The organism is Caulobacter sp. CCG-8 (assembly GCF_037402475.1).
Taxonomy (GTDB): Bacteria; Pseudomonadota; Alphaproteobacteria; order Caulobacterales; family Caulobacteraceae; genus Caulobacter.
On sequence record NZ_JBBEUD010000010.1, the window covers coordinates 54,999 to 111,815 of the forward strand.

50 protein-coding genes (2 of these 50 running past the window's edge) are annotated in these 56,817 nt (G+C 65.8%); 25 read left to right on the plus strand and 25 right to left on the minus strand.

The window, feature by feature from the left end:
• The 6 genes from WAE60_RS11665 to WAE60_RS11690 form a co-directional block, all read right to left on the minus strand.
• Positions 1-227 carry the 5' portion of a hypothetical protein gene (locus WAE60_RS11665; protein ID WP_337686575.1) on the minus strand. 79 nt of this gene lie to the left of the window's left edge, so the window shows 227 of its 306 coding nt (coding positions 1-227); the start codon lies at positions 225-227; its stop codon lies beyond the left edge, outside the window.
• 75 nt (positions 228-302) lie between these two features.
• Complete coding sequence (locus WAE60_RS11670; RefSeq protein ID WP_337686577.1) at positions 303-2,612, minus strand: hypothetical protein; 2,310 nt, start codon at positions 2,610-2,612, stop codon at positions 303-305.
• Positions 2,612-2,863, minus strand: coding sequence for a hypothetical protein (locus WAE60_RS11675; protein ID WP_337686578.1), 252 nt, complete (start codon positions 2,861-2,863; stop codon positions 2,612-2,614). Before WAE60_RS11675 ends, WAE60_RS11670 begins: the two co-directional genes overlap by 1 nt.
• A gap of 45 nt (positions 2,864-2,908) precedes the next feature.
• A complete protein-coding gene (locus tag WAE60_RS11680) occupies positions 2,909-3,670 on the minus strand; it encodes a hypothetical protein (RefSeq protein WP_337686580.1) in 762 nt (253 codons plus the stop codon).
• A 41-nt stretch (positions 3,671-3,711) separates the two neighbouring features.
• Complete coding sequence (locus tag WAE60_RS11685; protein ID WP_337686581.1) at positions 3,712-3,933, minus strand: hypothetical protein; 222 nt, start codon at positions 3,931-3,933, stop codon at positions 3,712-3,714.
• Positions 3,915-4,127, minus strand: a complete 213-nt coding sequence (locus tag WAE60_RS11690) for a hypothetical protein (protein WP_337686583.1) — start codon at positions 4,125-4,127, stop codon at positions 3,915-3,917. Before WAE60_RS11690 ends, WAE60_RS11685 begins: the two co-directional genes overlap by 19 nt.
• On the opposite strand from WAE60_RS11690, the gene WAE60_RS11695 reads away from it, so the two are divergent.
• On the plus strand, positions 4,126-4,578 hold the full coding sequence (locus WAE60_RS11695) for a hypothetical protein (RefSeq protein ID WP_337686585.1): 453 nt from the start codon (positions 4,126-4,128) through the stop codon (positions 4,576-4,578). The two genes, WAE60_RS11690 and WAE60_RS11695, sit on opposite strands and share 2 nt — an antisense overlap.
• Before the next feature lie 454 nt (positions 4,579-5,032).
• On the opposite strand, the gene WAE60_RS11700 is transcribed toward WAE60_RS11695, so the two are convergent.
• The 8 genes from WAE60_RS11700 to WAE60_RS11735 all read right to left on the minus strand — a co-directional run bounded on the left by WAE60_RS11700 (position 5,033) and on the right by WAE60_RS11735 (position 9,809).
• Positions 5,033-6,586 carry a hypothetical protein gene (locus WAE60_RS11700; protein ID WP_337686587.1) on the minus strand — a complete coding sequence of 518 codons (1,554 nt, stop codon included), beginning with the start codon at positions 6,584-6,586 and terminating at the stop codon, positions 5,033-5,035.
• Complete coding sequence (locus WAE60_RS11705; RefSeq protein ID WP_337686588.1) at positions 6,583-7,032, minus strand: hypothetical protein; 450 nt, start codon at positions 7,030-7,032, stop codon at positions 6,583-6,585. Before WAE60_RS11705 ends, WAE60_RS11700 begins: the two co-directional genes overlap by 4 nt.
• The gene (locus tag WAE60_RS11710; protein WP_337686589.1) at positions 7,032-7,217 is read right to left on the minus strand and encodes a hypothetical protein; all 186 of its coding nucleotides are present in this window, start codon (positions 7,215-7,217) and stop codon (positions 7,032-7,034) included. The genes WAE60_RS11705 and WAE60_RS11710 overlap by 1 nt, the downstream gene beginning before the upstream one ends.
• An 87-nt stretch (positions 7,218-7,304) precedes the next feature.
• A complete protein-coding gene (locus WAE60_RS11715) occupies positions 7,305-7,682 on the minus strand; it encodes a hypothetical protein (RefSeq protein WP_337686590.1) in 378 nt (125 codons plus the stop codon).
• Between the two features lie 10 nt (positions 7,683-7,692).
• Positions 7,693-7,974: a hypothetical protein gene (locus WAE60_RS11720; RefSeq protein ID WP_337686591.1), complete on the minus strand. Its 282-nt coding sequence runs from the start codon at positions 7,972-7,974 to the stop codon at positions 7,693-7,695.
• A gap of 97 nt (positions 7,975-8,071) precedes the next feature.
• Positions 8,072-8,443: a nuclease gene (locus WAE60_RS11725; protein ID WP_337686593.1), complete on the minus strand. Its 372-nt coding sequence runs from the start codon at positions 8,441-8,443 to the stop codon at positions 8,072-8,074.
• A 105-nt stretch (positions 8,444-8,548) separates the two neighbouring features.
• Positions 8,549-9,316 carry a hypothetical protein gene (locus tag WAE60_RS11730; protein WP_337686594.1) on the minus strand — a complete coding sequence of 256 codons (768 nt, stop codon included), beginning with the start codon at positions 9,314-9,316 and terminating at the stop codon, positions 8,549-8,551.
• A 76-nt stretch (positions 9,317-9,392) separates the two neighbouring features.
• Positions 9,393-9,809: a hypothetical protein gene (locus WAE60_RS11735; protein WP_337686595.1), complete on the minus strand. Its 417-nt coding sequence runs from the start codon at positions 9,807-9,809 to the stop codon at positions 9,393-9,395.
• A gap of 339 nt (positions 9,810-10,148) precedes the next feature.
• Between WAE60_RS11735 and WAE60_RS11740 the strand changes: the two genes are divergently transcribed.
• Both WAE60_RS11740 and WAE60_RS11745 read left to right on the plus strand, forming a co-directional pair.
• Positions 10,149-10,376 carry a hypothetical protein gene (locus tag WAE60_RS11740; RefSeq protein WP_337686597.1) on the plus strand — a complete coding sequence of 76 codons (228 nt, stop codon included), beginning with the start codon at positions 10,149-10,151 and terminating at the stop codon, positions 10,374-10,376.
• Positions 10,376-10,630, plus strand: coding sequence for a hypothetical protein (locus WAE60_RS11745; RefSeq protein ID WP_337686599.1), 255 nt, complete (start codon positions 10,376-10,378; stop codon positions 10,628-10,630). The genes WAE60_RS11740 and WAE60_RS11745 overlap by 1 nt, the downstream gene beginning before the upstream one ends.
• Positions 10,631-10,662: 32 nt before the next feature.
• Here the strand turns inward: WAE60_RS11745 and WAE60_RS11750 are convergent, their stop codons facing one another.
• Positions 10,663-11,301: a hypothetical protein gene (locus WAE60_RS11750; RefSeq protein WP_337686601.1), complete on the minus strand. Its 639-nt coding sequence runs from the start codon at positions 11,299-11,301 to the stop codon at positions 10,663-10,665.
• A gap of 73 nt (positions 11,302-11,374) precedes the next feature.
• Here WAE60_RS11750 and WAE60_RS11755 point away from each other — a divergent pair, with 73 nt between their 5' ends.
• Genes WAE60_RS11755 through WAE60_RS11765 form a run of 3 tightly spaced genes read left to right on the plus strand, consistent with a single transcriptional unit; the run spans position 11,375 to position 13,265 of the window.
• Positions 11,375-11,761 carry a helix-turn-helix transcriptional regulator gene (locus tag WAE60_RS11755; RefSeq protein ID WP_337686603.1) on the plus strand — a complete coding sequence of 129 codons (387 nt, stop codon included), beginning with the start codon at positions 11,375-11,377 and terminating at the stop codon, positions 11,759-11,761.
• A 22-nt stretch (positions 11,762-11,783) separates the two neighbouring features.
• Complete coding sequence (locus WAE60_RS11760; protein WP_337686605.1) at positions 11,784-12,110, plus strand: hypothetical protein; 327 nt, start codon at positions 11,784-11,786, stop codon at positions 12,108-12,110.
• 3 nt (positions 12,111-12,113) lie between these two features.
• The gene (locus tag WAE60_RS11765; RefSeq protein WP_337686607.1) at positions 12,114-13,265 is read left to right on the plus strand and encodes a tyrosine-type recombinase/integrase; all 1,152 of its coding nucleotides are present in this window, start codon (positions 12,114-12,116) and stop codon (positions 13,263-13,265) included.
• Between the two features lie 166 nt (positions 13,266-13,431).
• Here WAE60_RS11765 and WAE60_RS11770 read toward each other — a convergent pair whose 3' ends face one another.
• The 3 genes from WAE60_RS11770 to WAE60_RS11780 all read right to left on the minus strand — a co-directional run bounded on the left by WAE60_RS11770 (position 13,432) and on the right by WAE60_RS11780 (position 16,942).
• Complete coding sequence (locus WAE60_RS11770) at positions 13,432-13,626, minus strand: hypothetical protein (protein WP_337686609.1); 195 nt, start codon at positions 13,624-13,626, stop codon at positions 13,432-13,434.
• A 2-nt stretch (positions 13,627-13,628) separates the two neighbouring features.
• Complete coding sequence (locus tag WAE60_RS11775; RefSeq protein ID WP_337686611.1) at positions 13,629-14,921, minus strand: hypothetical protein; 1,293 nt, start codon at positions 14,919-14,921, stop codon at positions 13,629-13,631.
• A gap of 416 nt (positions 14,922-15,337) precedes the next feature.
• Positions 15,338-16,942, minus strand: coding sequence for an ATP-binding protein (locus tag WAE60_RS11780; protein ID WP_337686613.1), 1,605 nt, complete (start codon positions 16,940-16,942; stop codon positions 15,338-15,340).
• A gap of 397 nt (positions 16,943-17,339) precedes the next feature.
• Here WAE60_RS11780 and WAE60_RS11785 point away from each other — a divergent pair, with 397 nt between their 5' ends.
• Genes WAE60_RS11785 through WAE60_RS11800 form a run of 4 tightly spaced genes read left to right on the plus strand, consistent with a single transcriptional unit; the run spans position 17,340 to position 23,106 of the window.
• Complete coding sequence (locus WAE60_RS11785) at positions 17,340-18,782, plus strand: N-6 DNA methylase (protein ID WP_337686616.1); 1,443 nt, start codon at positions 17,340-17,342, stop codon at positions 18,780-18,782.
• Positions 18,775-20,460, plus strand: a complete 1,686-nt coding sequence (locus tag WAE60_RS11790) for a restriction endonuclease subunit S (RefSeq protein ID WP_337686617.1) — start codon at positions 18,775-18,777, stop codon at positions 20,458-20,460. The genes WAE60_RS11785 and WAE60_RS11790 overlap by 8 nt, the downstream gene beginning before the upstream one ends.
• On the plus strand, positions 20,457-22,043 hold the full coding sequence (locus tag WAE60_RS11795) for a restriction system-associated AAA family ATPase (protein ID WP_337686618.1): 1,587 nt from the start codon (positions 20,457-20,459) through the stop codon (positions 22,041-22,043). The genes WAE60_RS11790 and WAE60_RS11795 overlap by 4 nt, the downstream gene beginning before the upstream one ends.
• 4 nt (positions 22,044-22,047) lie before the next feature.
• Entirely contained in the window at positions 22,048-23,106 is a 1,059-nt protein-coding gene (locus WAE60_RS11800; protein WP_337686619.1) for a hypothetical protein, read from the plus strand.
• Between the two features lie 2,011 nt (positions 23,107-25,117).
• Here WAE60_RS11800 and WAE60_RS11805 read toward each other — a convergent pair.
• Positions 25,118-25,645, minus strand: coding sequence for a hypothetical protein (locus WAE60_RS11805; RefSeq protein WP_337686621.1), 528 nt, complete (start codon positions 25,643-25,645; stop codon positions 25,118-25,120).
• Positions 25,646-25,712: 67 nt separating this feature from the next.
• Here WAE60_RS11805 and WAE60_RS11810 point away from each other — a divergent pair, with 67 nt between their 5' ends.
• Positions 25,713-25,991, plus strand: coding sequence for a hypothetical protein (locus tag WAE60_RS11810; protein WP_337686623.1), 279 nt, complete (start codon positions 25,713-25,715; stop codon positions 25,989-25,991).
• 474 nt (positions 25,992-26,465) lie between these two features.
• Here the strand turns inward: WAE60_RS11810 and WAE60_RS11815 are convergent, their stop codons facing one another.
• A complete protein-coding gene (locus WAE60_RS11815) occupies positions 26,466-29,894 on the minus strand; it encodes a hypothetical protein (RefSeq protein WP_337686625.1) in 3,429 nt (1,142 codons plus the stop codon).
• A 13-nt stretch (positions 29,895-29,907) separates the two neighbouring features.
• Positions 29,908-31,680 carry a hypothetical protein gene (locus WAE60_RS11820; protein ID WP_337686628.1) on the minus strand — a complete coding sequence of 591 codons (1,773 nt, stop codon included), beginning with the start codon at positions 31,678-31,680 and terminating at the stop codon, positions 29,908-29,910.
• A 485-nt stretch (positions 31,681-32,165) separates the two neighbouring features.
• Here WAE60_RS11820 and WAE60_RS11825 point away from each other — a divergent pair, with 485 nt between their 5' ends.
• From WAE60_RS11825 to WAE60_RS11865, 9 genes are all read left to right on the plus strand, one after another.
• Positions 32,166-32,486: an STAS domain-containing protein gene (locus WAE60_RS11825; RefSeq protein WP_197026641.1), complete on the plus strand. Its 321-nt coding sequence runs from the start codon at positions 32,166-32,168 to the stop codon at positions 32,484-32,486.
• Positions 32,483-32,848, plus strand: a complete 366-nt coding sequence (locus tag WAE60_RS11830) for a response regulator (RefSeq protein WP_029908153.1) — start codon at positions 32,483-32,485, stop codon at positions 32,846-32,848. Before WAE60_RS11825 ends, WAE60_RS11830 begins: the two co-directional genes overlap by 4 nt.
• Positions 32,845-34,827, plus strand: coding sequence for a chemotaxis protein CheA (locus WAE60_RS11835; protein ID WP_029908152.1), 1,983 nt, complete (start codon positions 32,845-32,847; stop codon positions 34,825-34,827). The genes WAE60_RS11830 and WAE60_RS11835 overlap by 4 nt, the downstream gene beginning before the upstream one ends.
• 14 nt (positions 34,828-34,841) lie before the next feature.
• Positions 34,842-35,342, plus strand: a complete 501-nt coding sequence (locus WAE60_RS11840) for a chemotaxis protein CheW (RefSeq protein WP_029908150.1) — start codon at positions 34,842-34,844, stop codon at positions 35,340-35,342.
• A gap of 14 nt (positions 35,343-35,356) precedes the next feature.
• Entirely contained in the window at positions 35,357-37,174 is a 1,818-nt protein-coding gene (locus tag WAE60_RS11845; protein ID WP_029908149.1) for a methyl-accepting chemotaxis protein, read from the plus strand.
• A gap of 47 nt (positions 37,175-37,221) precedes the next feature.
• The gene (locus tag WAE60_RS11850; protein ID WP_029908147.1) at positions 37,222-38,916 is read left to right on the plus strand and encodes a methyl-accepting chemotaxis protein; all 1,695 of its coding nucleotides are present in this window, start codon (positions 37,222-37,224) and stop codon (positions 38,914-38,916) included.
• Positions 38,916-39,398: a chemotaxis protein CheW gene (locus WAE60_RS11855; RefSeq protein ID WP_029908146.1), complete on the plus strand. Its 483-nt coding sequence runs from the start codon at positions 38,916-38,918 to the stop codon at positions 39,396-39,398. Before WAE60_RS11850 ends, WAE60_RS11855 begins: the two co-directional genes overlap by 1 nt.
• A 77-nt stretch (positions 39,399-39,475) precedes the next feature.
• Complete coding sequence (locus tag WAE60_RS11860) at positions 39,476-40,336, plus strand: CheR family methyltransferase (RefSeq protein ID WP_337686632.1); 861 nt, start codon at positions 39,476-39,478, stop codon at positions 40,334-40,336.
• A 24-nt stretch (positions 40,337-40,360) separates the two neighbouring features.
• Entirely contained in the window at positions 40,361-41,464 is a 1,104-nt protein-coding gene (locus WAE60_RS11865) for a chemotaxis response regulator protein-glutamate methylesterase (RefSeq protein ID WP_197026640.1), read from the plus strand.
• A gap of 182 nt (positions 41,465-41,646) precedes the next feature.
• Here the strand turns inward: WAE60_RS11865 and WAE60_RS11870 are convergent, their stop codons facing one another.
• Entirely contained in the window at positions 41,647-43,437 is a 1,791-nt protein-coding gene (locus WAE60_RS11870) for a hypothetical protein (protein ID WP_337686634.1), read from the minus strand.
• A 96-nt stretch (positions 43,438-43,533) separates the two neighbouring features.
• Complete coding sequence (locus WAE60_RS11875; RefSeq protein WP_337686635.1) at positions 43,534-45,471, minus strand: ATP-binding protein; 1,938 nt, start codon at positions 45,469-45,471, stop codon at positions 43,534-43,536.
• A 270-nt stretch (positions 45,472-45,741) separates the two neighbouring features.
• Between WAE60_RS11875 and WAE60_RS11880 the strand changes: the two genes are divergently transcribed.
• The 4 genes from WAE60_RS11880 (at position 45,742) to WAE60_RS11895 (ending at position 51,444) form a co-directional block, all read left to right on the plus strand.
• Entirely contained in the window at positions 45,742-48,003 is a 2,262-nt protein-coding gene (locus WAE60_RS11880; RefSeq protein ID WP_337686637.1) for a TonB-dependent receptor, read from the plus strand.
• A gap of 145 nt (positions 48,004-48,148) precedes the next feature.
• Positions 48,149-48,865 carry a TetR/AcrR family transcriptional regulator gene (locus WAE60_RS11885; RefSeq protein ID WP_035018157.1) on the plus strand — a complete coding sequence of 239 codons (717 nt, stop codon included), beginning with the start codon at positions 48,149-48,151 and terminating at the stop codon, positions 48,863-48,865.
• A gap of 28 nt (positions 48,866-48,893) precedes the next feature.
• The gene (locus WAE60_RS11890) at positions 48,894-49,688 is read left to right on the plus strand and encodes an SDR family oxidoreductase (protein ID WP_337686639.1); all 795 of its coding nucleotides are present in this window, start codon (positions 48,894-48,896) and stop codon (positions 49,686-49,688) included.
• 10 nt (positions 49,689-49,698) lie between these two features.
• A complete protein-coding gene (locus WAE60_RS11895; RefSeq protein ID WP_337686640.1) occupies positions 49,699-51,444 on the plus strand; it encodes an acyl-CoA dehydrogenase in 1,746 nt (581 codons plus the stop codon).
• Between the two features lie 183 nt (positions 51,445-51,627).
• Here the strand turns inward: WAE60_RS11895 and WAE60_RS11900 are convergent, their stop codons facing one another.
• Together WAE60_RS11900 and WAE60_RS11905 are read right to left on the minus strand one after the other, a co-directional pair.
• A complete protein-coding gene (locus tag WAE60_RS11900) occupies positions 51,628-52,962 on the minus strand; it encodes a family 1 glycosylhydrolase (protein ID WP_337686643.1) in 1,335 nt (444 codons plus the stop codon).
• 87 nt (positions 52,963-53,049) lie between these two features.
• Positions 53,050-56,097 carry a TonB-dependent receptor gene (locus WAE60_RS11905; RefSeq protein ID WP_337686644.1) on the minus strand — a complete coding sequence of 1,016 codons (3,048 nt, stop codon included), beginning with the start codon at positions 56,095-56,097 and terminating at the stop codon, positions 53,050-53,052.
• Between the two features lie 201 nt (positions 56,098-56,298).
• On the opposite strand from WAE60_RS11905, the gene WAE60_RS11910 reads away from it, so the two are divergent.
• On the plus strand, positions 56,299-56,817 hold the 5' portion of the coding sequence (locus WAE60_RS11910) for a TetR/AcrR family transcriptional regulator (RefSeq protein WP_337686646.1). It continues 159 nt past the right edge of the window; only the first 519 of its 678 coding nucleotides appear in the window; the start codon lies at positions 56,299-56,301; its stop codon lies beyond the right edge, outside the window.

Sequence of the window (56,817 nt, forward strand, 5' to 3'; positions counted from 1 at the left end):
TTCATGGCCGCCGTGCGCTCGTCGAGCCTGGCGATGGTCTCGCCAGTACTGGCGCTCGCGCTGATCTTCTGTTCGACCGCCGCCATCCGCTCGTTCATGGCGGCGGCCCACCAGACGGCCGTGCCAGTCTGGATCAGGAGCGTGAGGGCCAGCGCCGCAGCGCTCCATTCGATCCGGCGCTCGCTGCTGGCTATCTTGGTCAGGATGGGTTCAGCGCGCTCAGCCACGAGGGGTCTCCGGGATCGAAGCGGATGGCCGATTATCCCATGCAGGACACTTGGAACTCACAACGGGTCTCCCGCTCAGCCTGCGTTCAGAGCGCCGACGGTCGGCGTGGTCGAGAAGGCGACGCCGTTGAAGTCGTTGGCGACGATGGCGCTGAGGTTCGTGCCGATGTTCTTGGCCGGGCTGTTGCTCGGAGGAACGAAGTCGATGACGTTGGATGGCGCGCTCGCCAGCAGCGGGTTGGAATTGACGCTGTGGGCGTCCTTGCCCGCGCCCTGCCAGCCACCCCAGGTCGGATACGCAACGCGCTCGATGCCGTAGGACGACGGCCCGGCGTAGATGCAGCCGTAGTCGCTGGTGATGCCCGGAACCCCACCGGTATCGACGTTGAACACCGCTCCGATACCGGTGTTGACGGCGATGTAGTTCTTCAGCTCCGGATCGCTGATCGGCGCGTTCCAACCGCACTCGGAGTTGGAGCCGATGTTGATGGCCGAGGCCAGGTTGCTATCGGGCGACGTCTGCATGAACGTGCCGTGATAGACACGCATCCCGAGCGCGCCCTTGAGGTAGAGCGCCGATTGGCTGCCGGCGGAGCAATGCGCCAGCAGGTCGTAGACATAGCCGGAGGCGCCGTTCGTGTTCTTGAACAGGTGGCCGATGCCGGGGCCGGTGTAGAAGTTGCGGGCCACCTCCCCGACATTGACCGCACCGACCATGATGCCGTGGGTCGTGGCCGAAGCGGTCGGCTCGGCGATGACGATGTTGTCGGTCGCGTCCAAGGTGCAGCCGAAGGAGCCGCAATCGAGCTGGAACCACAGCGACTTGGTCGCGTCCTCGGTCCAGGTAATCCCGTCAGCCGAGTAGGCGATATTGCTGCTCGTCACCGTGGCGTTGCTGACCAGGGTCAGGTAGTTCGCGCCGTCGATGGTCCCGGTGAAGTTGAAGACCAGATGGTAGGCTGTCGAGGCGGAAACCTTGGAGTGGCTGGCCCACTGGAAGCCGGTGCTCTGCACGCTCACGCCCGAGCCGGTGCTCGGCATGGAGGCGCAGGAGGGGGCTGTGCTGGAGGTCTCGAGCAGCGTCCCGAGTGTGCCGGCATTGTCGGCGTAGATCGACGCTGTGACCGTGCCGCCCGGCGAGAGCACCTTCTTGAACTTGGCCAGGAAGCAGCCGAGGTAGGTGCTCAGAGCGGCCGTGGGCGTGCCGGTCGTGAACTTCAGCTTCAGGTACTTGTGAGCAGCCGTGTCGCCGAAGTTCACCGTGGCGGTCGCGCCAGTGTTGGTCACATTCAGGTTGTAGCCGTCGCCGCCCAGCGCCAGGCCGTGGGTTTGGGCGGTTGCCGCGACGCTGATACGGTTGCGCCGCGCCTTGGCCGTTCCGCTCGCCGCCCTAACCGTGATCTGGTCTTGCGTGTGGGCCGCCAGGACCGACAGGACGTTGTCGTCGACCTCCTGCTGAACCACGCCCTCGGCATTGCAGAGGTAAGTGCCGGCCGAGGGTGAGCCGGTGTTGCGCTTGACCTGGACGAGCCCAGAGACCGACGTGGAGGCGGAGATCTGAAGCAGCGCCTTGGCGAAGGTCCCCGATCCATAGTTGTCGGAGAAGTCGATCGTTCCGACGGTGTCGCCGTTGAAGTTCAGGCCAAAGCCGGTGCCCGAGACGTGGCCGGTGAAGGTGCTGTAGCGAACGGAGACGGTCGTGAAGACACCGCTCGACGATCCGGTGAGAACCTGGTTGTCCTGCGCGAAGGTGCAGTACCACGCCTTCCAGTTGGCGTAGTTGCCGCCCGTGCCGGACATGAAGAAGTGAACGGTGCTCTCGACGTTGACGCCGTAGAACTGGAGATCGCTGCCCGTGCCCGTCGGGGTGACGTGGCCAAAGCCGGTGCAGTTGCGAAAGCCGCCCTTGTAGTACTCGACCGCCCCGGTGACGTTGCCGGCGATACCCCGGCCCGAGGTCGTGCCGGTCCCATCGAACACCGCGCCGTAGAACACCCGGCGTTTGACCGAGGCGTCGAGAATGACGGCTTGAGCAACCGCCGTGGCGGCTTGGAAGACGATCTCACCCGCGCCGACAGAGGTGTCGCAGCCGATGAACCACGCCTTGGACGAGGACGGTCGCAGGCTCTCGGCATACGGGATGCCGGACGGGTTGACCTCAATCGCGGCGCCATCGGCCGCCACCGTGCTAGCCTTGCCTGCCGTGGCGTATGGAGTCGCCCTGGACCCATCGCCGGTCGTGTCGTTGCCCAGCCCGTAGCCGTTCGAGGCTGCGTTCGAGGCGTAGACGACCTGCGTCGCGATGGCCTTGAACGCAGCCCAGGGCGGGATTTGAGCAGGTCGACTGCAAGGAGCGGTCAGGGAGAGGCCTAGCCCCAGAAACATCAGACCAGCGCCGTGATGCCGGTAGCCGTGGTGCCGATCGACCAAATGCGCCGCACGCGGATCGGGATGACGCCGGCCGGGAGCGTCAGCGTGACAGCCGTGCCGTCGAGCTTGTGGACCTTCACGTCGCCGCCGACGGCTAGGCAGATGGCTCGGGTGAAGACCGCCAGGTCGTTGGCATTGTCGGGCGTGACTGGATAGAAGTCTTCCGCCGGAAAGGCGCTGTTCTGCTTGCCGCTGCCGATCGTCATGGCTCAGTCTCCGAGCCGCCAGAGATCGAAGCGGCTAGGGAGATTTTACCGCGCCGGAGCCTCCGGAAGGCCCGCCGCGTCGCCAGCGCTATCCTCGGCATGGTCGAAAAGCCAGCGCAGGTAGAACAGGTTCTGAAACGGCAATAGGCGGCGCGCCTTGTGCAGGTCGGATCGGGAGAGCTTCCCTTCGGACGCGGAGCCGACGAGGTTCGCCGCATCGTTGACCGTGCCGACGGAAGGGCCGAGCAAGGTGTCGGTGATATCGCGGTCGGCGTAGCGTGATGAGGGCGCCACGCCCATGGCCGCGTTGATCCCGACCCGGCCGCGCGTCACCTTCTCGGCGATGTTGTTGGCCTCGAACAGCCAGCCGAGCGTCCCCGACTGATCCAGGCCCTCGGAAATCCATTTCCTCGGATCGTCGGACGTGTTCCTGCCCGCCACGGACGACTTCACCTGATAGGCCAGCATGCCTAGCGCCACGGCCGCCACGAAGCCTTGCAGCGCATTGGCGTCCCGCTGCTGGAGGCCGTTCAGCATCACCCGCGACATCGACGAGAAGGTGAAGGTCTTGAACTGGCCGATGGTCTTGCCCAGCTCGCTCGACATCCACAGCGGCTTTTCCTGGCCCGGCGTGGCGATGATCAGATCGACCTCCTTGGCCAGGGCGCCCCGATAAGCCGCCGCGGCTTCCGCGTCGGTCCAATCGGCGGTGTTGGCCAGCCACACTCCGCCTCCCTTGTCGCCGTGCTTCTTGAACTGCTTGGCGATGCGCTGGCCCATATCCTCGTCGATGCCGAGGAACGCCAAGCGCCGAGCCTCCGCGGGAGACGGGCCTTCGATCAGGGCCTTCAGCGTCGCGCCTGGGTGATGAGCCCCACGAACTGCTTCATGCCCGCGTTCCAGAGCGACATGCCCGAGACGAGTCCCATCTTCTCGCCGGTGTAGGAGATTGCGCGCTCGGCCTTCGAATACCGGCCAAAGTCCTCGAACACGTCGGCGAGCTGCTGGGCGCGGCTATCGAGCACCATGTCGAGCGCTGTGCCAGCCAGCTTCACCTCATCGGCCGCCACCCGCCTTGCCCCATCAGCTGCTTGACGGCGAAGCCACCGGTCGAGCGCGACAGCGGGTCGGACTTGAAGGTCGCCGCGCGCCCCTGGCGACGCAGGCTGGCGTCGTTCTTCTCGGCCTCGATCGTCGCCTGGTTCACTGTCGGGGGCGGCGGAGGCGCGAACACCTTCGGAGCGTCAGGGATTTTGGGCGACATGGCAGGCTCGCGCGAGATCGAAGCGGCAAGCCCTATTTTCCCACGAAGACAGGAAGCGGACGGTGGTTATGACCGGGATGGGTGGATTGAAGACATCGCCCACCGACGGCATTGTCCTCCTATGAGCGACTTTCCGAAAGTTAAGCTGTCCCGTCTGCGGGAAATTGGATGGTCACTTTGGGACCCAATCGGCCTCCGCGAGCTGAGCGATGGTGACTGGCAGGACGGCGGGGCCTGCGCCGACGAATATGACGGTTATCTGCTCCAAGTCGTAGGACGACTAAGGCGTGGCGACCCGGATGATGAGATTATCGCCTACCTCGAAGATACCGAAGTCGGTCACATCGGGCTGACTCGCAGCCCGACAACGGGCACCCGGGCGACCGCCACGGTCGAGGCGATCCGTGACTATCTGACCAGCATTCCGCCGGGACCGCTGAAAGTCCGGTGAGGGTGGAAGGCGCAAGGCGCTCCCAACGCACATTGGGAGCGCCGGTCGTATCCCTCGGGGGGCGAAGCCGTAGTAACGCCCGTTTTAGGTAGTGACACGCTCCCTATAGCAGACTGATAGAACGGCGGAGATGGGTGGATGGCGGACGCCGTGCAAACCCCTCTCTCATAGAGAGAGGGAGGGGCCCGCCGCGAAGCGGTGGGAGGGTGAGAGGTTTCACCGCTGGCCGGTAAATCCAGAGCCGCTGAGCCGCGCTTTCGAGACTCCGACAGAGGCTCACCAGGGCCGCCAGCGTGGATCGGGCAACTATCCGAAGACCGGCTGAACAGCCGCGTTTCATTCGGTGAGAGTGTAACCTCTCACCCTCCCATGGCTTCGCCATGGGCCCCTCCCTCTCTCTATGAGAGAGGGGTCAGGAGGGCCGCCCAACGTCCGCAACGGGTCGTAAACGGACTTAAGCAAACGGGCTGAAATCTTCCGCGTGCGTAGGACGCTCTTTCCTCGCCGGCCCGGAGATCGTGTCGATGATCCGGCCCATAAGGGACAGGTTGTCGACGTCGTCGTCGAACTTGCCGGCCGGGAACAGCGCAGCCTCGTCGAGGAAGCAGTCGCCGTCGGCGTCATCTCGCACGAACACGCGACCCTCTCGGGCAAGGGCCTGGGCGCCACGGGCGCGGGTTGGCTTGTCGACGGCGCTGGGCAGCCATTCAAGGCGGCAGGAGACCCGACGCTCACGAAGGCGGCGGATCAGCATCGGCTCGATCGCCTTCTGGATCACGCCGGCCTCGCCCACCCAGCGCTGGATTCCGCCTTTGTGGCGATAGCGCTCGATCAGGTCGATCTGCGTCTCGATCCACACGTCCGACGTCGTCTGGCCGCGCCAGCCGTCCACCAGGTAGATGTTCGGCGGATCAGCGCTGTCGACCGCCCAGACGCGAAGGACCGTGTTGTCGCCGCCGCCCTCGGTCACGGCATAGTCGCTGGTCCCGAAGTAGCGCAGCGAACGCGGAAGCGTCTCCTCGGTGAAGCGCTTGAACCACCCGCGCTGGAAATAGGTGCCCTCTTCGGGGCTGGGCCGCTGTTGGTACAGGCTCGACCAGGTGCGCAGGTTGCGCTGGAAGGGTCGCCAGTGATCCATCGGGTCGCCGCTCTGGCGCCCGAACCACTCCGGCCACAAGCTCTCGCCCTTCGCCCGGCCGAGCGGGTCGTCGGGTTTCTCGGCCAGGGCGGGGAGGCAGAGCACCTTCCAGCGCCGGCCGTCGCGTCCATCGAACCAGCCGCTCTCGCCGTTCCAGGTCTCGGGCAGGATACGTCCGGCCACGTCGTCTTGATGCCAGCGGGTCAGGATGAGCACTTGAGGCGAGCCAGGGATCAGGCGCGAGCAGAAGTCATCGACGTAGGCGTCCCACGTCTTCTGCCTGATCGTCTCGCTCTCGGCCTCCTCGCGGCCGGCGACCGGATCATCGAGCACGCCCAAGGCGCCACGGTTGCCGGTCAGGCCGCCGAGCAGGCCGCCGGCCATGTACTCGCCGCCCGTGGTCAGCGACCACTCGTCAGCGGCCTTGGCGTGGCCTGAGAGCGCCACGCCGGGGAACAGCGACGAGAAGGCCGACGAGTTGACCAGTTGCCGGGCCCGGCGGCCCTGCTTGCGGGCGATGTTGGCCGCGTAGCTGGCGAGGATCACGTTGCGCCGGGGAAAGCGCGCCATGAACCAGGGGATGAAGACCACATCCACGTAGGTGGACTTCGCCGAGCCGGGCGGCATGAGCACCATCAGGTTCGGTGTCTTGCCGTCGGCGAGATCCTGCAGCTCGGTGCAGAGCAGGGCGTGATGCGCGGCCAGGCCCTTGTCGAGGCGCATGACGCTGAAGGCGTCTTCATCCTCCGCGTCGGTGATCGGCGCCGTCGGGATGTCCACCATGCAGGCGAAGTCGGCCAACGACTCCTTGGCCAGGCGGCGTCGCGCGGCGATAGCGGCCTGGCGCGGATCGACGGTCGCGGTCGTCATTTGCTGATCGGGATAGCCGCCAGGGCGCGAAGCTGGTCGAGCGTGAGGTTGGAAACATCGACGGCTGTCTGGATGGGCTGATCACCGGCCTCTGGGTCACCGCCGACCAATGCGACCTTCTCGCCGTAGACCTTGGGCCGGCGCTTCCCGGCGGACCATTTCAGTCCGTTGATCGCGGCTGTCGCGGCGGCGGGCTCGATCTTGCCTTCCGCCGCCTGCCGGGCGTAGTGCGCCACGTCGTCTGCATCGGCGTCGCCCGAGAACTCGCGCGCGCACGCGTATTGGTCGCGAAAGTCTCGGTAGCGAGGGCTGGCCAGCCAGCGGAACACAGTCGCGCGATCCGGCATGTCCTCGCTCTCGCATATCGCACGCAGGCTATCGCCGTTCGCGATGCCCTCGCAGATCGTGTCCGCGATCTCCTGACTGAACTCGGAGGGACGACCCATTACGGACGCTTCGCCAGTCGAATGGCGCCTGGCGAGATCGCCGTGCGCTGGGCAGCCCGACGGCCGAGGTCGATACGCACCTGGGTGTCGATCTGCTGATTGGCGGCGATCGCCTCGTCGATGGCCTCCTGAGCTTCGACAGGGTCGGCAGGATTTAGGGCCTGGAGTTCGTCGATCGGGCGCATGGTCTGGTCCTGCCGATCGACGAGTTCGCTGATCGAAGCGGCAGGACCATTTTACTTGTCATCGCGCTGGCAGGCGCGGGCAGCTCCTCAGCAGCCGTAAATCGACGTGCATGAACTCGAAGAGCGTCCGCTTGTGGTGCTCGATGTGCTCGATGTGCTGGAGCCGTAGCTCGAGCCGTAGCCATAGCCGGAGTTGGAATTGGTGTTCGTGTTGGAGCTATCGGTCGATCCGTACCCGTAGGCCGGACGGGTGTCCGGCTTCGTCCCAGGTCGGCCGGTGTACGGGTTGGTGTTTCCCCGGGTCGAGTAGTTGTCGCTCGTCGTCGAGTTGGGGTTCGTTTGGTAGTGCGGGGCGACGTACGTCCCATTCGACCGCGTGTAGCCTCGAACATAATGGTCTTGAGCATCGGCGGTGGCGAAGCCGACGAGCGCGATAGCCGCGCCGATGATGGCGTGCTTGAGCATTGCTGCCTCCCTAGTGATTTTGACGGTACTGGGCGACGTCGGCCTTGGTGACGTCAGACGGATAGCAGAGGGGCGCGTAGCCTCCTGCGCGGCTCCAAGCGCTGCGCCGGCCGCACGAACTGCCGTTGCTGGCGGCGTTGTACGGGCACGGACAGTTGCCAGGGTAAGCCGCGATCGACTGTCTGATGATCGCCGCTTTGATCTGGCTGTCGGTGAGCTTGGAGGCCGAGAACGCGGGCCCAACAAACAATAGTGACGCCATGAGGGTGGCGCCCAGCAGGCTTCGGTTCATTCACCCCTCCCCAGGTGTGGTTACCGAAGCTTTACTGTTGCGACTCTAAAGGTGGAGTTTCAAGCTAATTTCAACCTATGGAATCTCTGGCGCTTGGCTATCGCCCCCGGCCGCCCGGCTCGATCCCCGCCCGCGCCATGATCTTACCGATCGGCTGGCCGTCCACGCTGCAGGCGGCGATCACCCGATCATAGCTGCGGGTCGAGCCGTTGTGGCCGCGCTCGACGGTGCAGATGGCGTGGTGACCGACGAGGCGGTCCATCACCGCCTTGGCTTGGCGACCGCCGGGCTCATGCAGCTCCGGCGCAAACCACCGGGCCTCGCGGATCTCGACCCAGGTGCTGGGCTTCGGAGACGGGCCTACGCACAGGCTGTCGCCGTCGCCGGCGTACCAGACGACGCCCGTGATCTTCTGGCCTGCCTTGTAGTTGTCGACCGGCGCCGTGCAGGGATCGGCAAGGGCAGGCACGGCGGAGACGACAACAAATGCAAGGCCAATGCCGAATCTGCGGGCGATCATAGGGCCTCTCTGGCTTAGGTCAGCTCTAGCTACTTCCAAGGCCAGGCTCGCTACCTACTCGTTCAGCTTGCTCAAGAGGGCAATGGGGTCAGCGGGAGCGCGCCGTTCCTTGGTCGCGAGCTGCCGAAACACGTCGAGCTGCGCTTCTCTGACGTGCCACATTCGCTTGGCCTCACCCGCACGCCACGGATACCGGTCGTTCTCGTTGAGGATGAAAAATTGTGCGTCACTTCTAATTCTTTCGGCGCTCTCGGTTTGCAGACGGGTGATTTCGTCCTGCCCGTAGCCCAGCGCATTCAATCGTTTGCGTATTTCTACGATTCTGGTGGAGGAAAAATTCTGAGTTCTAATGACCAGTTCGCCCTCCTGTTGGTCGTAGAACGCCTGAAGCTCATCGATTAGACGAAGTGCCTCCTCTCGAACCGTTTGCTCAACTTGCTGAGCGATAAACGACGCGACTGCTTCGCCCCGTTGATCAAGCTTGGCCACTGCCGCGCTAAGGTCATCCAATCTGACCGCGTTCGCCTTCAAGAGTCTGGAGTTCGTCGCCAGCATTTCGAAGGCAAAGGTTACGGCTATCGCTAGGCAGCTGATCGCTATCAATACCCACCCCCACCATGGGAAGATGCTGATGACGGGGCCGAGGAGCGCGCTTGCGATATCGTCGAGCTTCGGAAGCTCCCAAGGGGTTGTCTGTTCGACGACACCTCCGATCGTGTCCCAGTTCGCCGCGAATACCAAAAATCCAAGGAGCGTCGATCCAAGCGGGTGCTGGCGAAGAACGGCGACGAATCTCGCCCGGAGGGTTCCAAGCTGGACCATGACGCCACTATGGCTAGACTCTGGCCGTGACCGCAACCTGGTCGCGTCGGTATCGCGTCCCGATGAGTTCCAAGTCTCATGCGATCACCCGCAGTAGCGGCGGAGCCTGAGCAGGCGCCAGCGACCCGGGCTGGTCGGGCGGCGGACCGATTCCGCCCGGCCAGTGTCCGGTCTCGCGCCAGCGACGCACCGTCGTCGCCCAGCGTTCTTCCGACCAACTCGACGGATCGCTCGCCACGGCGGCCTTGATCGTTGGCGCCCAAGTCGCCCAGCGGTCCTCCTGGATCAGCCGATGGACGCCCCTGGCGAACTCGCCGCCGTCCTTCGTGGCATCCGGCGAGGCGTAGTAGGCCCTGAGCGCCGCGGCGATCGCCTCCGGGCGGTGGCCTCGCCGGACTGCGGCGGCCAACGCTCGCTGCAGGTCCTTCTGGCTCGAGCGCTCTCGGCCCTTCCTCGGCGTGGATTTCCAGATCTCCTCGACCCAGGTGGCCACCGTCGTGCCGGACGAGCTGTCCGATTGGCTTTCGGGAAGGGGGGAACTGTCCCCCTTAGGGGGACTAAGGGGGGTAGGGTCAGGGGTAGGGGGTCTGGGGGAAGGGGGCGTTTCGTAAGACGTCTTAATAAGACGCTTTTCAGACGCTTTAAGACGCTCCTTCTTGCCCTCATAGTAGCGGGCGTTGCGGTCTTGCCGGGCCGTGCGGGTGACCTATCGCCTATCCGAACGGTGCCATCGCTCACCGCGTCTTTCGCCGAACTCGCGCCCGCAAGTCCAAGGGCGGCGTCTATCGCTGCCGCTACTGCCGCGGCTTTCACATCGGAAATCGGAGCTGAGATGAAGTGCGCCCAGTGCAAATTCTGGATCGACGGCAACGACGGTTCGTCGGAGGACGAGCCGTTCTCGGTGCCGGGCGAGTGTCGCCGCAAGGCACCTACCCCCTTCCTCGTTCCTCACGACGAGCCCTCGTTTGGCAGAGGTCAGGCCTATTGGCCCCAGACCGGCCATGACGATTTCTGCGGCGAGTTCGTCTCGAAGGCCGAGAAGCGGGTGGGGTGGGTCTAATGGTGTGTGATCCCCTGACCGTCGATCAGCGCATCGAGCGCGAGATCGAGTTCCTCGCCCGGATGCAGATCGACGTCAGGGATTTGCCGCGCCAGCGGCTGGCCGAACTCGCCGACGAAAGCGAGGAGGCCGCCAGCGGCTACCTGTCGGCTGCTCAGGCGGTCAATGGCCGGGAGCGGCTCACTTTCCTCTGGCTCAGCGGTCACCATGCCGTGAAGGCTAGGGTCTACGCAGAAGCGGCGAGGGCGGCGTGACAGGCCAGCATCGCCTCAGTGGTCGGGGGCAGCTAAATCTCGTAGGGAATGCCATACTTGGTTGCCATCGCCTCGTCCAGCAACTCCACTTCAGCGTCGCCGAGTGTGTCCCAGACTTCGCGAAGAGCCGACAACTGTTCGTCGGTCAGACTGAAATCGGTACTCAAAATTTGCAGAGTGCCCGCGACCGAAATGCGAGCCTGCATAAGAGCGTGAGATGCGCCTCTCGACGGCATCGTCTCAAGGCGGATTTCACGCAGAAAGCCTGCGCAGACATCTACATAGGCTGCGACACCTTTTACTTCTTCAACGCTAACCTTAGGGCCCGCCTCTGTGAGGCTGAGGACGAACTGTCTCGCGGTACCCACTGCCCACGAGGCTGCGTAGACCGGTATCGCAAGTGCCTCGTTCCGCTGATCTGTCGCGTGTTTGGCTTGCTTCTCGGCAATCGTGGCGGCGTGGCGTGCCTGCTCACGCCCGATATAAATTGCACCAGCGATCGCCAACACACTCCCGATCGCTTGCGTCCAAGCGGCGGCGGTCTGGCTCCCGAGCGCGTGCATCAAGGAGGGGAGATCCTTCCACCCGACTACCGCGCTAATCATGACAGGCATGACCAGCACGTAGGCCAAGCCAAGACCAAGCAGCCACTTTTCGCTTTTCGGCTTCATAACAGCCAAGCTCGCACGATTCCCGCGAGTGGTATGCTAGTGCTGCCGCTTTGGCTGAACGCGGAGGAAGCCAATGTCCAAGCCGCCCGCAGAGGCTCCCGATCCGATCGACGTACACGTCGGCAAGCTGATCCGGGCCAGGCGACGCGCGATCGGCATGTCGCAGGACGAACTGGCGCCGGCGATCGGCGTGTCCTTTCAACAGGTCCAGAAGTACGAGCTGGGCAGCAACCGCGTGAGCGCGTCCAAGCTGTTCGCTATCGCTCAGGCGCTTGGGGTGCCGGTAGGGACCTTCTTCGCGGACCTGGAGGAGGCCGGAGCGGATCTGTCGGTGCTGTCGGAGTTCGGGGACTTCTTGGTCCTGAACGGCGCAGCGGAACTGGTGAAGGCTTATCGAAAGCTCTCGACGGATCAGCGGCGAGTCCTCGTCGATCTGGCCCAGGTCATGGCCGGGTCCTGAAACCCGCCTGCGAGGCCTGCACGTGAGCGCCGCCCGCCAACTTGGCCCGATCACCGAGGAGCGCTTTCGCGAGGTGTTTTCCGAGGGCGCCCTGGCGTGCGCGAAGGTCGCAGCCAAGCTCGTCGGCCTTGACGCCGACACCCTGAATGAGATGACTGATCAGGGGATCATCAGGGCTGTCCGCCGCGGGCGTTTGCGCAGTTGGACCGAGGCCGATCTCCGCGCCTATCTCCTGGAAGGACCCGATGCGCCTGAGCGCCAGAGAAAGCCGAAGCCGACCAGTCCGCCAGGGCATGGCCGCGTCGTGCCTTTCTCAAAACGCGCCGGGGCCGCCAAGCGGCGAGCGTAGGCCATGAGCGTCTACAAGCCCGCCAAGTCCCGGTTCTACCAGTACGACTTCCGCTACAAGGGCAAGCGCTACACTGGCTCGACGGGCGTCGAGACGCTGCGCAAGGCGGAAGCCGTCGAGCGGCATATCCGGGGCGAGGTCGCCCTCGGTCTCCACGACGACCAGGCCGGCATGACGCTCGACCAGGGCGCGGGCCAATGGTGGGAAGAGGTCGGCAAGCACCTCCGCACCGCCAAGGACGTCGAGCGCCGCCTGGAGACCCTGCTGCGCCTTATGGGCAAGGATACCCGTCTGGTCGACATCAACACCCGCAAGGTGTCGGTCGCGATCGAGAAGAGGCGAGGGGAGACCTACCAGAAGGCGCCGGATAAGCCGGGCAAGCCGGCCAAGCGCTACCCGGTCGCGAACGCTACGGTGAACGCCGACATCATCAGCCCGCTTCGCCGGATCCTGCGGCGGGCCGAGACGGTCTGGGAGGTCAAGCCGATCGCCAAGATCGACTGGAAGGCGCTGACCCTCGCCGAGCCGGAACCGGAGATCCGGCTCTACACCGCCGACCAGCGCGCGGCTTGGATCGGCCAGTGCGATCCCGTCGCCGGCCAAGCTTTGGAGTACCTCTTGCGCTACGGCCTGCGCCTCAACGAACTGTTCTTCGCGCCGGCCGCCTATCTCCCAGCCGACGAGTTCGCCGGGCCGCGCCTGGCGATCAACAAGCGCAAGCGTGGCGTGATGCTCCTACCGCTGCGCGAGGATGACGCCCGTGACGTCGCTGCCCGCGTCGGTCGCGCCCAGGCCGCGGACCTGGAGACGATCTGGTTCGAAGAGATCGTGCTCCCGGCGTGTGGCAAGCGGCCGGAGAAGATCATCCTGGAGCCGCTGTCTTACTACGGCCTTCAGGCCAGGCTCCGGTCAGCCGCCAAGCGCGCTGGCATCAACATGGCCCGCGTCATCCACGGCGCCCGCCACCATGCCGGCACGATGATGTTGGGGAAGACGGGGAACCTGAAGCTGACGCAGCAGCTCTTGGGGCATGCGGATATCAAGTCGACATTGAGGTACGCTCACGCCCTCGAGGCAGATTTGCGATCAGCATTGGAGGAAAGCCCCCCTCAAGAGAGCCGCGCATCGCAAGCGAAAAGCGCCCGAAAGCGGTAGTCCGGCAATCGGACCTACGGGGGGATCGAGAGTGTCAGGCTCAGCCTGTAAGACGCGCGCCCATGCATTCGCCTGCGCTAACGCCCAAGGTTCTCTCGTGGAGGATGCGGCGGCCAAAACTCTCCACCGTCGCGTTCAAACGATATTGCGACGGAATCTCAGAAAATCAGCGAGAGAAAGCGCCGCACACGAGGGTGGACGCAACCTTAGCCAAGTCGCCCTGAAAGCTCTCAAGGATGTCGCGGATGTCCCGCTCGGCCGCTTGGGCCGGGGTCTCTTCGCGGTACCCGACGATATCGAGCATTTTTTCGCTAGTGACCGGCATGGTCTCCTCCGGGCGCTCTCTCTCAACGACGCTCATGTCTAAGCTCCATCGGCTTCGCGCTGCAATCTTTTAAAGAACCGAGGGTTAAGATCGGGTGGAAAATAGTGCTTCCGCTTGATCCATACAAATCCCTCCGCCTTCGAAATGACGGCGACATCGATCTCGCCGCCAACCGTTTCGCGATCCCTTGTAACACGCCGCTTCAACGATGTGATCTCGATCATTGAGGCGGCCAGCGTTGCGAGTTCCTGCGTCGGCATAAAGCGGATCATTTCCACAATCGGCGTCATGAATGTCTTGTTCCGATATTCGAGCAGTTTCGTGGCCAGTTGCGTCCTCACGTGATCGAAAAAGCCATGAACCAACGTAAGCGCCGGTGCCGTCGGCGCGGTGCCGCCAGAGGCCCCGGTCGCCTTCTCGACAATTTCGGCAAACAACTGGCCGAGGCTCTCGTCCACGTATTGTTCGTAGCGCGGGTCGACGCCGTTCAGAAACGTGGACACCATGTCGTCCTGCGCGAAGCCGATCATCTCAGCGACGGGGCCGCCTCTGTCGATGTCAATTTGTTTGAGAGTGACGGACTTCAATCGACCGAAGACCATCCCGTCGATTTCGATTGCCTCAAGTGACGGGCAGTACTCGTCCTTTCCAAAGCCCGTAACCACAATGCCAGTTCTAGTTCCGGAAAGTGGTCCCTTTTGAAGGGAAAGCAATCCGCAGGTCACTAGTGCCGTGCGATTCGCCTTATTAAGCTTGTAACTTGAAAAGTGTGCCCCCAAGGCGCTCTCAACAAGGGGTTGCCATGCGGTTGACGCACCTTTCGGTAGCTTAGAGAAAAAACCCTTAATTGTAGGTTCCGATTTTCTCGCAATCAATTCGGCGTCGACAATAGTCTTTATCGACTCATTTATCTTGCTCTCGAGATACTTACCGCGACTTTTAATGTCGGAGAATATTTTTTCCTCCACACGGCGAAATATGTAGCCAAAGTATTGGTAAAGAATATTAAACTCATTTTTGAGTTGTTCGTTGCTGTTTGCCGGGACCTCAAGAGAAAGAAATTTCACGAAGTCCTTCAGATAATCCTTGACGTGTGGAAATGACTTGCGTCCAAGCCGCTTTCTGTACCGCTTGATCAAGGCTTCAAGCGGAAGTCCCATGTAGTCAAGATTGCCATAGATCATGATGCCGATCGGCTCATGCTCGCTCAGCTCAAAAATCTTATTAAATCCGTTGTAGATCTTGGCGCTACCGCCTTGGCCAATCGTACCAGCGCTATCAGCCGCCAGCGCTACGGCCGACCGATTCAGTATAGCGATTTCCGCAGTCATCCGCCTGCCCCACTTGGCGACTCAATGCATGCGTTCAGCGTTGCAGTGATTGCTCGCCTTGGTAAGTCGAAATGTGAGCAGGGCGCTAAAGACGCGCCTTCGATCCCGAAATAGTCCCGAACCGCCGCCGCCGTTACACTCGCAACTCATTACTGGATATGGCCTTTCGGCAGTGGCCCCTCAGCCTTCCTAAAGCGAAGGTCAGGGGTTCGAGTCCCTTCCGGGCCGCCAGGCGGCTTGTCGCGACCACCTAAGACCGCCCCAATGACAACTTAACGCTGTAGATAATGAGGCGCAGTCGCATTACTCGGCTAGGGGCGTCCGTACGGGTCATTGCTAGCAGCCAAGCTCCAGGCATTCAGATAGGTCAGGCACGGCCGCTCTTACGTTGTGGAGAGACCGGGGTCTGCGCCTATTCAGTCGGTGGGAAATTTCAATCTGAACAAAGTCCGCAGCACTCGTTGGATGACTTTCCGGTAGTCCTCCACGTCGCTATCGGACACCTCCACCGTTGCCCGTTGGTGGGTGAGATTGTTCCGCAGGTCGTAGTAGTGGCTGACCTTGGTCAGTAGCGTCTGCGGTAGGGTGACTTTGGAAGCTACGTCCTTGATGACGTTAGTCCGACTGGTCATCAAGTTTGCCAAAAAGGAATTGGTGTACTTGTGTGCCGGAAATAAATCCTTCCGATGGACGATAAATTCCTTGAGGGCGATCTCGAAGTTACTGTCGAGCAGCATCAAAGCTGCACGGTTTCTGGTCTTGAACCGCCGTTGATCACCGATGACGTCCACCAGGCCCATGGCCTCGACGAGGCCGAGGGTCCAAGGCTGGTCGCGGATAATCTTGCTGTTATCTTCCATCACCTGCTCGAACCGGCTTGGAAGCTTCGTGCTGGGAGGGCGCGGCAGAATCTTTTTTCGCCCGGAGCTCGCCTGAGCAGGGTCAAGCTCCTCCATGGTGCCAGAGGTCTGCGCGATGATCTCGTCCCGCTGGTGCTTGGTACGTCGGGACACCTGCGAGAAGTAGCTGATGAAGTCTATAATTCGTCCGCGCACCGTCATGAACGCAGGATGGCTGTAGGTGATGCCGCTTTTGCTACTGTTCCACGGCATGAGTTCCGCCGGGCCGGTGAACCTAACCACTACGCGGGCGAGCGAAGCATCCGGGTGTGGGACACCAGCCTCTGAGGGGACGTAGTAGCCGACCTCGCGAACCTTCAGCTCCTTTACGACGAGACGGTTGTTGCATTCAAAGTAGACGCCGTAGTTTTCACCCTCGGGAACCCGGTCTGTGATCAGACCGCCTGTGATGTCCACGTCAAGAAACTTGCCTGGCGAGGGCTCAATTCGGAAAGCCACGTGTTTGGGGGAGAAGTCCGGTGGATAGGCCCACGCGTCGATGGAAATCGGTTTGACCAGGGTTTTATTGAGGTAGATTTCGCAACCCGCGTTAATGAACCAAGAGTATATTTCGCCCAGACGATCGAGCAGCATATCTGCGTCGTCGTTGTCGAACCTTTGGCGCACCTTTGTGATGTCCACGGTCGTGGTCCCCGGATCAATGTCGGGGATTTGGAAGATGTCGAGTGTCCAGTCAGGATTCTCCACCCACTCCCTAGTGAGGTCGATCTGAATGCTAGTACCGTCGCCTCGCCGGGTCCTGATCTCGACCAGTTCGCCCAAGGCTACGCCTGCCCGTTTGCCGCCAACCCCGAAGATGCCAATCGATCCGTGATCCAACGGGTTGCCGCTCGCACCGGGGGCAATTAGGAGCTCCGCGTCCTCTTCAGCGACTCCCCCTGCATTGTCGCGCACCTGGATGAACTGCCGATCAGCGTCGAGCGTGATCTCAACCCTGAAGCCCGCTTGTTTGCCGTTTGAAAGCCAGTGGTCAATCGCATTATCGACCAGCTCACACAGCCCCGTTTGCAGATCGTAGTCGCTAATGATCGACAGGAAGAGGCGCTTCTTCGGCGTGCCGTCTACCGTGGTCAGGAATGTCTTCCGAGTGACCTTTGCCACTGATCGCCCCAAAGCTAAAAGCCGACGCTGCGTTCCACCGTGAAGCTACCACCTTTTCTTTGTAGGGTTGCGATGCTGATTAACTCAACTACTTTGTCAGCCTGCGGCAGCGGAATGGCGCAGCATCTGCTGCCACATGAATGGCGGCCGGGCATCACACTCCGATGGTGCTTATCCAAGTGAGAAGTGCAGCAGCGAACCACCTGCACGCTGAAGCTGAAGCTGGGACAGGCCATCACTTGCTTTCCATCCATCCATGGCTGGACCGCGCGCTTCGTTTGAAAGCCAAGTGGTCGCCTATCTAAGCTACGCCAGTTGACTTTCGATTGCGTCTGAGGGCCTCGCAAACTAGACGATGGTGGCGCTTTCGTTGTAAGAATTTGAGTTTGGGGCAGCCGTGAATCCGTCGTCGGCACTGGTCAACCGCATCTGGCGCCTTTGCACCCTTCTTAGAAAGGATGGGGTCACATATCAGCAGTATGTAAACGAGATTACATACCTAATTTTCCTAAAGATGATGCAAGAGCGGGGGCTGGAGGACAGGCTCCCGGTGGCGTGCCGTTGGAGCAGGCTGCTGCAACCCGGGGGCGACCTCCTGGGGGCCTACAAAGAAATTCTCAAGGGGCTGCGCTCCGCGCCGAGTGCAGAGGGCAACCTTGCCATTGTCTTCTCCGATGCGACTACGATCGTCCGGGACGAGAACAATCTTCGGGCCCTGATCGAGGCGATCGACGAGTTGCCTTGGTACGATAATGGCCGGGACAATTTCGGGGACATTTACGAAGGCATTCTGGAGCGGAATGCAGAGGAGTCGAAGCGCGGTGCGGGGCAATACTTCACGCCGCGCGTGGTGGTGGACGCAGTTGTTACTGCTATGCGACCGCAGCCGGGGGAAACGGTACAGGACCCTGCGGCTGGGACCGGGGGGTTTTTGATTGGTGCTGATGAGTATGTGCGTCGGCAGTCGTCGGACTCTATTGGAAGTCGCATGCGTCCCCGCCCTAAGCCGCTCAGGTTTGTGGCTATGGAGAATGTGCCCGACACTTACCGCCTTCTGCTCATGAACCTGACGCTACATGAGGTCGACACGGGCGAAATCTATCTAGGCGATACTCTCTCTAAAGATCATCTGAAACTGCAGGCAGCGGATTTAGTGCTATCCAATCCGCCGTTTGGTCCCGCAGGTGGCCGGCCGACGCGAGACGATCTAGAGTTCACAGCGGCCGTATCCAACTTCCAGCTCCCGTTTGTCGAGCATTGCCTAAAGGCGCTGAAGCCAGGCGGGCGCGCCGCCATCGTCGTGCCGGATAACGTTCTCTTTGAGGACGGCAGGGCTCGGGACCTTCGTCGCTACATGCTCGACGAATTCCATCTACACACGCTCCTCCGACTGCCGGCTGGCATATTCTACGCGGCCGGGGTCAAAACGAACGTGCTTTTCATAGCTAAGCCGCTGCATCAGGAAGATCGCCGCACATGGGTCTACGACCTGAGGAGCAACATGCCAACGTTCGGCAAATCTGCTCCGCTTCGCGACGCGGCCCTCGCCGAGTTCCTGGCCTTCTATGGCGAGCGGAGCGACGGGTCGGATCGAAAAGGCCTTGCGGCCAACGCTACTGGAGCCCGCTTCAGAGAATTCGGCCGCGAAGACCTCGCTTCACGCGACGATGATCTGGACATTGTATGGCTCAAGGACGCAGGCACCTCACCTGAGGACGATCTGACTGATCCAGCGGCGATTGCCGCTGCGATGTCCAGCCACCTGCGACTAGCGATAACTACGTTGGACGAGATCGCCGCAACCCTGAAGCAGACCGAGGCTGCAGAACGCGATGACTGAGCGCTGGCGCGTTCCCGCGTCTTGGCGTTGGAAAGCCTTACGGGAAATCGGTATCGTCGTCGGCGGCGGCACGCCCAACACGCGTGTGGCTGGCAACTTCGATCCTAGCGGCACGCCGTGGATCACGCCGGCAGATCTGTCGGGATATTCACGGCCCTATATTAGCGGCGGCAGGCGCGCCTTAAGTGCCCGCGGGCTCGCGTCCTCTGGAGCGACCCTTCTCCCGCGCAGTTCGGTGATGTTTTCTTCGCGCGCCCCGATCGGATACTGCGTGATCGCAGAAACCGAGATGGCCACGAGCCAAGGCTTCAAAAGTTTGATCCTGAATGCGGCAATGTCGCCGGAATACGTTCGATATTATCTGCTCGCCTCAGTCGACTATGCGACCTCCCATGCTCGGGGCACTACGTTCAAGGAGCTCTCCGGCGCGAAGTTCGGATCGCTGAGAATCCCGGTGGCGCCGCCGCAGGAGCAAATTCGCATCGCCGGGCGCCTCAAAGAGGCGAACGACCGGATCAGCCAGGCCAACGCCGAAATCGTGGCGACGCAGCAAACGATCCGCACGCTTCGCGCTGCGGTTCTTCGAGCAGCCTTTTCTGGCCAGCTGACGCGCAAATGGCGCCGCGATAATGTTTTGGAGTCGTCTGCAGATCTTGTGGCGCGTACCGCCGAGATCGAAGCGACCGTAGGGGGGCGGGCCGCGACCGACCGGGTCGTCGAAGGCGGCGTGGCCCTACGCATAAATGGTCGTGAACCCGCCTTGCCCGACGGTTGGTCGTGGCAATCCCTGCTTCGGCTGGCGAAACAGGAAACTGGCCATACGCCAAGCCGAGCGACGCCGGCATATTGGGACGGTGGAGTGCCCTGGGTTGGGGTGAAGGACGCGGCTAGCCACCATGGCCGCGTTATTAATGATACGCTTCAGACGATCAGCGAGAGCGGTTTGGAGAACTCGTCGGCGCGTATCTTGCCTGTGGGCAGCGTCTTGCTGTGTCGGACAGCAGCTTCGATCGGGTACGTCTGTCGGCTAGGCCGCCCCATGGCCACTAGCCAGGACTTCGCGGCCTGGGTTTGCGGTCCCGCGCTTAACCCCGCCTATTTGACCTACCTTTTAATGGGCGAGCGTGACCTCCTGAAGCGACTTGGGCGAGGCACCGCCCATCCCACCGTTTACCTTCCCGAGATCAGAGCCTTCTCTATCGCTCTGGCCCCTCTCGAGGAGCAGGCGGAAATCGTGTCTCGGCTGGATGCGCTGTTCGAGCGATTAGCGTGGATCGAGACTGAGGTCGACGCGGCTGCGAACCTCATGCCCAATCTGTCGAGACGACTTCATGACCGCGCCTTTCGCGGTCAGCTAGAGCTCCAAAAGCCTAATGACGACGATGTCGACGTGGCCCTTTCTGAGCATGCACCTGAGCTGGGAGAGAAGATGCCCAAACGACGCGTAGCCCAGCGAGGCTCGCCAAAGGCAAATGACCCGCCCCTCGCCGACCAGCTGTCCGCCAAATATGATGTCTGGCCTGCGTCCGGATACTCTTTCGAGGACTTGCGGGAAGCCTTGACCGGCGCCTATGACGATGTGCGAACCGCTATCTTTGCCGAGTTGCGCGCTAAGCGCCTAGCGCAGCGGTTTGACGAACGTCGCCGTCTAATGGTCTTCGTCAGGGGCGACGAATGAAGCTGTCTCTCGTCGAAATACATTCCGCCGAGACCTGTGGGGGGCTGCTGGATGGCCTTCGGGTTGCTTTGCGGCGGCCGCCCCGCGAAGGCCATGATCGCTTCGACCCGATCTGCCTGATCGGTCCGAACGGGGCGGGAAAATCTCAGCTCCTGCAGATTGTCGCCGAGGCGTTCCAAGCGGCTTGGAATGTCGCCAGCCAGGCGCAGGAACGAGAAGCAGCCAACAATACATTGCGTTTCACGATCGAGTATCAAATCGGGGTAGGCGAGGAGGTCGTTGACGTCCGGATCGTTCGCGCTATCGACGACCAACAGCCACGTATGTTCACAAAGCTGGATGGGGACTGGTCTGAACTTGATCTAGAAACGGCAGGCCCGAAGTTCCTGCCTGCGGTTATCGTCGGCTACACGTCGGGAGAAAACGAAACTCTAAGCCTTCCCTTCCTTGTGAGTCGCTCGTCCTACGCCGACGAGGTCGCGAAAAACGCCAAGACAGCGCGCAAAGACACCGACGCGCCCGAACCGCGACTAATGCTGATCGACTACGGAACGCATTTCGAGGTCCTTCTGGCCAATCTTCTGCTCGGTGAGGCCGACGTTCGTGCCAGGTTGCTGGCTGCCCCCAAGCTTAACGACATCTCATCGTTCCGGTGCGTCATCCAGCTGGCGCACGGAGCGGCGCCGACAGCGTCGTTGGAGACCAAGAAAAAGGTCGGGCGCAGCAAGCAGGTTGAACTGACCGAAGAGCTGGATCTTATTATCCAATCACTCCAGAGAGCTGCCACCACTTGGCATTATGATGAGAAGAAGGATACGTATATCCTCGACTTTCTTGTCGATGATCAAACGCGGGCTGCGTTCAACTTCTTCTTCACCAGCCCGCTCAATCTCTATCGATCGCTTCACAAAATCGCCATGCTGAATGATCTCGCTCTGTCCAAAGATGCGCGCGACCGCGTCCGCAGAGCCGTCAACGAGCGGCGGTTCGCGAGTCGACTCCCCGAACCAACGGATGACGACAAGATTTTCCGTTTTGAACAGGTAACCTTCCGTTCAGGCGAAGATGAAGTGGACTACGCGTCCCTATCTGACGGCGAGCATCAACTCGCCCAAATCCTCGGCGTCTTCGCCATGGTGGACCATGACAACGCGCTTTTTCTACTCGACGAACCTGAGTCTCATTTCAACCCCCAGTGGCGCGTCAAGTTTGCAGAGCGGATTCAAGCCGTGCGTACCGAAACAGCGAACGGCAGCCGACAAGAGGTTATGCTGACCACTCACGCGCCCTTCCTGCCCTCAGACTTGCCCAAGGACTCTGTGCGCATACTGAGCCGGACCACAGATGGCCGGCTACAGGCTCGGATCCCCGAAGAGGAAACCTTCGGTGCCAGCTTTGACCGAATCCTGGATATTTGTTTCGAAATCGCCCCCCCGATCGCCAGCGCTGCGCGAGACGAGATTGGAAAGATGTTCGAGATCACAGATCCAGACGAGCTTGAAGCGGCGATTGCGACTTTGGGAGACTCCAGCAAAAAAGCCTTGCTGGTCGGCCGGCTAGCTCGCCTTCGGACCTCTCTCTGATCCAATGTTGTTCTATTATTCAGCGGGAGCGGCAAACGACAACAACTGGCTTCACAGCTGGTTCGTGACCGCACTCACCTCATGCATGGATGCCGTCGATGCCACGCAGGATCCTCCTGCTTGGGATGTAGTGACAGCTGACCATGCCGTTGAACTGTCGAACCGCCCTGTCGTGGAGAGGGAGTTCTTCGCGATAATCGATGCCTACCGCGAGTCCACGCCAAGTGAACGAGTAACGACCCGAAAAGCCTTGGCGGTCCAGAATGATATTAGCCAGGCGTGCGCCACTGGCGCCTGCCTGCGCACGTCCGACCTGCCCGAACCTGTCGGACACGCTGCTGTCGTGTTTGGTGAGCGTCTGTTCTGGCTGGTAGGTCAGCTGGGTGTCCGCAAGGCGCACTACAAACAGATTTGGGATGAGCTGGCGGACAATGTCTGTCCGTTCTGCGCTCTGTACGACCTCGAACACCCTGAATTGCCCGCGGAAGATCTAGACCACTACCTCTCCCGCAAAATCTATCCATTCGCGGCGGGTAACCTGAACAATCTCGCGCCGATGTGTTCGCGCTGCAATATGGACTATAAGAAGTCCAAGGATGTGCTATCCGGCGCAGGGGACGTACAGCGCCACTACCCCTACGACGTCGCCGCTGCCGGCACCGTTGATCTTAGGGGAAGCCGGTTCTTTGAGAACGGCGACGACCAGCCTCCGGAATGGGTCATATCGCTGAGTCCGCAGGCGAAAGCTGACGAATGGGATCGAATATTCGAAATCCGCAAGCGCTATAGACTGAATGTTCTCGATCGGCGATATCTGGAGTGGTTGAGCCATTGGGTAGAAGCTTTGCCGGAGGGGGATTTCTCACCCGCGGCATTGCGGGACAATCTTCAGGTGTCGGCTGTAGGCTGGGCGCGGCTCGGTCTCCAAGAAAAGTCGTTCCTCAAGGCGGCTTATCTTGATGCAGTCCGCGAGACTTTGCTTCAAGACACGGCCGAGAGTCGACAGCTCCTAACTGTAATCCTCAGCCTTATATCCATGCGTCGAGACCCAACCGCGGCCTGAGCGCCTTCCAAGGGTTTGCGCGATCTTTGATGGCGCGAAGACGGGAGTGGTGAGAAGCAGCTAAGAGTCCGTTTTCTCAAGTCGGCTAGGTAGGATGTGAGCCATCTTCGACCGGTTCAGGCCGATAGCTGAGGTGTTGCTGGAAGTTCGGGTGAGATCGAGGCAACCGCGTCGCCCCACAAGTCGATTGCTCGAGGTGCAGCCAATCTCACTCGCACGCCCCATTGCCAGATCCGGTCGCACCCCGTTGGGGTTCGGTCGCCGCGCTCTTCATTGCATTGCCGGTGCTTGAGTAGGCCGTTTGCGAGGATCCTAAGCCCGCCAATAGCCCTCGGGTCTACGTGGTCGAATGTCGGATAATGCGGGCCTCGGCGCGCGCCTTGACCTGGAGGGCCTATGGGGCGCGCGCAGCCTGCACACAATCCTTGCTGAGCCCAGCGAAGTATTTGTTTTTGCTTTTGCCGATTTCTGTTCTTACGGCTCACCATGCACCTCGTATGTGCGATTTCGGTATGGATCAATGAGGGTTGTTCTATGCTCTAAACTGACCCGTCTTTTCTAAATATGGGGCGACCTAATCTCGATGCATTTTAGTGCATCAATCCGTTTAGCAAGATAATATCTTGCATAGACTCACATTTTCCACATGAATTCGACTGTTAACCCACCGGCGACCTCTCGCGACGCCTTGCGCGCGAGCCAGCAACGCCACGCCTAGACGTGTGAGCTGTCGGGGCCTCTAGAGGAGCAACGATTAGGATCAGCCAAAACCCGCCAAGGGCGGAGAAGCTGGGTCTGGGAGAGCGCCAACTCTCCCAGGAGCCCGGTTCCGGAGCGAATCCGAAACTCGCTTGGTCGCGAGCGGAACTCTCTCCTCACAAGCCGAAGAAGTCAACGGCTCCTGTCGCGCCGAACCCTTCGCCACGCCTGTGCTCCGCCTCCCTGAGGAAAAATGAAGGAGAGGATCCATGAACTACCAGACACCTAGGTTGGAGCGGCACGCCACGCGCCGGCGCTCAAAGCCTCTGTCCTTTGACGAGGCCATACAGGCCCCCCTCAGAAAGGGCAAAGCCGGCACGGAAGCCGTTTTTGAAGCAGCCTCAGCGACACTTGTCCTGGCCGCCGACGGTGTGGGCTGCTGGATCTGAACAAAAGTCCCTACGTAGCGGCCCTGCACGACACATTGCAGCTCGATAGATCCAAAGCGGCGGACCTGATTGGGCGACTAAAACGGCGGCTCCGATTTCCGCCTCGCGAATGCGAGACCCTCACCTTAGAGGAAACGTTTCACGGGATCGGCAATCAACCGAAGCCCTGGGGCTCCATCCTGCGCGCTGCGCTCGATGGCGAACTCGAAATCTATTGGAGCCACGAGGACAGCGAGCATCTACACCTTGGGACACTTCGGATCGGCCTCGCCGCAGCGACGAACCACCCTTGACGACGCTTTGTTCAGGGCTGTCTGCGAATGCCAAAAGCCACGGTGCTGGAAATGCCTGACGGTCCTGGCGACCCTCGTGGTTACCGAATCCGGCGCGCCTATCCGGACGGTTGTTACCGGACGGCGACATCAGGTTACGGGCGTCTATGCCAGCCGGAAGGCCGGCCGAGCATTGCCCTACGAGAGCATGAATGAACGTGCGTTCTTCATGCATAGCGAGGTCGATACGGAGGTCGTCGACTATCGCGCCCAGCCCTTCCGCTTGGAATTTACCGTGGAAGGGCGGCCCCGGGCTTACATCGTCGACTGCGTAAGGCACCTGTCCTGCGGCGCGATCGAGCTCATCGAAGTCAAGAACGATCGTCGAGCCCTAAGAGACCTCGACTATCAGCTCAAGCTCCAGTGCGTGCGCGCGATCTGCGAGCAGATGGGCTGGCGGTTTCGGATTGTTCTAAGGCAGGGCTTGTTCGAGCCCGAGCTTCGGTACGCCAACATTCTCGACGTCCAGTCCTGGAAGCTTACGGACTACAGCGCAACGGACGTTTTCCGTGTGGTCGATCATCTCGATCGCTACGGCCCCAGCCCTGTTGGCCGACTGACCGAGCTAATCGACGGACCGCTGGTCGGTGCGGCCAAGCTCAAGGCCATGATGGTCGGGCGGATCGTGCGCCTGGACCTCTCCAAATCCCTCACTCCCCAATCTCTTGTCGAACGGGTCGCGGCGAGCGAAGGGTCGGTGTAGCAGGGCAAGACTGCACGCAGACTTTCGGCCAGCGAGACGACTTTCGGCCGCCCTTCAAGCTTTACGTCCGGCTGTCCGCTATCAAACAGCACGTTGTCCTTCAGGCGCAGGACGCTGCTGTTCTCCTCGATGGTCACTGCAACACCGCGGCGCTCCAGTTCTTCCTTGAGCTCCACGGCGATCTTGGCGCGCGCTTGATTGACGTCTTCGAAGCGGGAAATCGTGGTGCTGAACTGGAGCACGTAATACATGAGCAGGATGATGAAGATAAAAATCATCCCGACCATCATGTCGGTCATCGAGACGAAGTAGCTCTCCTCCTCGACTGCGTGCTCGAAAGCCTCGTCGGAGATCATTCTGCGACCTCAAGCGAGCCCTTGCGGGTATGCAGAGCAGGCGGGCGACGCGGAGATGCCGCCTGGCATGTCTGCTTGGCTATCGCGAAACATCGCCGAGATCGACGCGCTCCTGAGCCCGCTCTTCCTGGAGATATCGGCCCGGCATGCCAAGATCGATTTCGATGAGGCGGCGTTCGCAGCGAAGCCTTCCGAGCCTGCTTGGTATTATCCCAGAGAGGTAAGCCTGGAACTTTGGGAGCTCAACGAGACCGAAGGCAACGCCACGCTTCAGTCCTCGCTGGAGTGGGCCTTAGCTCAAGGTTTGATCCCCGATGTCACGCAGCCTTCGCAAGGCGACGAGTGAGCGACGGTAGGAAGTTTAGTCGCAGGATCAGCTCCATGTGTTCCATTCGCCCAGTCGTCTGAGCACCTGATGTGGGTAACCGGGGCGGTCTCCAGACGTGGGCTTTGGATCTCTCAGCGCCCGCTGAAACAGGATCGGCCGAGGATTTTCTGCAGATAGGGAAGGTGGTAACGTCAGATCATGATCACTGAACTCCTTGGCAACTTGGCGCAGGTGGCGGGCGGGTTTATCGCGGCCGGTTTCTTCTGCTTCGCCTTGCGCTGGGTGTTGCTCCGGTCTGACAAGCCCAACTAGCCCAATCGTCGCGTTAGAGCGAAACCGCTCTTAAGCTACCTGTTGCGGCGGTGTTAGGTGGTCAGCGGCCTGATTGCGCCGCCGTTAGGTTGGGGCGTTAAGTTGGCGAATTGCGCCGACACTTTGAATTCAACGGATCAGTGCGCCGCCCTTAGGTGGGCCCGACAGCGGCGCCTCCCCCTAATGCTCCTGCCCCGGCGCGAACAGGTAGATGCTGGCGGCGCCGACCATGAGTCCGCCGTAGGTGAGCATCAGGGCGGCCTGGGTCGCGGCGAGGGCGGCCTTCACCTTGATGTCCTCGGCGATAGCGATCGGCAGTTCCAGGATGCCGCCGGTGTTGAACGCCAGGTTGCCGACGGTCTCGGGCAGCAGGGACTTGTAGGTGGTGTCGAAGGCGCCGTGGTTCTGGAGCAGGTTGGCGATCACCGGCAGGTTCCAGGCGATATTCAGGAAGGTCTCCAGGAAGGCGAACACCTCGCCGGCCGGGACGCTGGCCGCGTAGCGGATGGCGACCATGCTCTTGAGGAGGCTCAACACGGTCAGGATGTTGTTCAAGTCCGCGGCCGCGTTGTCGGTCGACGTGTTGATGATCGAGGCGATGTTGGGCGAGACGTAGGTGAAGTTGCCCAGGGCGGCGATCGTCGCCAGGGTCGCAAGATAGGGCAGTCCCGGCGGGGCGTCCTCGTCGAACGCGAAGCGCTGGATGTTGCCGACCGTGACCAGGACGATCCCGCCGAACAGGGACCCGACGCCGGTCGCGAAGGCGAAGATCTTGAGCTTGTCCTGGTCCAGCACCGGGGCGGCGGCCTTCGGGCCAGGATGGGGCGCGGCGACGAACTGGGCCTTGATCGCGTCGAGGTCGCCCGCCGCGATCAGCCCCTGGGTGAAGGCGTCGTGCCTGGGGAACGGCGCGCGGCGGGCGGCGGCCTTGTAGACCAGGGTGACCGGGATCGCCGCGACCAGGCAGACCAGGTCGAGGAACGACAGGTCGTCGCCGGTCAGCTCCTTGTACAGCCAGGACAGAACCGGGATGTGCAGCCGGTGGGCCAGGGTGTCGACCACCCCCGCCGCCAGCTGGGCCAGCACGTCCAGCATCGTGACCAGCACGTTCTCGGCCGACTGCAGGAGCGTGTCGGTGAAGATCGCCACCAGGCGCTTGAGGATGTCGGTGAGGCTGAGGCTGCTGAACTGTTCGAGGATGTCGGTGCGGATGGCGTCGACGGCCGCGGCCAGGGTCTCGCCCTCGGCCTCCATCAGATGGATCAGGTCCTGCAGGATCGCCTCGGCCGGCGTGGCGGGCGACAGGTCGCTGGAACTGGAGGCGCAGCCGCCCTTGAAGTGGTGGACGCCGAGGTTGGCGGGGGCGCTGTTCAGGCCGGCGACGGGCGGGTTCGACGCCAGGGTCGCCCCGGCGCTCTGGTCGAAGTCGGGGATGTCGGCCCAGCCGTCCAGCGCGCTCCGCATCCGCTGGAACAGCGGCTCGATGTCGGCCTTGAAGGTCTCGATCTCAGAGACCGCCGCCTGGGCCAGGCGCAGGAAGACGTTCTTCAGCACCCGGTGGGTGACCAGGATGTCCTGCCATTCGAACAGGAACTGCAGGAACAGGATGACGTCTTCGACGGCCACCTTGATGGCGTGGTAGATCCAGGTCGCGGCCGCCACGACCGCCTCCACGCCGTCGAGTACGCCGTGATAGACCGCCTCGCCGATGGTGGCCACGAACAGCCAGGCGCCGTCGCTGGCGTCCTCGACCAACTGGATCGCCGCCTCGACGCCCGACTCCAGCCAGCCGAACAGGTCGCCGACGTCGACCGCCATGCCCTCGCCGATCCCCGCCGCCGCCAGGGCCGCCGTCCGCGACGGGGGCGGGGCGAGCGCGGCCGGGCGAGCCAGGGGGAACGGCGCGGCGGCGACCTTGGCGTAGGCCTTGGCCAGGCACTGGTTGGAATAGGCCACGCGGTCCAGGTCGCCCTTCGAGGTCCCGGCCGGGATGAAGGCGCGGCTGTTCCCCTGGCGATCGACGATCTGGGCCGAGCGCAGGCTGTCGGCGGTGGTGTACTGGGCGTTGCGCGCCCAGGCCGCGTCCAGGGTGTTGACGGCGAGGTCCGGCTGGCCGTCGACCGAGGCCAGGAACCGCGTGCCGGCCAGGCTGGTGGTCGTCTCCACGATCGTCACCGCGCCCTGGGCGTCGGTCAGGACGTCCACGGGCGAGGGGCCGACCAGGTAGTAGAGGTGGTTGATATAGACCGAGGTGACGTTGGTCGCGGTCAGCCTCACGGCCAGGTTCCGGGCCGGCCGGCCGTCGGCGTCGGTGACCTGGAGGTGGGTGGTGTAGCTGTGGATCGCCGCCGAGGCCTGGGTCGTGTCGCGGGGCGGCAGGGTGATCGGCCGCCGGGCCCACAGGCCGGTGGTCGGCGACTTGACCAGCTTGGCCAGTCCGTCCCCCGTGTGGGCGAAGAAGGTGTTGGCGCTGTAGGCGCGGTCGACGAAGGGCGAGATCGCGTCGACGCCGGTCAGGATCGGCAGCGGGGCGCTCCACGCCGCCGTCTGGGCCTGCCGACCCAGCGGACAGGTCAGGTAGAAGACGGTGTCGTCGCCGTTCAGGCCCCAGACGGTCACCGCGTCCTGGGCGGCGTAGGCGTGCAGGGCGCGCACCGCCGACAGCAGGGGATGGGCGGCGACCGGCACGCCCTGCGCCTGGTCCCTCTGGTTGTCGCTGGCGAACCAGTAGAGGCCGCCCGCCGCCGCGACATAGAGGTCGGAGGCGCCGTCGGGGTTGCGCGCCGCGGCGATCGCGTCGGCGACGAGGCCGCCGGGCAGGTTCAGCCGCGACGGGAGCGCCGGCAGCGACGGGTCGAAGACGTTGTACAGCGGCGTGTAGACCAGCTGTCCCGAGGTCCCGACCGTCCCCTTGGTGTAGAGCCCGTCGACGCCGAACGCATGGGCCGCGCGGCCCAGGCGGGAGACGTAGTCCTTGGCCTGGATGTCGACGGCCAGGTCGTGCGGCCGCCACTTCGGCGCGGCGTCGGCGGCGGGATCGAGATAGTAGCGCGACAGGAAGCCCACGGGCTGGGTCGGGTCGCGCAGGATATCGACGACCACGTATTCGGCGTCGCTGGCCTCGCTGATCAGGACGTCGGCGATCCGCAACGGGCTGGGCGGATCGATCGGCTGGCCGGCGCCGTCGACCGCGTCGAACGGCGCGGCCGTCCAGGCCGGGGCGGCGGTCCAGCCCAGGTCGGACTCCGAATTGCCCAGGCTGAGATAGAGGTGGTCGCCGGTGTCGTCGCCGACCACCACGGCCAGGTGGATCCGCGCGCCCGCCCCGCCCGTCGCCGCCGCCTGGGCCGCGCCGAACGCCTTGACCGAGGCCTTGCCGCCGAAGGCGCCGGCGATCAGCGCGCCGCCCAGGTCGACCTGACGCCAGCCATGGGTCTGGCCGGGCGCCTCGACCGTCAGGTTGAACGTCCCGCCCGTGCCCAGCGAGAACAGCAGCGAGGCCCCCGCGTCGGTCTGCAGGGCGACGAACTTGTCCTGCGGCAGCAGGACGTCCGCCTGGATGTAGTTCTCCATCAGCTCGGACGAGGCCGCGATGGTGTAGCCGCTCATGGCGCGCCCTCCGTCAGTTGGGGTTGACGTAGGTCAGCCGCGCCGTGAGGTCGTGGCCGTCCGAGAAGTACAGGTCCTTGAACGTGAAGGCCTCGTTCCCCGGGAAGACCCAGGCCCGGTAGCCGTTGATCGTGGCGGTCAGGTCGTCGACGTAGCGGGTGAAGGCCCTGTCGATATAGGCCGCCAGGCTGTCCTCGACGCTGGTGAGTCCCGCCTTGAGGTGGCCCTCGAGGCCGAGCAGGCCGACCAGGCCCCTGGGGTGGAAGTCCCATGCCTTGGCGTGGGAGACGGTCCCGTTGGTCTGGGTGACCTGCAGGAGACCGTTCTGGTCGACGCCGAGCGTGTAGAGCACCGTCAGCTTCTTGTCGTAGTAGGGCGCGTAGGGCAGGTCGATGAACGAGGCCAAGCCCTCGGTGTGCTTGAAGGACATGGAGGCGACCGCTTCCACCCAGATCCGGATCTGGTTGCCCCTCACGCCGACCCGGCCGGTCAGGGCGTAGTCGTAGTTGCCCCAGATCCTGACGGCGTGGCTCGCGCTCGTGGAACTGTCGTGCGAGGGGGGACAGGCGAAGTCCAGCGACAGCAGGTCGTTGAAGCCGTCGGGAGAGGGCAGGCCGACCAGGGAGATGGGCGCGAAACCCCGCGGCGCGCTGGCCGGGGCGGTGGAATACTTGATCGTGAAACTCTCGCCCGAATGGCTCAGGTGCACATTGGTGTCGAGGCAGAGGGCGCCGACCTCGGCGTTGACCAGCTGGGCCAGGTAAGCGGCGAAGACATCGCGCCGGACCGCCTGCACGCCCGAGAAGGCGTCGACCTCGTTCAGCTCCACCCAGTTCCAGGCGAAGGGCACGGGGGTCGGGGCGGTGGTCGATTGCGAGCCGACATAGACCAGGGCCGCGGCGTTCGACTGGGCCGGCGTCGGGTTGCTGATGGGATGGCCGTTCTGCAGGAGGGGCGAGACCTCCCGCGACACCGCGCCCAGCTGCAGGGTGGCGGACCGCGGCGCCGTCACGGTGAAGCTGTAGCTCAGCACGGGGTCGCCGCTCTGCTTCAGCTGGGTGAAATAGGCGCCCAGGAACACCGCGGAGATCATGTTCCAGAGCACGGAGCCCGACGAAAGGCCCTCGATCTGGGGGACGGTTTCCAGGATCGCGGTGTCCAGGTCGAGGAACAGCTTCTGGATCGTGAAGGCGTTGGGCGCGGCGTGCTGCAGATCGATGATGCGCTGCTGTACGGCGGGCGGGACCCGGGAGTTGGGATCGATCGTCGTGATGTCCAGAGAGACGTTGGCCGAGAAATACCAGGGCGTCCCCGAGCCGCTGGGCTGCGACGTGTTGGTCCACTTCATGTGCGTCGGCCCGATATACTCGATGCCGACGATCTGGAATTCGGCGCAGAGCAGGTTGAACCGAACGGGGGCGCCGGCGCCCGCGCCGAACGTCACGATCGGCGGCAGGTCGGCCAGCGGCATGTCCGGCAGGCCCAGTCGGGCCTTGACCCCTCCGACGAAGCCGAGCGCGGCCAGGTTGACCAGGCGGGGGTCCTTCGGGTCGGCGTCCGGGGGGATCGTGAACGGGTCGGCCCCCTTCGCCTCGGTCACCAGCGTCTGGTAGTCGATCGGGACGAGGTCGCCGTTGGCGTCGTAGACGTAGCAGAGGACGACCTCGGGGGCGGCCAGGCCCGCGAGCAGCTGCTTGAGCGTGGCGTTGACGCTGGTCTGGGTCACCGCGACCACCAGGTCGAAGCCGTAGCGCGGATCCGACAGGTTCGACTCCGAGACGCTCATCGGTCACATCCTTGCTCGACCACGGGCCCAGGGTGCGTGCGGTCGGCGCGGCTCGCGCCCTCGGTTACGCCTTTCGAATTTGTACTGTAAGTTGTTATTTGTCGATACTCGTTTCATGCGAGTATATGCGTCTGTTACTGATGTCTCGACACGGCGGACGCCGAAGCAGGCGCCGAACCAGCGGGATGGGCGCTGTCGGCCACCTGAACCCCGCCGCCGGCTTCGGTCCCCGGTCTGAAGGGGACGCCCTGGTCGCCGCCCTCCGCGCCGGTGAGCGGCGGTGCAACGCGCGGTGTTTCCTCAGGAATTGGCGCTGGGACGCGCCTGGCGCGAGTCGTGTCGCCGCCTCGCGCGGATAGGGACAAATTGTCGCTCCCCCGCAGGTTGTCCTGTTTACCTTAATTTAATCGCGCTCTCACAAGCTTCCGTACAAGATAAATATCCCAGATAACGGTGGTATTTATTTGTTCCGGGGGCTGAATTTATTGTCGGGCGTCGAACACAACCTGGTATCATTTACCGGTGACCTGACGGTCGCCAGTATTTCTCAAGCTCACGCCGAGCTTGGGGCCGCCTTGGGACAGGACGGCCCCGTTGTCGTGGACATCGACGGCGTCAGCGAAATCGATCTGACATTCGTCCAACTGCTCGAATCCGCGCGCCGCAAGGCCGCCGAGACTGGACGTAACCTTACGTTGCGTCAGCCCGCCGGCGGCGCAGTACTGGAAGTGCTGCGACGCGGCGGCTTCCTCGACGATCAAACCTCCGAGCGCACGCAGTTCTGGCTGCAAGGGAACGCCCAATGACTTCGATCCTCACCGTGGACGACTCCGCCAGCATCCGTCAGGCGATCAAGATCGCCCTGAGCGGCGAAGGCTACGCCGTCACCGAGGCGGTGAACGGCCAGGACGGCCTGGACAAGGGTTCGGCCGGCGGCTTCGATCTGATCGTCACCGACCTGAACATGCCGGTCATGGACGGCCTGCAGATGATCCGGGAACTGCGCCAGCGCCCGGCCGGCGCCGGCGTGCCGATCCTGTTCCTGACCACCGAGTCCGACGCCGAGATCAAGGCGCAGGCCAAGGCCGCCGGCGCGACCGGCTGGCTGACCAAGCCCTTCGACCCCGAACAGCTGGTCCGGGTGGTCAAGAAGGTCCTGGCCAAGTGAGCGGCCTCGATCCCATCGAGACCTTCCGCCAGGAAGCCCAGGACCTGCTGGAGGAGATCGAGCAGGGGCTGCTCGACCTGGCGCATCGTCCCGGGGATCGAGACCTGGTCGACGCCGTCTTCCGCGGCCTCCACACCCTGAAGGGGTCGGGGGCCATGTTCGGTTTCGACGCCCTGGCCGCCTTCACCCACCACTGCGAAACCGCCTTCGACCGCGTCCGCAAGGGCGAGGTCGCCGCCACGCCCGAGCTGGTCGGCGCGGTCCTGGCCGCCCAGGACCACATGCGCGCCCTGGCCGAGGGCCGTCCCGCCCCGGCCGAGGCCGGCGAGGCCCTGCTGGCCGAACTGCGCCGCGTGGTCGAGGCCGCGGGCCAGCCCGCCGGCGCCGCCCCCGCCGCCGCGCCGTCGGAGCCCGGCCTGAACCGCTGGCGCGTCCGCTTCAGCCTGCCGGCCGACGCCCTGGTCAACGGCACCCGTCCCCTGCCGCTGCTGGACGAGCTGCGCGAGCTGGGCGAGTGCGCGGTGGTCGCCGTCACCGACGCCGTCCCCGACTTCGACGTCCTGGTCCCCACCGAGTGCCACCTGGCCTGGGACGTGACCCTGGTCACCAAGCACGGCCGCGACGCCATTGAGGACGTCTTCATCTTCGTCATCGACGACATGACCCTGGACATCCAGGACCTGAACGCCGCGGCGCAAGCCGAGGCGGTCGCCGAGACCCTGGAAGTCGCGCCCGCCGCGCAGGACGCCGCGACCCCGGTCGAGGCCGCCGCCAACGAGGGCCGCAAGGCCGGCGGCGACACCGTGCGCGTCCCGGCCGAGCGCCTGGACGAGATGATGGACCGCGTGGGCGAGCTGGTCATCGCCCAGTCCCGCCTCAAGCAGCTGGCCGCCTCCAGCAGCGATATCGCCCTGCGCGCCGTCGCCGAGGAGATCGAGCGCCTGGCCGCGGAGATGCGCGACACCATGATGGTGGTCCGCATGGTGCCGATCGCCCAGCTGTTCGGCCGCTTCCGTCGCCTGATCCACGACCTGGCCCGCGACACCGGCAAGACGATCGAGCTGTCGACCGAGGGCGAGACCACCGAGCTGGACAAGACGGTGATCGAGCGCCTGGCCGACCCGCTGATCCACCTGATCCGCAATTCGGCCGACCACGGCCTGGAGACCCCCGAGCAGCGCCGCGCCGCCGGCAAGCCCGAGGCCGGCCACATCGTGCTGGCCGCCCGCCAGTCGGGCGCCGAGGTGGTGATCACCATCACCGACGACGGCCGCGGCGTCGACCGCGCCCGCGTCCGCGCCAAGGCCGAGGAGAACGGCCTGATCCAGCCCGGCCAGGTGCTGAGCGACAGCGAGCTGCTGCAGCTGATCTTCGCCCCCGGCTTCTCGACCGCGGCGGCGATCACCAACCTGTCGGGCCGCGGCGTCGGCATGGACGTGGTCAAGAAGACCATCGAGGGCCTGCGCGGCTCGATCGAGATCACCAGCACGCCGGGCTCCGGCTCGGTCGTCTCGCTGCGCATCCCGCTGACCCTGGCGATCATCGACGGCCTGCTGGTGCGGGTCGGGACCGGCCGCTACGTGATCCCGCTGGCCTCGGTCGAGGAGTGCGTGGAGCTGTCGGTCGAGCAGGACGTGCGCTCGACGGGCCGCAGCCTGATCACCCTGCGCGACCAGCTGGTGCCGTTCATCCGCCTGCGCCAGATGTTCGCCACGGGCCTCGAGCCCGATCCCCACCAGAAGATCGTGGTGGTCTCCACCGGCCAGGCCCAGGGCCAGGACCGCGTGGGCCTGGTGGTCGACCAGATCCTGGGCGACCACCAGACCGTCATCAAGGCGCTGTCGCCCTTCCACGCCGATGTCGGCGCCTTCTCGGGCGCGACGATCCTCGGCGACGGCGGCGTGGCCCTGATCCTCGACATCGCCCACCTGGTGGCCGCCGGCCAACGCCAGGACGCGCAACTGCGCGCCGCCAGCTGATGAAGGGCCCGGACATGACCGCCGAAACCCCCACTGAAGCCATCGAGGCCCTGACCTTCGACCTGCGCGGCGAGACCTTCGCCCTCGAGGCGGGGCTGGTGCGCGAGGTGCTGGACCTGCTGCCCGAGACCGGCGTGCCCGGCGCGCCGCCGTTCGTCGGCGCCGTGATCAACTTCCGCGGCCGGGTCATCCCCCTGGTCGACCTGCGCGTCGCCTTCGACATGGAAGTCGCCGAACCCACCATCGACAGCCGCATCGTGGTCATCGAGTACGACCTGGACGGCGAGGCCACCCTGATCGGCCTGCGCGCGGACAAGGTCCACGAGGTCACCGCGATCGACCGGGCCGTCACCGAGGAAGCCCCTCGGGTCGGCCTGAAGTGGCGGTCGGACTTCATCCGCCTGTTGGCCCGGCGGGCCGGCGACGTGATCGTCATCCCGGACCTCGACCAGATCTTCGCCGCGCGCGGTCAGTCGACCGCCAACGTCACCCCCATCAACGCGCTCCAGTCCTGAGCGGGAATCCCACCATGCGCTTCACGATCAAACTCAAGCTCGGCCTGGCCTTCGGTCTGCTCATCGCCATGCTGATGGGCGCGACGATCTTCGCGGTCGCCAGCCTCGGCTCGCTGAACAGCTCGCTGAAGGCCGTGCTCGACGGTCCGGTGAACCAGCTGGCCGCCGCCCAGCGGCTGAAGACCTCGTTCGTCGAGATGGTGCGCTCGCAGAAGAACCTGATCCTGGCCACCAGCCCGGAGAAGATGCGCAGCTACGAGGCCGACATCCTGAAGTTCCGCAAGGAGTTCGAGACCGAGCTGGCGGAGTCGACCGCCGAGGCCCCCGCCGCCGACAAGGGCCAGTGGGCCGAGCTGCAGGGCGCCTGGGACCAGTACGCACCGATCGAGGCCGAGGTCCGCAAGCTGGCCATGGACAACCACGCCGACGAGGCCGCCAAGCTCTCGCAGGCCCCGTCGTCCAGCCAGATCACCGCCGCCCTGCGCAAGTCCACCGCCACGCTGGTCGACCTGCAGCAGACCCACCTGGTCACCGCCGAGAACGCCGCCGAACGCGCCTACGCCATGACGCGCAACGTGCTGATCGTCGCGGCGCTGGTCGCCCTGATCCTGGCCGGCGCGGCGGCGTGGTGGATCTCCACGACCATCAGCCGCGGCCTGCGCAAGGTGTCGGACGTCGCCGAAGCCGTCGCCCTGGGCGACCTGAGCGTCACGGCCAGCGTCACCTCGAACGACGAGATCAAGGACCTGATCGACACGGTCGGCCGGATGACGGCCAACCTGAACGCCACCGCCGGCCTGGCCGACCAGATCGCCGACGGCGACCTGACCGTCGACCCCAAGCCGCTGTCGGACCGCGACACCCTGGGCATCGCCCTCCAGCGCATGGTCGAGCGCCTGCGCGGCGTGGTCGGCGACGCGATCTCGGCCTCGGAAAACGTCTCGGCCGGTTCGCAGGAACTGTCGGCCGCCTCGGAGCAGGTGTCGCAAGGCGCCACCGAGCAGGCCTCGTCCGCCGAAGAGGCCTCGGCCTCGATGGAGGAGATGGCCTCCAACATCAAGCAGAACGCCGACAACGCCGCTCAGACCGAGAAGATCGCCCGCCAGTCGGCCAACGAGGCCGAGGTGTCGGGTGAAGCGGTCAACCGCGCCGTCGAGGCCATGCGCACGATCGCCGAGAAGATCGCCATCGTGCAGGAGATCGCCCGCCAGACCGACCTGCTGGCCCTGAACGCGGCCGTGGAAGCGGCCCGGGCCGGCGAGCACGGCCGCGGCTTCGCCGTGGTCGCCTCGGAAGTGCGCAAGCTGGCCGAGCGCTCGCAGACCGCCGCCACCGAGATCGGCGCCGTCTCCTCGGACACCGTCAAGGCCGCCCAGTCGGCCGGCGACATGCTGACCGCCCTGGTGCCCAACATCCGCAAGACCGCCGAGCTGGTGGCCGAGATCAGCGCCGCCTGCCGCGAGCAGGACATCGGCGCGGCCCAGATCAACGAAGCCATCCAGCAGCTGGACAAGGTGACCCAGCAGAACGCCTCGGCGTCCGAGCAGATGTCGGCCACCTCCGAGGAACTGGCCGCCCAGGCCGAGGAGCTGCAGACCTCGATCGCCTATTTCCGCCTGTCGAACGGCGGCCAGGCGTCGCGCAAGTCGGCGGCCCCGGTCGTGCGCCTGCCGGCCCGCGCCGCCGCCAAGCCGGCCGCGCCCGCCAGGGCTCCGGCCCGCAAGACCGCGCCGCGCGCCGTCGCCGTCCAGCAGGCCCGGGCCCAGGGCTTCGCCCTGGACCTGAACCAGGGCGGCCCGGACGCCGACGACCGCGAATTCACCGAATACTGAGGACCGCCGACCGGCGATCCACCTGACTACGTCGAGGGGACTAGACCATGCGCTTCACGATCAAACTGCAGCTCGGCCTCGCCTTCGGCGTGATCATCGCCCTGTTGCTCACGGCCACCCTGTTCGGGATCAACAGCCTGTCGTCCACCAACCGCGACATGAACGCGCTGGTCGACGGCCCGGCCACGCGCCTGCGGGCGGCCCAGCAGCTGAACATCCACATGCTCAACGTGGTGCGGGCCGAGAAGAACATGGTCCTGGTCGACACCCCCGAGGAGGTGAAGACGCTGGAGGCCTCGATCGGCAAGGAGAAGCAGGCCTTCGACGCCCTGCTGACCAAGACCGAAGGCCTGGCCACCGCCGAGGGCCGGCCCAAGTGGCAGGCCCTGGGCGACGCCTGGGAGCGCATGATCGCCGCGCATGAGCAGGTCTACGCCCTGGCCGCCTCCAATCGCGACGCCGAGGCCACGGCCATTTCGATGGGCGAGGGCCGCAAGGCGGTCCTCGAAGCCTCCGCCCAGGTGCAGGAGCTGGTCGAGCTGTCGCAGGCCCAGATGGACGCGGCCACCGACAACGCCGACGCCGACTTCGCCAAGGTCCGCACCAGCCTGATCATCCTGGCGGCGGTCTCGCTGCTGATCGCGGTCGGCGCGGCGCTCTACATCTCGATGGCGGTGAGCAAGGGCCTGAACCGGGCTTCGGACGCCGTGCGCGCGGTGGCCGAGGGCGACCTGACCAAGACCGTCGACATCACCACCAAGGACGAGATCGCCGACCTGCTGGGCCATGTGAACGTGATGATCGAGCGCCTGCGCGGCGTGGTCGGCGACGCGATCTCGGCCTCGGAAAACGTCTCGGCCGGTTCGCAGGAACTGTCGGCCGCCTCGGAGCAGGTGTCGCAAGGCGCCACCGAGCAGGCCTCGTCGGCCGAGGAGGCCTCGGCCTCGATGGAGGAGATGGCCTCCAACATCAAGCAGAACGCCGACAACGCCGCCCAGACCGAGAAGATCGCCCGCCAGTCGGCCAAGGACGCGGAAGTCAGCGGCGAGGCGGTCAACCGCGCCGTCGAGGCCATGCGCACGATCGCCGAGAAGATCACCATCGTGCAGGAGATCGCCCGCCAGACCGACCTGCTGGCCCTGAACGCGGCCGTGGAAGCGGCCCGGGCCGGCGAGCACGGCCGCGGCTTCGCCGTGGTCGCCTCGGAAGTGCGCAAGCTGGCCGAGCGCTCGCAGACCGCCGCCACCGAGATCGGCGCGGTGTCGTCCGACACGGTCAAGGCCGCCCAATCGGCCGGCGAGATGCTGACCAGCCTGGTGCCCAACATCCGCAAGACCGCCGAGCTGGTGGCCGAGATCAGCGCCGCCTGCCGCGAGCAGGACATCGGCGCGGCCCAGATCAACGAGGCCATCCAGCAGCTGGACAAGGTGACCCAGCAGAACGCCAGCGCCTCGGAAGAGATGTCGGCGACCTCCGAGGAACTGGCCGCCCAGGCCGAGGAGCTGCAGGCCTCGATCGCCTACTTCCGCACCAACACCGCCGGCGCCGCCCCGCGTCGCCAGGCGGCTCGCCCGGCCGCGCCGGCCAAGCGCCCCGCCGCTTCGGCGCCGCGCAAGCCGGCCGCCTCGGCTCCGGCCCGCCAGACGGTCGCGGCCCAGCAGGCCCGGGCCGGCGGCTTCGCCCTGGACCTGACCAACGGCGGCCCGGACGCCGACGACGCCGACTTCCGCGAGTACGCCTGATGGCTGTCGATCGCCAGTTCGTCACCCTGGGTCTGGGCGCCGAGGTCTTCGCGGTCTCGGTGGCCCATGTCCGCGAGATCCTCGACTACCAGGCGCCGTTCGCGATCCCGGAAGGGCCCGACTACCTGATGGGCCTGACCGACGTGCGCGGCCGCGGCACGCCGACCATCGACCTGCGCCTGAAGCTGGGCCTGCCCGCCGTCGAGCCGACCGGCGCCACGCGCATCCTGGTGCTGGACGTGCCGCTGGAGGACCGCCTGCTGTCGCTGGGCCTGATCGCGGACCGGGTGATCGAGGTCGTCTCGTTCTCCGAGGACCAGATCGAGGGCGCGCCCGACATCGGCGTGCCGTGGCGCTCGGAATACATCCAGGGCGTCGTGCGCCGCGACGTTTCGGCCGGCAAGGGGGGCTTCGTGGTGATCTTCGACCTGGGCCGCCTGCTGACCAGCCAGGACGCCGCCGCCCTCAGCCAGGCCGCCTAAGGCCAGAACGCGCCCGGCGGCCCCGAGGGCCGCTCGCATGACCAGCGGCGCGACAGACGCCGCGAACGGAGACGCCCGTGTCGAGACAATCCGCCGCCGTGCAGCAGGCCCCCGAACCCGAGCAGCTCACCGCTCGGAATTTCAATCGCCTGGCGACGTTCATCCACGACTACAGCGGCATCAAGATGCCGTCCAACAAGCGCACCATGCTGGAAGGCCGCCTGCGCCGCCGGATGCGGGCGACGCGGATCGCCGACGTCAACGCCTACTGCCGCTACCTGTTCGAGGAGAACGGGATGGAGGCCGAGGTCATCCACCTGATCGACGCGGTGACCACCAACAAGACCGAGTTCTTCCGCGAGCCGGCCCATTTCGACTTCCTGGTCGCCAAGGGGTTGCCGGCCCTGGCCGGGAAGGGCAAGCGCGAGATCAAGGTCTGGAGCGCCGCCTGCTCGACCGGCGCCGAGCCCTACACCATCGCCATGATCCTGGACGAGTTCTGCGAGAAGCAGCGCGGGCTCGACTATTCGGTCCTGTGCACCGACATCTGCACCGAGGTGCTGGACCAGGCGATCGCCGGCCGCTTCTCGGAAGCCATGATCGAGCCGGTCTCGATCGCCCGCCGCCAGCGCTATGTGATGCGGTCGCGCGACGCCTCGCGCAACGAGGTGCGGATCAAGCCGCAGCTGCGGTCCAAGCTGGCCTTCGGCCGCCTGAACCTGATGGACGACGCCTATCCGATCGAGACCGGCCTCGACATCATCTTCTGCCGCAACATCCTGATCTATTTCGACAAGGCCACTCAGGCCAAGGTGCTGACCCGCCTGTGCAACCATTTGGCGCCTGGCGGGTATCTGTTCCTGGGCCACTCGGAGTCGATCGTCGGCATCGACCTGCCCGTCGTCCAGATCGCCAACACGGTCTTCCAGAAGCGATAAAACCCCCAAGAAGCGATAAAAACGATGTCCGTGGTCCGCAAGATCCGTGTCCTGATCATCGACGACTCGGCCACGGTCCGTCAGACCCTGGCGTCGATCCTCGAGGCCGATCCGCAGATCGAGGTGCTGGGCGTGGCCTCCGACCCGTTCGTGGCCGCCCGGCGGATCGCCGAGGAGATCCCCGACGTCATCACCCTGGACGTCGAGATGCCGCGCATGGACGGCATCACCTTCCTGCGCAAGCTGATGGCCCAGAAGCCGATCCCGGTGGTGATGTGCTCGTCCCTGACCGAGGCGGGGTCGGAGACCCTGCTGCAGGCGCTGGAGGCGGGGGCCGTCGACATCATCCTGAAGCCGAAGATGGGCGTGGCCGACGCCCTGCTGGAATCCAAGATCCGCATCTGCGACGCGGTGAAGGCCGCCGCCGGCGCCAAGCTGGCCGGGTCCAAGCGGCCGGTCCCGCAGTTCACCCGGCCCCACCACCACGAGCCGGAGAAGAAGCTGACGGCCGACGCCATGCTGCCGCCTCCGGTCGCCACACGGGCCATGGCCCGCACCACCGAGAGCGTGGTCTGCGTCGGCGCCTCGACCGGCGGCACCGAGGCGCTTCGCGTGCTGCTGGAGGCCCTGCCGCCGGACTCGCCCGGCATGGTCATCGTCCAGCACATGCCCGAGAAGTTCACCGCCTCGTTCGCCAAGCGGCTGGACAGCCTGTGCGCGGTCGAGGTCAAGGAGGCCGAGGACGGCGACACCGTGCGGCGCGGCCGGGTGCTGATCGCCCCCGGCAACAAGCACACCCTGCTCGAGCGCAGCGGCGCCCGCTACTACGTCTCGGTCAAGGACGGCCCGCTGGTCTCGCGCCACCGGCCGTCCGTGGACGTCCTGTTCCGCTCGGCCACCCGCTCGGCGGGCTCGAACGCGGTGGGCGTGATCATGACCGGCATGGGCGACGACGGCGCGCGCGGCATGTCCGAGATGAAACAGGCCGGCGCCTACACCCTGGCCCAGGACGAAGCCACCTCGGTGGTGTTCGGCATGCCCAAGGAAGCCATCGCCCTGGGCTGCGTGGACCGCGTGGTCCCGCTGCAGGGCCTGGCGGGCGAAGTGCTGCGGGCGGCGCACCGGTAGGGATCTGCGCTTCCAGGACCTTTCAAGGTTCGTCATCCTCGGACTTGTTCCGAGGACCCCTCTGTCGGCGGGTTTGCCGTTTGCGGTTGGTCCGCGACCTCACCGCCTCACGGATCTTCCTTCTTCGCGGCTGAAGCAGGGGTCCTCGGAACAAGTCCGAGGATGACGGAGCTTTTAGGCGGTCAGAACAGGACGTCGTCCTCGTCGTCGGCCGGGGCCGCGACCGCGACCTCGGTCGCCGCTTCCATGGCGGCCAACCCCTCGGTCATCGCCCGGTGGACCTCGCGTTCCTGGGCCATGGTGTACTGCTTGGCCAGCCTGGCCAGCAGCGGGTGCAGGGCCGGGGCGATGTCGTCGGTGGGGATCTCGGCGTCGCCGGCCATGTCCAGCAGCTGGTTGGCGGCGGTGTCCAGCACCGAGCCGATCTGCTTGTGCAGGTCGCTGCGCTGGGCGGCGCGGCGCAGCAGGTCGACGACGTCGGCGCCTTGGCGGGCCACGGCGTCCAGCGCGGTGTCGACCCCGTCGCCGGCCTTGCCGATCCGGGCCACGGCGCCGCTCAGCACCGAGGCGGCGGCCGCGGCCTTGCCGTCGTCGCCCGAGCGTCCGGCCTCGCTGCGGCCCAGGGCCTCGGCGGCGTCGAACAGGCCTTCCAGCGAGCTGGTGGTCTGGGCGGCCGACTTCTCCAGGTGGATGGCGTGGGCGCGCAGCTCGACGGCGATGACGCCCAGCGGCTTGCCGGTCTCGCCGATGCGGGCGCACTTCAGCGTGGTGTTCAGCGCCATCATCTGCACGTCGGCGCGGATGTTCTGGATGCCGGCGATGCGCTCGGTCAGCTCGCGGGCCGAGACGGCGGCCGAGCGGCTGACCTCTTCGGCCGCCTGCTCGCCGGCGGTCATGTCGCCCACCAGCCCCAGGGCCTGTCCGACATTGCCTTCCAGGTTGCGCAGGAAGTTGGTCTCGGCGCCGCCCATCTGATCCGAGCCCTGGCCCGAGGCCAGGTCGCGCAGGCGCAGCAGCTCCACCGCGTCGGCGGCCATGCCGACCACGCTCTGGTTGATGCGGGCGACCTCGCGCTCGAAGTCCTCGGTCATCGCGCTGAGCTGGGCGCCCAGCAGGCGGTGCACGAAGGCGTGGGCGCGGGCGCGGGGCTCGGCGTCCAGGGCCGAGATCTCGGCGGTCTCGTCCAGATACTTGAGGCCGGCCTGGACGTGCTCGATCCGCTGGCGGGTGATGTCGCCGATCTGCAGGGCGGCCAGGCCGCCGCCGACCTTCTTCTGGACGTCGCGGGCCAGGGTCGCGACGCTGACGGCGACGCTGGCGATGCGGGCGTGGTGGTCGGCGATGGCGGCGGCGCTGGCCGTCAGGGCGTCGGGCACGGCCGGCAGCAGCTCGGCGCAGTGGCGGGCCAGGTCCTGCTCGTGGGCCAGGGCGCCGCGCAGGGTGTGGTCCAGCCCCATCAGGTCGGTGTTCAGCGCGTCCAGCTGGGCGCCGCCCATCTCGATGCAGTCGTAGATCTCCTGGGCGAAGATCGCGAATTCCGGACCGGCCGCGGCGATGCCGCCCGAGGTGATCTTGATGTTGATCGCGAAGACCCGGAGATAGGCCAGGTGCTGGCGCATCTCGGCGATGCGGCCGGCCAGGCCGTCGCTGAACTTGACCAGCTCACCGACCCGGTCGCGGCGGGCGCTGAGATTGTCGGGCAGGGACTTCAGGGTCTGGGCCGCCTGGGCCAGTTCGCCGGTGGTCGTCGTCACCGTTTCGGCGTCGAGATTGGCGCGGATCGCGTCCAGGCCGGCGATCAGCGAGCCGACGCCCTCGACCGCCCGCGACAATACGTCGCCGGCCTCGAGGAAGCGGGTTTCCACCACCTGGCGGGCGGACTCGAGCCGCGCGCCGATCTGCGCGACGCCGGGGGCGGGCGAGGTGGCCTGGAAAGGCGTTGCGAAAGCCGCGGAGGAAGAGGCCAAGCCCATGAAATCGCCGGATGATTTACACTGTCCCGACTATGCGCGGGGATTAGCGAAGGTCGGGTAAAGATCGGGCCGCTTTTTCCGGCCCGGCGGCGAGGATCAGGCGGTTTCCGCGACCGGTTCCAGCGCGGCCTGGACCGCCTCGAAGGCCTGGCCGATGGCGGCGAACAGCATGGCGCTGGTGATCGGCTTTTCCAGGTGCAGGTCGGCGCCCGCCGCGCGGCTGGCGGCCATGTGCTCGGGGCGGGCGTTGGCGGTCAGCATGATGATCGGGGTGCGGGCCGCGCCGGTCGCCGCCTCGCGCGCCCGGATCGCCCGGACCGCGTCCAGCCCGTCCATGACCGGCATCTGCATGTCCATCAGGATCAGGTCCGGCGTCACGGTGGCGCAGACCTCGACGGCCTCGGCGCCGTTCTCGGCGGTGTAGATCTCAGCCACCTCGGCCAGGATCAGCTCGACGATCTTGCGGTTGGTCGGATGGTCGTCGGCCACCAGGATGCGGGGCATGTCCAGCGGTTCGAGGTCGGCCTCGGCGGTCGCCTCGACGACCGGCTCGTGATGGGCGGCCAGCGGCAGGGTGAACCAGAAGGTCGAGCCCTGGCCCGGCGCGCTGTCGCACTCCAGGGCGCCGCCCATCAGCTCGACCAGCTCGCGCGAGATCGCCAGGCCCAGCCCGGCGCCGCCGAACCGGCGGGTGAACGAGGTGTCGGCCTGCTGGAAGCGGTCGAAGATGCGCGCCTTCTGGGCGGCGTCGAAACCGATCCCGGTGTCGGACACCGAGAACCGCGCGCGGCCGCCTGAACCGAGGGGGGCGTCGACGTCCGCGACCAGGGTGACCCGGCCCGCGTCGGTGAACTTCACGGCGTTGCTGAGCAGGTTGGTCAGCACCTGGCGCAGGCGGTTGCTGTCGCCGACCACCGTCAGGTCGGCCTCGGCGGCGACCTCGACCGCCAGGACCACGCCCTTCTCCTCGGCCCGCAGGGCGCAGAGCGCGCCGACCGAGCGCGCCAGGTCGCCCAGGTGGAAGGGGCCGTTCTCGACCGTCACCTGGCCCGCCTCGATGCGCACCAGGTCGAGGATGTCGGACAGCAGGCGCTCCAGCCCGCGCCCGGACTTGAGGATGATGTCGACCAGCTCGCGGGCCCGCGGGTCCAGCGCGCCCTTGGCCAGCAGGTCGGCCCCGGCGACGATGCCGTTCAGCGGGGTGCGGATCTCGTGGCTCATATTGGCCAGGAAGGCGGTCTTGGCCTGGCTGGCCTGCTCGGCCTGGTCCAGGGCGGCGCGCAGCGAGGCGGCGGCCGACCGGCGGGCGGTGACGTCCTCGGCCAGGGTGATCAGGTGGCGCGCCCCGACGTCGTCGTAGGTGGCCAGGGTCTTGGTGGTGAAGTAGCGCGGGGCGCCGTCGGCGGTCTCGCCGAAGACCTCCTCGGACAGCTGCATCTCGCCGGACGCCAGGACCTTGGCCTCGATCTCGGCGGCGTGGGTCGCGATCGCGGGCGGCAGGACCTCGGACCCCCGCTTGCCCACCGCCTCGTCGGCGACCACGCCCAGGGCGTCCTCGGCCGCGCGGTTGATCAGGACGTAGCGGCCGTCCTCGACGTTCTTGACCGTCAGGGGCGAGGGCAGCAGCTGGATGACCGTGCGCAGGAAGCCCTGGGTCTCGACGGTCTGGGTGACGTCGCGGGCCGTCGCCAGCAGGCGGACCACCTGGCCCTCCGGACCGAGGATCGGCGAGATGGTGGTGTCGCAATAGGTCCGGGCGTGCTGGGCCTCGCCCAGGAAGGCGCGGAAGCGGGCGACCTGTCCGGCCGCCGCGACGTTGAACGACCGGTCCAGCGAGAAGCGGCTCTCCTCGGGCCAGATCGTCCGCCAGGCGGCGGAGGAGGGGCCGGGGTCGGCGGGGAACATGGCCTGGGCGCGACGGTTGGCGTGCTCGATCGAACCGTCCAGGCGCAGGATCCAGGCGCAGTCCTGGCTGGCGTCCAGCACGTCGAGGGCGCCGTAGCCGCTCTGATCGCTGGGGGTTTCGCCGTGCACGTCTCGCGGTCCCTTTGGATGAACTCCGGTCGCGATTTCCCCGAGGGGCGGCCAGGAGCGCCATAAGGCCATGCTTGGCTGAAAAGACTCTTAAGCGCCGGGAATCCGCGGCCGGGCGGGCTTCGCCCGACGCGCGGAGGGCGGCGCGCGACCTATAATATTGACTTACTCGTTAGTCAGTATTGACTCCGGCGAAGCTGCGATGCGATGGTCACGTCGTTCGTCGAACAGCGTCACCAAGGGCGCGGCGGCGACAGGGGAGGGATATCAATGAGTCGTTTTGCCTATACGGCGTCGCTGATCGCCTTGATGGCGGCCGCCACGCCCGCGATCGCGCAGACCACCACCGCGGCGCCGCGCGAGACCGCCGCCGTCAGCACCGTCGAGGAGGTCGTGGTCACCGCGACTCGTCGGAAGGAACGTCTGCAGGACGTGCCGCTCAGCATCACCGCCTTCTCGCAGGCCGAACTGACCCAGAAGGGCGTGGTCGGCTTCGAGGGCATCGCGCGCGAAACGCCCGGCGTGGTCCTCAACCAGGCCAGCAACAACAACGCCCGCTTCACCGTCCGCGGCATCTCCACCAACGGCTGGGGCGCGGGCCTGCAGACCACCACCACCGTCTATCTGGACGAGCTGCCGCTCACCACGATCGGCAACACCGTGACGCTGGACCCGGCCATGTACGACGTCGAGCGCGTCGAGTTCCTGCGCGGCCCGCAGGGCACGCTGTTCGGCTCGGGTTCGCTGTCGGGCGCGCTGCGCGTCCTGACCAAGAGCCCGGACACGACGGGCTACGCGGCCTCGGTCCAGGCCGACCTCGGCTACACGCCGGACGGCGACGGCGTCCGCCAGCGCTACAACGCCATGGTCAACCTGCCGCTGGTCAAGGACCAGCTGGCCCTGCGCATGGTCGGCTTCTACCGTGACGAGGACGGCTACATCGACAACCTCGGCACCGGCGTGAAGAACGCCAACGCCCTGAAGGACGTCGGCGGCCGCGCGGTGCTGCTGTGGAAGCCGAACGACCGGCTGAGCGTCAAGCTGCTGGCCTCCTACGAGGACAGCGATCCAAAGGACGCGGCGATGACCACGCCGTCGCTGGGCGACCGCAAGCGCTACAGCACGATCCCCGACCAGTACACGACCAAGACCCAGGTCTATAACGGCACCCTGGAATACCAGTTCGACGGCGCCCGTCTGACCAGTTCGTCGACCTATTCGATCGGCAAGGGCCTGTTCAACGTCGACCTGGCCGGCACCTTCAATCTGGCCATCCCGTTCTATCTCTACGACAGCTACACCTCGAAGGCCTTCGTCCAGGAGACCCGGCTGGCCTCCGACACCGGCGGCAAGTTCGACTGGGTGGCGGGCGGCTTCTACCTGCATCGCGACACCGACCTGGTCGGCGAGGACCGCTCCAGCGCGGCCTACCTGGCCAGCCACCACATCACGGGCCTGCCGGGTACGACCTTCGCCAAGTTCGGCAGCGACACGCGCACCTACGAACTGGCCGGCTTCGGCGAGCTGACCTACCACCTGACCGACAAGCTGCAGGCCACCGGCGGCCTGCGCTACGGAAAGTACGGCGGCGAGGTCGACGTCTATCCGGGCTTCAACACGGCCTACTTCACCTACGCCCTGTTCGGCATCTCCGGACCGCTGGCGGTCGTGCCGACCCCGGCGTCCTACGCCAAGTACCCGTCGGCGAAGAAGGCGTCGTGGAAGGCCAGCCTGACCTACAAGCCGTCGCACGATCTGACGACCTACGCCACGGTGTCCACGGGCTACCGCACGCCGGTCTACAATTCGCGGGCCGGCAGCGTCAGCACGGTCGATCCGACCGACCTGGTTATCCCGGCCGGCGCGGGGTCCGACAACCTGGTCAACTACGAGATCGGGGCTAAGGGCCGCTGGCTGGACGGTCGCCTGACCGCCAACCTGGCCGCCTACTACATCGACTGGAAGAACATCCAGGTGCAGGCCAACCGCCAGTCGGACTCGGTGCAGTTCGCGACCAATGTCGGCCGCGCCGCCAGCCGGGGCATCGAGGCCGAGACCGCCTTCTCGCCGGCCGAGGGCTGGGTGCTCGGCGTGAACGGGTCGATCAACAAGGCCAACGTCACCGAGCTGACCCAGCAGGAGGCCACCATCTCGGGGGCCGTGGACGGCGCGCGCCTGGCCTCGCCGCGCCTGCAGGGGACGCTCTACGGCACCTACAGCTACAGCCTGGGCGGGACGGCCACCGGCTTCACCAGCGTCCAGATCCAGCACGTCGGCTCGTTCCCGAACGGCTTCCCCAACACGCCGGGCAAGGCCGGGGTCGTCAGCCCGCTGTACGACCACACCGACAGCTACACCTACGCCAACCTCCAGACCGGGATCCGGTACGGCAAGGTCAACGCGATGCTCTACGCCGAGAACATCGGCAACAGCCGCGCGGTGACCTACATCCACCCCGAAGCCTTCGTCTACAGCCGCTACTCGATCGTCCGTCCGCGCACCTTCGGGCTGCGGGTCGGCTACGACTTCTGAGCGGGAACTTGACCACCAGGGCGACCCTCCCTTGCCTGTCTCCCGTCGCCCTCCCGGCGGCGGGAGACGTCTTCTCGGGCATGGCGGAGTCCGTACGGCCGGGGCACGTTGACGCGCCCGCCGCAAAGCCGATACCCGAAGAGCGATGACCAGCACCGATCACGTCGAACCCCAGACCGCGCCCGCACCGGCCCGCGCCCGCAAGCACAAGGCCCGCGTGCGCGAGGAGTCGATCGAGCGCATCCTGGACGCCGCCGAGCAGCTGTTCGCCGAGTTCGGCTATCACGGCGTCACCCTCAAGGACGTGGCCGCGCGGGTGGGGGTCAGCTCGACGCTGATCCACTACCACTTCAACGGCAAGGAAAGCCTGTACGAGGCGGTGTGGGCGCGGCGCGCGCCGATCTCGGCCCGCAACCGCCTGGAAGCCATGCGCCGCTACGCCGACGAGGTGGGCGACAAGGTGACGGTGGAGGGCGCGCTGCACGCCTGGATCGACACCGACCTGAACGTCCAGATCCACGACACCGAGCAGTGGATCGCCTTCGGCAAGATCAGCGCCCAGGCCAACAGCGCCGCCGGCTGGGGCGCCGAGAAGATGACCAAGTACTTCAACCCGGTGGTCCTGGCCCTGATCGACCTGCTCAAGAAGGCCATGCCCGACTGCGACGAGGCGACGATCTTCTGGGGCTACCACTTCGTGTCGGGCGCCATGACCCACAACATGGCCCGCACCGGACGCCTGGACGAGCTGTCGCACGGCCTGTGCTCGTCCGACGACTTCATCTCGATCCGCCGGCACATGGCCCGGTTCATGGCGGCGGGCTTCGAGGCGATCTGCCGGGGCGCGCCGGTCGACGCGTGAGCGCGTCCGGAAGACAAGGAAGCAAGCGATGAGTGAGCGTGGCGCCGGCGTCCTGGCCGGCCTGTTCGACCTGCGCGGCCGGGTGGCGATCGTCACCGGCGGCTCGCGCGGCCTGGGGCTGCAGATCGCCACCGCCCTGGGCGAATTCGGGGCCATGGTCGTGCTGGTCGCGCGCAAGCAGGCCGAGCTGGACGCCGCGGTGGCCGAACTCCATGCGCAGGGCTTCGCGGCGGCAGGCTTCGCCGCCGACCTGGGCGCGCCCGACGCGGCCCCGGCCCTGGTCCGGCAGGTGTTCGAGCGCTTCGGCCGGATCGACATCCTGGTCAACAACGCCGGCACGGTCTGGGGCGCGCCGGCCGAGGACTATCCGGCGGAGGGCTGGGCCAAGGTCATCGACCTGAACGTGACCGGCCTGTTCCAGCTGACCCAGGCGGTGGCCAAGACGGCCTTCATCCCGCAGGGCAAGGGGGCGGTGGTCAATGTCGCCTCGATCGAGGGCCTGCAGGGCCACCATCCCGACCGGCCGGGCACCATCGCCTACAACACCGCCAAGGGCGCGGTGATCAACATGACCCGGGCCCTGGCCGCCGAATGGGGCCCGCGCAACATCCGCGTCAACGCCCTGGCGCCCGGCTATTTCCCGTCGAAGATGACGGCGGCCACGGTCGAGGCGCATGGTGACGAGATGCTGCGCTGGACGCCGCTGGGCAAGCTGGGCGGGCCCGCCGACCTGATGGGCGCGGCGCTGTTGCTCGCATCCGACGCCGGCGGCCACATCACGGGCCAGACGCTCGTGATCGACGGCGGCGCGACGATCATCTGAGGCCTTCCGCATGACCACTCCGCTGCTCGATCGTCGCGACGTCGATTTCCTGCTCCACACTTGGCTCAAGGCCGGGACCCTGGTCGACCGCGAGACGGTCGACGCGGTTCTGGACCTGTCCCAGACCCTGGCGACCGACGCCTTCCTGCCGCACTTCAAGCGCAACGACGTCGAGGAACCGGCGCTGGTGGACGGCCAGGTCCGCATCTGTCCGGCGATCGGCGAGGCCCTGGCCCAGTACGCGGAGCTGGGCCTGTTCTCGGCGGGCTTCCCGGAGGCGCAGGGCGGCCTCGGCCTGCCCTATCTGGTCTGCGCCGCCTCGTTCGCCTTCTTCGCCGCCGCCAACGTCTCGACCGCCGCCTATCCGATGCTGACGGTCGCCAACGCCCGGCTGATCGCCACCTTCGGCTCGCCGGCCCAAGTCGAGGCCTTCGCCCGTCCGCAGATCGAGGGGCGGTGGTTCGGCACCATGTGCCTGTCCGAGCCGCAGGCGGGGTCCAGCCTGGCCGACGTGCGCACCAAGGCGACGCCCGACGGCCAGGACGCCCTGGGCGAGCGCTACCGCCTGGCCGGCAACAAGATGTGGATCTCGGGCGGCGACCAGGACGTCAGCGGCAACATCGTCCACCTGGTGCTGGCCAAGGTCCCGAACGCGGACGGGACCCTGCCCGAGGGGACGGCGGGCATCTCGCTGTTCATCGTACCCAAGGTCCTGCCGGACGGGACCCGCAACGACGTCGCCGTGGCCGGGCTGAACCACAAGATGGGCTATCGCGGCACGGCCAACTGCCTGCTGAACTTCGGCGAGCGGGACGGGGCCGTGGGCTGGATCGTCGGCGCGCCGGGCGAGGGCCTGCGCCAGATGTTCCAGATGATGAACGAGGCCCGGATCGGCGTCGGGGTGGGGGCGGCGGCCCTGGGCTATCGCAGCCACCGCCTGGCGGTCGACTACGCCCGCGAGCGGCTGCAGGGGCGTCCGGCCGGCCGGCGCTCGGGTCCGCCCGTCGCCATCATCGAGCACCCCGACGTGCGCCGGATGCTGCTGCAGCAGAAGGCCTATGTGGAGGGCGCCCTGGCCCTGTGCCTCTACTGCGCCCGCCTGGTCGACACGGCCGAGGGCTCGGAGGCCGACGCCGCCCTGCTGGGCCTGCTGACCCCGGTCGCCAAGACCTGGCCCTCGGAATACGGCCTGGCGGCCAACGACATCGCGATCCAGGTCCACGGCGGCTACGGCTACACGCGCGACTTCGACGTCGAGCAGCTGTGGCGCGACAACCGGCTGAACCCGATCCACGAGGGCACGACGGGCGTCCAGGGCATGGACCTGGTGGGGCGCAAGATCCTGTCGGACGGGGCGGGCCTGCCCGTGCTGGCGGCGAGGATCTCCAGGACGGCCAAGGCCGCCGAAGGGGTTCCCGCCCTGGCGGTCCACGCGCGCGCCCTGTCGGAGGCCTGGCGGTCGGTGGTGGCCACGATTGAAGTGTTACGGGGCGAGGTGCTGCAGGGCGAGGACCGCCGGTCCGCCCTGGACAACGCCACGGCCTTCCTCTGGGCGTTCGGCCACGTGGTGGTGGCCTGGCAGTGGCTGGACCAGGCGGTCGCCGCCGCCGGCCTGACCGACCGCGATCTGGCCGACGGCAAGGCGTGGGCGTGCCGCTTCTTCTTCGAGTGCGAGCTGCCCAAGGTCGATGCCTGGCTGGCCCTGGTGGCGGCCCGAAGCGACGTGGCGTCCGGGGCGCCGGAGCGGATTTTCTAAGAGACGCTCAGGGGCGCCTTGCCCACCCAAAACCGTTGTCATCCCGGAAGCCCCGCAGGGGCTGTCCGGGACCCAGGGGACTGGGCCAGCGCTTTGCGGTTCACCTGGGTCCCGGACAAGCGCTGCGCGCTTTCCGGGATGACAACAGGAAGGGGAGCGCTCCCCTTCAGATGAACCGCCCCCTCAGATCAGGTTCGCCCGCGCGATCCGGCCCAGGTGTACGGCGCTGGGCCGGGGTGTGCGCTGGAAGGTCTTGCGGTCCACGGCCACCAGGCCGAACGGCACGCCGTAGCCGGACGTCCATTCGAAATTGTCCAGCAGCGACCAGTAGAGATAGCCGTGCACGGGGATGCCCTCGTCCAGGCATTGGCGCACGCCGTCCAGGGCCTGGTCGATGAAGGCGATCCGGCGGGCGTCGTCGTTGGTGGCGATGCCGTTCTCGGTCACATAGACCGGCTTGCCGATCGTCCGGTGGGCCCAGCGGATCGTGTTGGCCAGGGCCTGCGGATAGAACTCGTAGCCCGACAGGGTCAGCTCGGCGTCCTTGGGCGGCGGCCGCACGCCGTTCTCGTCGACGACGAAGCGGGTGTAGGTCTGCACCCCGAAGAAGTCGGCGTGGGTGCGCGCTGCCTCGACCCAGTCGCCGTACAGCCGGCGCTGATAGACCTCGACCAGGGCGGGATCGGTGGCCGACTGGATGTCCTGGGTGGTCAGGGTCACCCCGACCGGCAGCGACGGCCGCGCCTGCTTGATGGCGTCGTAGGCGCGCTTGTGGGCCTCGATCATGATCGGCGTCACCACCTGGGGATCGGCATAGGCCAGGCGCGAGAAGCGCGGCGAGTCCGTGGCCTTGGCCGCCGCGGCGATGGCCGCCTTGACGAACGGGATCGCCGACTGGATGCCCGGCATCAGGTCGACCAGCAGCCGGATATTGGCCTCGTTGAAGGTGGTGACCTTGTCCATCAGCGGGCCCAGCCGCTCGACCACCTTCCGGCAATAGCGGGCGAAGAGCTCGGGCGCGTCGGCGACCTCGAAGCCGCCGCGCTTGGCGAACCACAGGGGCGTGGTGAAATGGTTCAGGGTCACCATGGGCTTGAGGCCGCGCGCGCGGCAGGCCTCCAGCATGCGGGCGTAGTGGTCCAGCTCGGCCTCGGAGAAATGGCCCTCGCTGGGCTCGATCCGCGCCCACTCCACGCCCATGCGGTAGCAGTTCAGGCCCAGGCCGCCGGCGATGGCGAAGTCCTCGGCGTAGCGGTGATAGCTGTCGCAGGCGTCGCCCGAGCGTTCCTTGAACATGCTGGGCTGGATGTTCTCCATCAGCCAGGCGTCGCTGTTGGTGTTGCCGCCCTCGCTTTGATAGGCCGAGATCGCCGTGCCCCACAGGAAGCCTGGAGGCGCCGGGCGCTTGGTCTTGGCGGCCGCGTCGGCGGCGGCCGGCGCCAGGGTCGGGGCGAGGGCCAGGGCCGCGCCGGCCAGGATGTCCCGGCGTCCGACGCCGGAGGGCTTGTGGGTGCTCATGGTCGTCTCCCCCTGTTTGTTCGGATCGTACGCTGAAAAAGAAAAAGGGGCGGGCGCCGTGACGCCCGCCCCGAGGGAGGAAGGAACTTAGAAGCTCTTCTTGACGCCGATCTCGAAGGTCCGGCCCAGCGGGTTGCCGGTCCACGGGTCGTAGCCGAACTCTTCCTGGGCGGGCGGGGGATCGCGGTCGAAGATGTTGGCCGCCGTCAGGGTCAGGGCCATGTCGCCGGCCAGCTCCACGCGGTAGGTGAAGTCGGTGGTGATCCAGTTCTCGCCGTCCTCGCCGTACTGCACGCCGGCCCGCTCGTCCTTGACGGCCGAGACGAAGTTGACGCCCAGGCGGAAGTTCTGGCGGCCCAGGCCGTAGTTGACGCCGAGGTTGGCGCGCCACTTCGGCGCCGCCTGGGCGAAGGTGGCGAAGTTCAGCGTGCCCAGCCGGTCGTCGCCGGTCGAGATCGTCACGCCGTCCAGGGTGGTGGCCCCGGTCCGCAGCTCGGTCACCCGGGTGGCGGTCAGGTTGACGTCCAGATCGCCCGGGCCGACCGGCAGGCCGTAGTTGGCCTGGATGTCGAAGCCCTTGGTGGTCTGGCCCGGCCCGTTGCCGTAGCGGGTGGACACCGCCGAGAAGGTCCCGACGCCGCTCATCCCGACCACGCAACCGGCGTTGAAGGTGATGCGGGCCAGCAGCGGTTGCTTGGCCGGATCGCAGGTGGTGATCGTGCCGCCCGCGCCGTTGAACACCAGGCTGGCGATCTGGTTCGGGTCGGCGACCTGGCCGATCTGGTCCTTCGTCTTGATGTCGAAATAGTCGACGATCAGGCGGAACTTGTGGTCGTCGGCGAAGCCGCGGCTCTGCCAGATCGCGCCGAGGTTCGAGGTCTTGGCGGTCTCGGGCTTGAGGTCGGCGTCGGTGATGAACTGGGCGGCCAGCCAGTTGCTGGCGGCGACCGTGTAGGTCCGCGCGGCCACCGTGATGGCGCCCGGCGTCACGCCCAGCGGCGGGGTCTGGTAGTTGGTGCCGTACGAACCGCGCAGGGTCAGGGGCCCCCAGACGTTCCACTTGCCCGACACCTTGTAGACTGTCGCGCCCAGGTCGTTGGAGAACTTCTCCTTGCGCGCGGCCAGCTGGATGTCGACGTTCGAGAACAGCGGCACCTGCAGCTCGCCGAACAGCGAGTACTGGCTCTGCTCGGCCTGCGACGGCAGGGTCGGGGCGAACAGGACGAACGGGCCCGGCGCGTCGGGCGTGCAGCCGCGGAAGTTCGGGTCGGTGGTCGGCGTCGGCGTGGGGCTGAGATTGCCCGAGCCCGCGCCGTTGGCGCTGGTGGTGTTGGTCGGCCACTCGCACTGGACCGAGCCGTTGTTGAAGGCGCTGGGCACGTTCACGCGGTTGGCCAGCGACCGGTACTGGGCGCCGAGGGCCCAGCCGATCTCGCCGCCGGGCAGCTTCAGGCCCGACTGGCCGTTGAACACCAGGTCGGCCGTGAAGTTGTGGCTGAGGGTCTCGACGGCGCGCGGATCGAACATCCACAGGGCCAGGTCCTTGGGGTTCTCGTCGCCGGCGACGTAGTTGGGGTTGGAGAGTCCCAGGACCGGCTGGCCCTTGAACGAGCTGGAGAAGGGGTTCCAGTACAGGCAGCCGTTCTTGCCGGCGGCGGCCGCGTTCTGGGTGCCGAAGCGGGCCGGGTCCAGGTCGGTGGCGTGGCAGTTGGGGCCGCCGAAGCCGTTCAGGGCTTCCTGCAGGCGGAAGCCGATGGTGTCGGCGTGGGTGTTGTAGTTGTAGGCGTCGTTATAGGTCAGGGCGAAGTCGTAGCCGACCTTCTTGGCGAACGGGGCCAGGTCGCCCAGGTCGCCGTTGATCCCGCCCGAGATGCGCCAGACCTTGTTGTCGATGCGGTCGGCCACGCCGAAGCCGTCGCCGCCCGAATAGTACGGATTGCCGCCGTGGCCGAAGAGGCGATAGGTCACCGGCGTGAAGCCCTGGGCGCCGACGATGCCGTTCCGGGCGGCGAATTCGGCCGCGAACGGGTTGCTGATCGGCACGTAGAACTGGTTGACGGCGCCGGTCGCCAGGGCCGGCCCGCGCGACACCGGCTGGGCCGGCGATCCCATCACCTGGGGCAGGGTCACCCGGCCGTACGACGCGTCCATGTGGAACTTCATCGAGTCCGAGATGTCGGCCTTCAGCTGGGCGTAGAGCCGATAGGTGTCCTGGTTCTCCACCAGCCGGTAGTAGGGGATGTAATTGTAGGCGCAGGTGAAGTTGTTGTCGTAGCGGCCGCCGACGGCCGCGCAGCTGGCGGCGGTGAAGTCCGAGACGATGCCGCCCACGGCCGGGCCCCATTCGCCGGTGTCGGTGGCGCTGGGAACGGCCGGCAGGGCGCCGCGCGGAATCCAGCCGGTCAGGTTGGTCAGGGTGGACCACGGCGCGGGATTGTAGCCGAGCCCCGGCTTCAGCGAGGCCTTGGTGAACTCGCGCTCCATGGTGTTCAGGCGCGAGCGGTGCTCATACTCGGCCGAGACCAGCAGGTTGACCTTGTCCTCGCCGATGCCGCCCATCACGCCGACCGAATAGTCGCCCTTGGAGCCGTCGATGTACTTGTACTGGCCTTGCGCCTCGAGGCCGACGAAGCGGTCGCGGGTGATGAAGTTGACGACGCCGCCGGTGGCGTCGGCGCCGTAGATCACGGCGGCGCCGTCCTTGAGAATCTCGGTGCGCGCCAGGGCGATCGACGGCATGTTGGCGGTGTTCTGGTTCATCCGCCGGCCATTCAGCAGGATCAGCGTCTTGTCCGCGCCCAGGCCGCGCAGGTTGTAGTTCACCGAGCCCACCAGGGCGGGGCCGCCGAAATAGTAGGACTCGCCGGTGGTCGGGCCCGAGATGGTCAGGCTCTTGGCGAACTCCAGGGCCGACGGCGAGCCCTGCTTCTCCAGCGCCTGCTGCGAATAGACCTCGACGGGGAGGGCGGCGTCCAGCGCCGAGCCCCGGATGTTGGAGCCGGTGACGACGATTTCCTCGACCTGAGTGGCCTTCTCCGACGAAGGCGGCGCGTCCTGGGACCAGGCCGGCGACGCCAGACCGGAAATCCCGATCAACAGCGCGAGGCCGGACACGCTCGTAAGCCCGATTTTCATGTGGCGTTCTCCCCTCGGGAATGAGTCTCTCAGACGCTCATTCTCACAAGAGTGAACGTTGCTATATTTGTTGCAGCGGTGTCAATCGGGGATCATTTGAAGAAATGGTCGTAGATCGACGGTGAGGCGTTGCCGTTATGGGAACATTGACACGAGCGCGTCCGGCCCCGACTAGGCGGGGGCTGGGACCAGGAGGACGGGTTGGCGGGAGCGACGGCTGAGGAGATCAAGGCGGGGCGGCGCACCAAGGCCGAGCAACGCGCCCAGAGCCTGGAGCAGATCCTGGACGCGGCCGAGTACCTGTTCTCGCGCAACGGCCTCTACGGCGTGACCCTGCGCGACGTGGCCCAGCGGGTGGGCATCCACACGACGCTGCTGAACTACTACTTCAAGGACAAGGTGAACCTGTTCGAGGCGGTGTTCGCGCGCCGGGCCGGGGTGACGTCCGGGCGGCGGATGGTGGCCCTGGAGGAGTACGAGCGGGCGGCGGGCGACCAGCCTACGGTCGAGGGCGCGCTGCACGCCTTCCTCGATACCGACCTGGACCTCTATTACGAGGGCGGCGAGCACTGGATGAACTACGCCGCCTTCTGCGCCCGGGTCAGCAACACCCCCGAGGGCGCGGCCCTGATGGACGAGCACTTCGATCCGGTCGTGCTGAAGCTGGTCGGCATCCTCAAGCGGGCCCTGCCGGCTTACGACGAGGAGGAGATCTTCTGG

Excerpts from the sequence above, each read along its gene's own strand:
- WAE60_RS11670 (WP_337686577.1), bottom strand. The coding sequence starts at position 2,612 with ATGTTTCTGGGGCTAGGCCTCTCCCTGACCGCTCCTTGCAGTCGACCT.
- WAE60_RS11675 (WP_337686578.1), bottom strand. The coding sequence starts at position 2,863 with ATGACGATCGGCAGCGGCAAGCAGAACAGCGCCTTTCCGGCGGAAGAC.
- WAE60_RS11695 (WP_337686585.1), top strand. The coding sequence starts at position 4,126 with ATGGCAGGCTCGCGCGAGATCGAAGCGGCAAGCCCTATTTTCCCACGA.
- WAE60_RS11690 (WP_337686583.1), bottom strand. The coding sequence starts at position 4,127 with ATGTCGCCCAAAATCCCTGACGCTCCGAAGGTGTTCGCGCCTCCGCCG.
- WAE60_RS11700 (WP_337686587.1), bottom strand. The coding sequence starts at position 6,586 with ATGACGACCGCGACCGTCGATCCGCGCCAGGCCGCTATCGCCGCGCGA.
- WAE60_RS11705 (WP_337686588.1), bottom strand. The coding sequence starts at position 7,032 with ATGGGTCGTCCCTCCGAGTTCAGTCAGGAGATCGCGGACACGATCTGC.
- WAE60_RS11710 (WP_337686589.1), bottom strand. The coding sequence starts at position 7,217 with ATGCGCCCGATCGACGAACTCCAGGCCCTAAATCCTGCCGACCCTGTC.
- WAE60_RS11715 (WP_337686590.1), bottom strand. The coding sequence starts at position 7,682 with ATGCTCAAGCACGCCATCATCGGCGCGGCTATCGCGCTCGTCGGCTTC.
- WAE60_RS11720 (WP_337686591.1), bottom strand. The coding sequence starts at position 7,974 with ATGAACCGAAGCCTGCTGGGCGCCACCCTCATGGCGTCACTATTGTTT.
- WAE60_RS11730 (WP_337686594.1), bottom strand. The coding sequence starts at position 9,316 with ATGGTCCAGCTTGGAACCCTCCGGGCGAGATTCGTCGCCGTTCTTCGC.
- WAE60_RS11740 (WP_337686597.1), top strand. The coding sequence starts at position 10,149 with ATGAAGTGCGCCCAGTGCAAATTCTGGATCGACGGCAACGACGGTTCG.
- WAE60_RS11745 (WP_337686599.1), top strand. The coding sequence starts at position 10,376 with ATGGTGTGTGATCCCCTGACCGTCGATCAGCGCATCGAGCGCGAGATC.
- WAE60_RS11750 (WP_337686601.1), bottom strand. The coding sequence starts at position 11,301 with ATGAAGCCGAAAAGCGAAAAGTGGCTGCTTGGTCTTGGCTTGGCCTAC.
- WAE60_RS11755 (WP_337686603.1), top strand. The coding sequence starts at position 11,375 with ATGTCCAAGCCGCCCGCAGAGGCTCCCGATCCGATCGACGTACACGTC.
- WAE60_RS11765 (WP_337686607.1), top strand. The coding sequence starts at position 12,114 with ATGAGCGTCTACAAGCCCGCCAAGTCCCGGTTCTACCAGTACGACTTC.
- WAE60_RS11770 (WP_337686609.1), bottom strand. The coding sequence starts at position 13,626 with ATGAGCGTCGTTGAGAGAGAGCGCCCGGAGGAGACCATGCCGGTCACT.
- WAE60_RS11775 (WP_337686611.1), bottom strand. The coding sequence starts at position 14,921 with ATGACTGCGGAAATCGCTATACTGAATCGGTCGGCCGTAGCGCTGGCG.
- WAE60_RS11790 (WP_337686617.1), top strand. The coding sequence starts at position 18,775 with ATGACTGAGCGCTGGCGCGTTCCCGCGTCTTGGCGTTGGAAAGCCTTA.
- WAE60_RS11795 (WP_337686618.1), top strand. The coding sequence starts at position 20,457 with ATGAAGCTGTCTCTCGTCGAAATACATTCCGCCGAGACCTGTGGGGGG.
- WAE60_RS11800 (WP_337686619.1), top strand. The coding sequence starts at position 22,048 with ATGTTGTTCTATTATTCAGCGGGAGCGGCAAACGACAACAACTGGCTT.
- WAE60_RS11805 (WP_337686621.1), bottom strand. The coding sequence starts at position 25,645 with ATGATCTCCGACGAGGCTTTCGAGCACGCAGTCGAGGAGGAGAGCTAC.
- WAE60_RS11810 (WP_337686623.1), top strand. The coding sequence starts at position 25,713 with ATGTCTGCTTGGCTATCGCGAAACATCGCCGAGATCGACGCGCTCCTG.
- WAE60_RS11815 (WP_337686625.1), bottom strand. The coding sequence starts at position 29,894 with ATGAGCGGCTACACCATCGCGGCCTCGTCCGAGCTGATGGAGAACTAC.
- WAE60_RS11820 (WP_337686628.1), bottom strand. The coding sequence starts at position 31,680 with ATGAGCGTCTCGGAGTCGAACCTGTCGGATCCGCGCTACGGCTTCGAC.
- WAE60_RS11830 (WP_029908153.1), top strand. The coding sequence starts at position 32,483 with ATGACTTCGATCCTCACCGTGGACGACTCCGCCAGCATCCGTCAGGCG.
- WAE60_RS11840 (WP_029908150.1), top strand. The coding sequence starts at position 34,842 with ATGACCGCCGAAACCCCCACTGAAGCCATCGAGGCCCTGACCTTCGAC.
- WAE60_RS11845 (WP_029908149.1), top strand. The coding sequence starts at position 35,357 with ATGCGCTTCACGATCAAACTCAAGCTCGGCCTGGCCTTCGGTCTGCTC.
- WAE60_RS11850 (WP_029908147.1), top strand. The coding sequence starts at position 37,222 with ATGCGCTTCACGATCAAACTGCAGCTCGGCCTCGCCTTCGGCGTGATC.
- WAE60_RS11855 (WP_029908146.1), top strand. The coding sequence starts at position 38,916 with ATGGCTGTCGATCGCCAGTTCGTCACCCTGGGTCTGGGCGCCGAGGTC.
- WAE60_RS11865 (WP_197026640.1), top strand. The coding sequence starts at position 40,361 with ATGTCCGTGGTCCGCAAGATCCGTGTCCTGATCATCGACGACTCGGCC.
- WAE60_RS11870 (WP_337686634.1), bottom strand. The coding sequence starts at position 43,437 with ATGGGCTTGGCCTCTTCCTCCGCGGCTTTCGCAACGCCTTTCCAGGCC.
- WAE60_RS11880 (WP_337686637.1), top strand. The coding sequence starts at position 45,742 with ATGAGTCGTTTTGCCTATACGGCGTCGCTGATCGCCTTGATGGCGGCC.
- WAE60_RS11885 (WP_035018157.1), top strand. The coding sequence starts at position 48,149 with ATGACCAGCACCGATCACGTCGAACCCCAGACCGCGCCCGCACCGGCC.
- WAE60_RS11890 (WP_337686639.1), top strand. The coding sequence starts at position 48,894 with ATGAGTGAGCGTGGCGCCGGCGTCCTGGCCGGCCTGTTCGACCTGCGC.
- WAE60_RS11895 (WP_337686640.1), top strand. The coding sequence starts at position 49,699 with ATGACCACTCCGCTGCTCGATCGTCGCGACGTCGATTTCCTGCTCCAC.
- WAE60_RS11900 (WP_337686643.1), bottom strand. The coding sequence starts at position 52,962 with ATGAGCACCCACAAGCCCTCCGGCGTCGGACGCCGGGACATCCTGGCC.
- WAE60_RS11905 (WP_337686644.1), bottom strand. The coding sequence starts at position 56,097 with ATGAAAATCGGGCTTACGAGCGTGTCCGGCCTCGCGCTGTTGATCGGG.